The sequence below is a fragment of the Jiangella aurantiaca genome, from assembly GCF_004349105.1.
Taxonomy (GTDB): domain Bacteria; phylum Actinomycetota; class Actinomycetes; order Jiangellales; family Jiangellaceae; genus Jiangella; species Jiangella aurantiaca.
In genome coordinates, this window is record NZ_SMLB01000007.1 from 115,344 (window position 1) to 171,216 (window position 55,873).

The window sequence follows — 55,873 nt, forward strand, 5'->3', positions numbered from 1 at the left end:
CGGTGCGGCTGATCGGCAGCTACCACCCGAGCCAGCAGAACACCTTCACCGGCAAGCTCACCGAGGCCATGCTCGACGACGTGTTCGGCCGGGCGGCAGCGGCCGGCTGACGCCACTCGTATCAGCCCGGCAGCGTTCCGCTCTCGATCTCTCGGACCTCGACGCCGCCGCCCTCGCGGAGGACGGGGTTCCGCTCGGCGATCGCGACAGCGGCGTCGAGGTCGGCCGCTTCGACGACGCCGACGCCCGCGACGACCTCCTTGGTCTCCAGGAACGGGCCGTCGGTGACGCCGTCGGCGCGCACCGACCGCGCTTCGGTGCCAGGCTGCAGCGCATACGCCGCGACCATCGTGCCGGCGGCCGCCAGCTCGTCGGCGTGCCGGTCGTGCTCGGCGCGGTCCGGCGCCGTGCCGGTCGGCTGGGCCGGTGCGTAGATGAGGATCAGGTAGTGCGCCATGAGGGTCCCTTCTCGTCGTTGCCTACACCGATCCGTCACACGGCGGCGGCCGGAATCGACAACCTGCGCCGTAGCATTCTCGTCCAGTCGGCGCGGTGTGGCAGAGCGCACGGTCAAATGGCTTGTGAATCTGTTCACAAGCGCTACGCTGGAGACATGAACGGGAGAGTCGGACGCACCGGAACCCCGCACATCCTCATCGTCGGCGGCGGGTACGTCGGCATGTACACCGCGCTGGGGCTCCAGCGCGCCCTGAAGCGGAGCCAGGCGCGCATCACCGTCATCGACCCGCGTTCGTACATGACCTACCAGCCGTTCCTCCCCGAGGCGGCGGCCGGCTCGCTGGAGCCGCGGCACGTCGTCGTGCCCCTCCGGCGGGTGCTGAAGCGCTGCCACGTCATCACCGGCGAGGTCACCTCGATCAGCCACGCCACCAAGTCGGTCACCGTCAAGCCGGAGATCGGCGAGGAGTACCAGCTCGGCTACGACATCATCGTCATTGCGCTCGGGTCCGTCTCGCGGACGCTGCCCATCCCCGGCCTCGCGGAGGTAGGCATCGGCTTCAAGCAGATCGAAGAGGCCATCGCGCTGCGCAACCACGTCCTCGACCGGCTCGACGTCGCCGCGTCGACCACTGACCCCGAGCTGCGCAAGCGGGCGCTGACGTTCGTCTTCGTCGGCGGCGGATTCGCCGGTGTAGAGGCGCTCGGCGAGCTGGAGGACATGGCCCGCTACGCGCTGCGGTACTACCCGCAGCTCCAGCCCAGCGACATGCGCTGGGTGCTGGTCGAGGCGGCCGGGCGCATCCTGCCCGAGGTCGGTCCCGAGATGGGCGAGTACACCGTCGTCGAGCTGAGCAAGCGCGACATCGAGATCCGCCTCGAGACGCTGCTGAAGTCCTGCGTCGACGGCCACGTCGTGCTGTCCAAGGGCCGGCCGTTCGACGCCGACACCATCGTGTGGACCGCCGGTGTCAAGGCCAACCCGGTCCTGGCCAACACCGATCTGCCGCTGGACGAGCGGGGCCGCATCCGCTGCCTGCCGGAGATGCGCATCGACGGCCTCGAGGACGCATGGGCGGCCGGCGACAACGCCGCCATCCCCGACCTCACCGCCGGCAAGCCGGAGGTCTGGACGGCGCCCAACGCCCAGCACGCGGTCCGTCAGGCGAAGCTGCTGGCCAAGAACATCGTCACCGCGCTCGAGGGCGGCGTGCCGAAGCCGTACAAGCACAAGTACATCGGCTCGGTCGCCAGCCTCGGCCTGTACAAGGGCGTCGCACACACCTACGGCGTCAAGGTGCGCGGCTTCGCGGCCTGGTTCATGCACCGCACGTACCACATGAGCAAGATGCCGACGTTCAACCGCAAGGCCCGCGTGGTGGTCGACTGGACCCTGGCGCTGCTGTTCAAGCGCGAGGTGGTCACGCTCGGCCGCATGCGGATGCCACGCGAGGACTTCCGCCGGGCCGCGCAGCCGGTCGCGCCGCGGGCCGAGCAGCCCGCGCCGTCCGAGCAGCGCCAGGCGGAGAACGCCGCCACGGCGGGCGGCCGGCTTCCGCGCGGCTGAGCCACCGCGCGGCCGCCGGTGCTGCGCCGGGTCGATCCGGCGCCGCCCGCCGTGGGCACCCCCCGGCCGAAAGCCGTGGCAGCGACCCCACCGGTCTCGCTAGCCTGGAGGCCGTCCGCGAGGTCCCAGGCGGCGGCGAGTCCCACAAAAAGACTCGCGTGGCGGGTGGGTGTTCGGACAGGAGGTCGCCATGTCCACTGGGGGAGCGGCGGGACGCATCGCCGGTCTGCTCGAGCGGCTGCTGGGGCGCCCGCTGCCGCTGGGCATCCGCACCTGGGACGGCGCGCACGCCGGTCCGGCGGACGGCCCGGTGCTGGTCATCCGCTCCCGCCGGGCGCTGCGGCGGCTGCTGTGGCAGCCCGACGAGATCGGCCTGGCCCGCGGCTGGGTAGCTGGCGAGATCGACGTCGAGGGCGACCTTGACGAAGCGCTGACCAGGCTCGACGACACCCTGCGCGAGCTCGGTGACCGCGGCCGGTTCACCGCCGCCGACCGCGCCGAGGTGATCCGGCTGGCCGTCGTGCTCGGCGCCGTCGGACCGCCGCTGAAGCCGCCGCCGGAGGAGGTCCAGCTGGCCGGCGACCGGCACTCCAAGCGCCGCGACCAGGCCGCCATCAGCCACCACTACGACGTCGGCAACGACTTCTACGAGCTGGTCCTCGGCCCGTCGATGACGTACTCGTGCGCCTACTGGCCCGGCGACGACGCCACGCTCGAGGAGGCCCAGCGGGCTAAGAACGAGCTGATCTGCCAGAAGCTCGGGCTGCGGCCCGGCATGCGGCTGCTCGACGTCGGCTCCGGCTGGGGCTCGCTGGTGCTGCACGCCGCCGAGCACCACGGCATCGAGGCGGTCGGTGTGACGCTCTCGGTGCCGCAGGCCGAGCACGCCAAGCAGCGGGTCGCCGACGCCGGCCTGTCCGACGCCGTCGAGATCCGCGTGCAGGACTGGCGCGACGTCGCCGACGGCCCGTACGACGCCATCGCCAGCGTCGGCATGGCCGAGCACCTGGGCGCGGCGATGTGGCCGGAGTACGCCGCCCGGCTGTACAGCCTGCTGCGGCCCGGCGGGCGGCTGCTCAACCATCAGATCGTGCGGTCCGGGCGGCCGCGGGCCGGCGGGCTGGCCCGGCCGAGGCGCACGTTCATCGACGCCTACGTGTTCCCCGACGGCGAGCTGATCCCGATCGGCGACGTCGTGAGCCGGCTGGAGGCGGGCGGGTTCGAGGTGCGCGACGTGCACGCGCTGCGCGAGCACTACGCCCGCACGCTGCGCGCCTGGGTCGCGAACCTGGAACGCGGCTGGCACCGCGCCGTCGATCTGGCCGGTGAGGGCCGGGCTCGGGTATGGCGGCTCTACATGGCGGCGTCGGCCGTCTCCTTCGACGCCGCTCGCATCGGCGTCGACCAGGTGCTGGCGGTTCGCCCACATCGCGACGGCCGAAGTGACCTGCCGATGGTGCGTCCGGTTGGATGGAGCCTGTGAGCCTCATCGCCGTCACCGTCATCGGACACGACCGCCCCGGCATCATCGCCGACGCCACCGCCGGCCTCGCCGGGCTCGGACTGAACCTCGAAGACTCCACCATGACCCTGCTGCGCGGGCACTTCGCCATGATGTTGATCTGCTCAGGCGACCGGTCGCCGGCGGAGGTCGAGGACGCGCTGGCCCCGCTGACCGCCGACGGACGGCTCCAGGTGTCCGCCCGCGCGGTGCCCGACGAGGACGCCGTGGACGTGCTGGGGCGGCGGCCGTACGTGCTGACGGTGCACGGCGGAGACCGGCCCGGCATCGTCTCGGCCGTCACCCGCGTCCTGGCCGCGGCCGGTGGCAACATCACCGACCTCACGACCCGGCTCACCGGCGACCTCTATGTCGCCGTCGCCGAGGTCGACCTCCCCGCCGACGCCGACGCGGACGCCGTCGCGATGCGGCTGCGCGACGCCGGCACCGAGCTGGGCGTGGGCGTCACCCTGCGGCCGCAGGAGACCGACGTCCTGTGAGCATCGCCGACTGGACCGAGGCCGACCTCGGGGTGCCCGGCCGCGTCCTGACCGTCGTCCGCGCCCCCGACCCCGTGCTCTCCACGCCGTCGCCGCAGGTCGACCCCGGCGACCCTGAGGTCGTGCAGCTCGCCGCGGACCTCGTCGCCACCATGCGGGTCTCGCCCGGCTGCGTCGGCCTGGCCGGCTGCCAGGTCGGCGTCTCCGCCCACGTCTTCGCCGTCGACGTCAGCCAGCATCCCAAGACGCGCACCACCCACGGCACGTTCGTGCTCTGCAACGCCGAGGTGGTCGAGGCGACCCGCAAGGAGAAGGGCCGCGAGGGCTGCATGTCCGTCCCCGACCTCACCGGCGACGTCAAGCGCGCCACCCGGCTGACGGTGCGCGGACTGCTGCCCGGCAGCGGCGAGGAGTTGACCGTCGAGACCGACGCGTTCGAGGCCAGGGCCCTGCAGCACGAGATCGACCACTGCGCCGGTTTCCTGTTCCTCGACCGCGTCGCCGGCGCCCACGCCGTCTTCCCGCGGCAGACCTACCTGTAGGCGGCGCCGGGCGCCTTCGCCAGTGATGCGTGATCCGATCGTGTCCGTAATGGGAGGTTTCGCCGGGAGACAGGCGGCCCACCGGGCGCGATACTGGGGTCGGCCCCCGTAGCCCAATCGGCAGAGGCATCAGCCTTAAAAGCTGAACAGTGTCGGTTCGAGTCCGACCGGGGGCACCGACAAGGCCGGCGCACGTCACCCCCCCAGCGCCAACCACCGGCAGGGTGGGGCCGCACGACCTCCAGCGCGCTTGTCACGGCAAGCAACTGTCCAACGACTCTGGGTCGATGCGTGCCTCGCCCATTCCTCGCGAGTTCTCAGTCATGAGCACTACTCGTTATCGGTAACGTATTCTGGAGCCTGTGCCGCTCGAGGCGCGGCCACTGATCCCGGCTCTGGAGCTCGCATGACCGATCGACGCGAGGCCGCTGGCACGGACGCGGCCGTGACCATCTACGACGTCGCGAAGGCGGCCGGCGTGAGTGCGATGTCCGTGTCCCGGGTGATCAACGGCAAGGCCGGTGTCAGTTCGGAGACCGCGGCGCGCATCGAGACGGCCATTCAGGCGTTGGGCTTCCGGCCGAATCGGATGGCGACCAGTCTGCGGCGCAGGCGCGGGCTGTCACTGCTGGGCATGGTGGTCCCGGATCCGTACACGCCGCTGTTCACCGAGATCGCGGTGGCCGCAGACGCCGCGCTGCGGGAGCGCGACCTGATCGTGGTGACGGCCAGTTCCGGCCGCGACCCGGCGCGCGAGCGGGCGCTGGTCGGCTCGTTCATCGACCGCGGGCTCGACGGTCTGCTGCTCTTCTCCGAGGACGACGACCACCGCTATCTGCTGCCCGAGGTGCAGCGTGGCCGGCCGGTCGTCTTCCTGGGCGCTCCTGCCGTGGGCGTGGAGGCGGCGGCTGTCCTCGTCGACAACCGCGGCGGCGCACGGCTGGCAGTCGAGCATCTGCTCGAGCGGCGACATCAGCGCATCGGCATCATCACCAGCACCACCGGCTTCCCCGCCTCCGAGCGGCTCGCCGGCTATCGGCAGACGCTCGCGGCGCACGGCGTTTCGGTGGACCCGCGGCTGGTGCAAAGGGTGCCGCATACGCGGGAGGAGGGCGGCCGGGCGGCGCGCCGCCTCCTGGACCAGTCCGACCCGCCGACGGCGATCTTCTGCACGAACTACCTGCTCACGGCCGGGGTGCTGCCCGCACTGCGCGAAGACGGCTGGAACGGAGCGCTCGTCGCCTTCGACGACTTCGAGGCTGCCACCCTCGCCGATCCGCCCGTCACCGTCGTGACGCAGGACCCGCCCGCCATGGGCGAGATCGCGGCGCGGCTGATCGCCGAAGCCATCACCGGCACGGGGAACGGGCCGACCCGGATGGTCGTCCCGGCGCGGCTGATAGCGCGCGGTTCCGGCGAGCTGCCACCCGCGCGCTAGGATGCGTTATCGATAACAGTCCATCTGATGGGAACCTGAAGGAGTCGTCTGTGTCCGAGCGCCCGAATGTCGTCCTCGTCCACGGTCACGACATCGGCCGGTTCCTGTCGTGTCACGGACGGGCGTCCGTGCCCAGTCCGAACCTGGAGGCGTTCGCCGACGGTGCCGTGGTGTTCGACAACGCCTTCTCGACGGCGCCGCTGTGCACGCCGGCTCGCTCGTCGCTCTTCACCGGGATGTCGCCGCACGTGAACGGGCTCATGGGGCTGGCGCACGACGCTTGGCGGTACCGGCACAGTGTGCGGACGATGCCGGAGGTGCTGTCGCGATACGGGTACGACTCCGCGCTGGTCGGGCTTCAGCACGAGCATCCCGATCCGACGGTGCTGGGCTTCGGCGAGGTGCGCGGGATGGGGTTCCTGCCGCGGGCGTGGCCGGTCGCCGAGGAGGCCGCGGCCTGGCTGCAGGACCGACCGGCCGACGGGGCTCCGTTCCTGCTGACCGTGGGGATGTGGGAAGCGCACCGGCCCTGGCGCCCGGAGGACTACGAGTTCGCCGACCCCACGATGGTCGACGTGCCCGCGTTCCTGCCCGACAACGAGCACACGCGGGAGGACCTCGCCGGCTTCCACGGTGCGATCCGGCAGTTCGATGCCGCCGTCGGGCACCTGCTGCGGGCGATCGACGCCCATCCCGTCCGCGCGAACACGCTGGTCATCGTCACGACCGATCACGGCGCCGCGCTCCCGCGCGCCAAGGGCACGCTCTACGACCCCGGCGTCGAGGTCGCCCTGGTCATCAGGCCCCCGGCGGCCTGGGGGACCACGCCCGCGCGGACGACGACCATGGTGAGCCACCTCGACATCCTGCCGACCCTCGTCGAGCTCGCCGGAGGCGGCCCGCGGCCCGAGTGGGAGGGCCGCAGCCTCGTTCCGGACCTGCGCGGAGTCGCGCCGGACGAGGAACGCGAGCTGTTCTTCGAAAAGACCTACCACGACCGCTACGACCCGATCCGGGCCGTGCGTACCGGCCGCCACAAGCTGATCCGCAACTTCGCCGACGGGCCGCTCCTGACGCTCGCCAAGGACTTGGAGGAGAGCCCGACCCGCCGAGGGATGGGCGACGCGCACCTGGCGCCGCGGCCGGCCCTTGAGCTGTACGACCTGTTGGCCGACCCGGCGGAGCGGACGAACCTGGCCGGCGAGCCCGCGTACCAGCCGGTGCTCGCCGACCTGGAAGCCCGGCTCGACTCCTGGATGAAGGCGACCGCGGACCCGCTGCTCGACGGCGCCATCGACCGGCCGGCGCCGGCGTCCCGCCTGCTCGACGCTCAGCCGGACCTGCCGGCGCGCGCCGGCTGATCGGGAGGTTGCCATGCGCGCGATCGTGGTGATGTTCGACAGCCTCAACCGGAAACACCTGCCGCCCTACGACCCCGCGACGGCGACCATCGCCCCGAACTTCGAGCGGTTGGCCGCCCGCTCGGTCACCTTCGACACCTGCTACGCCGGCAGCATGCCGTGCATGCCGGCCCGCAGGGAGCTGCACACCGGCCGGTACAACTTCCTGCACCGCGGCTGGGGGCCGCTGGAACCGTTCGACGACTCCGTGCCGGAGATGCTGGGACAAGCCGGCGTGACGACCCACCTCGCCACCGACCACATGCACTACTGGGAGGACGGCGGCGCGACGTACCACACCCGCTACGGCACGTTCTCGCTGATCCGCGGCCAGCAGGGCGATCCGTGGAAGGGCTGGGTCGCGGACCCGCCAGTGACCGACGACCTGCGCGTGCGGCGCGGCGGGACGTGGCGGCAGGACCAGATCAACCGGCGGTACCTCACCGGGATCGCCGACCACCCACAGACCAGGACCTTCGACGCCGGCCTGGAGTTCATCGCCGACAACCACCGCGAACAGGACTGGTTCGTGCAGATCGAGACGTTCGATCCGCACGAGCCGTTCTTCAGCGACCCGTCCTTCGAAGAGCTCTACGACGATGGCGGCTACCGCGGGCCGGGCTTCGACTGGCCCGATTACATGCAGGTCATCGAGGACGACGCGGTCAGCGAGCGCGTCCGGCGGCACTACGCCGCGCTGGTGAGCATGTGCGACGCCTCACTCGGGCGGGTGCTGGACACGATGGACGAGTTCGGTCTCTGGGCTGACACGATGCTCGTCGTCTGCACCGACCACGGCTTCCTCCTCGGTGAACACGGCTGGTGGGGAAAGAGCGTCCCGCCCTGGTACGACGAGACGATCCACACGCCGCTGTTCGTCTGGGACCCCCGGTCCGGAGTCGCCGGTGAACGGCGCGACGCGCTCGTCCAGACCATCGACCTCGGTCCCACCCTGCTGGATCTCTTCGGCGTCGAGTCGACGCCGCACATGCAGGGGACGTCGCTGGCGCCGGTGATCGCGAGCGGGACGCCGGTTCGCGAGCTCGGCCTCTTCGGCGCGTTCGGCGGGCACGTGTCGATCACCGACGGGCGGTACGTCTACATGCGGGCCTGCGCGGACGAGTCCAACGGCCCGCTGTTCGAGCACACCCTCATGCCGACGCACATGCGAGGTCGGTTCACGACTGAGGAACTGCGCGACGCGCGCCTGCACCCGGGCTTCTCGTTCACCAAGCAGATGCCGGTGCTGGAGTCGCCCGGCCACGTCGCGTCCAACCCCTACCACTTCGGCACGCAGCTGTTCGACCTGCACGCCGATCCCGAGCAGGCCAGTCCGCTGGTCGACACCGCCCTCGAGCTCAGGATGGCGACGGCGCTCCGGGACCTGCTGATCGAGAGCGAGGCGCCTGAGAGCCAGTTCGCCCGGCTCGGGCTCCCCGCCGACGGCGCGGTGACCACGCAGCATCTGCTGTGCGAGGCGCAACGCGAGCGGGTGCTGGCGTCGACGCGGCCGGCGCCGGCGATCGACGAGTTCCCGGATTCCCGGCTGAGCGTGCGGACGCCGGTCGGCGAGTTGATGGCCGACCAGCGAGCCGCGCGCATCCTCGCCGACTACTGCCGGCCGCTCACCGTGGCGCCGTTCGGCCATATCTGTTCGGCGATGTCGCTGTACCGGGCCGCGTCCCTGATGATCGGCGTGTTGCCATGGCCGCTCCTCGCCGAGGCCGCGGAGCGGCTGGCGGCGCTGGACGAGTGACGGCGGTCCCGGGTCAGCCGATGACGGTACGGGCGACGGACAGGAAGTTCTCGAGCAGTGCCGAACGGTTCCAGCGCCGATAGGCGAACCAGAGCGCGGCATGGAGGTCGGCGGGATCCAACGGCACGGACACCGTGCCGGCGCGTGAGATCGACGCCATCGACGCGGCCTGGATGGAGACCCCGATGCCGGCGGCCACCAGGGCGAGCTGGGCTTCGAGGGTGTCGCCCAGAGCCTCGACGCGCGGCTCGAAGCCCTGCGCGCGGCACCCGTCGATCAGCAGGTCGTAGAACGACGAGCCGAGATGGCGGTGCCAGAAAACGTAGTTCTCGTCGAACAACTCGCCCAGTGAAATGAGCGTCCGGTCGGCGAGCCGGTGATCTTGCGGGAGAAAGACGACGAAGGACTCGTCGAGGATCTTCAACGTCTCGACCGATCGATTATTGGAGACTCGCCGAACCACTGCCGTGTCCAATTCTCCGGACAGGATTCCGCGTTCCTGCGTTGAGCTGTCGCGAGAGTGGGTCAGCTCGATAACGCTACGCGGTGAGACCTTTCGGAACTGCCGGAGAATGTCCGGCAATGGGCCGTTGAGGCCGGCGCCGAGCGAACCGATCACGATGTGGCCCGTGCGTCCCGCGCGGTAGTCATCGACCAGCACCTTGGTGCGATCGACCGAGGCGAGCGTCTGTCGAGCGGCGTCGAGGACCTGCTCGCCGATCTCGGTCAGGCTGATCTCCCGGCTGGTGCGGGTGACGAGTTCGACGCCGAGCTCGGCCTCGAGCTTGTTGAGTTGCTGGCTGAGTGCGGGCTGGGTGATTCCCAGCCGGCGAGCGGCTCGGCCGAAATGTAGCTCATCGGCCAGTACGTTGACGATCTCGAGCTGACGAAGCTGCATAAGTGAATCTTATCGAACTATCAGTCATTTGCGGTTGAGCGCCCTCGGATGCCGTGGGTTGAATCGTGGTCGTGAGCCACGCCAGCAGCGACACGCCGCCGAATATCGTCGTCATCCTGGCCGATGACATGGGATTCGGGGATTTCGGGTCGTTCAACGGGGGAATCAACTCCACACCGGAACTCGACGACCTCGCCGCTGCGTCGCTGGTGCTCACCCAGCACTATTCGGCCTCCCCGGTCTGCGCGCCCGCCCGTGCCGCTCTGCTGACCGGACGGTACCCGCAGCGCACCGGCGTGATCGACACGCTGGAGGCGCGGGGAACCGACCGGCTGGGCCTCGGCGAGGTGACACTGGCCGACGTCTTGAACCGCCATGGTTACCGCACCGGCATCGTCGGCAAGTGGCACTCCGGCGCCGTTGGTGCCGCCTACGGCCCGACGCGTCGTGGGTTCGACGAGTTCACCGGGTTCCGCGGTGGATGGCAGGACTACTGGGACTGGAGCCTCGAAGCCGACGACGAGGGCAGGGTCACGGCGGACGGCCGCTACCTGACGGACGTGCTGGCCGACGAGGCGGTCGGCTTCATCCGCCGGAACGCGGCACGGCCGTTCTTCTTGCACGTCGCCTTCAACGCGCCGCACTTCCCGTTCCAGGCGCCCGAAGAGCTCGTGGCGAGACACCGGGCGCCGGGCCGGACCGAGGTGGTCGCCACGATCTACGCGATGCTGGAGATCATGGATCGCGGTGTCGGCCTGATCCGGCAGGCACTCGCCGACGCCGGCCTGAGTGAACGGACCATCCTGCTGTTCTCCAGCGACAACGGGCCCGATCACGGCGGCGTGGGTGAGCGGTCGGCGGCCCGGTTCAACGCCGGCCTCGCCGGTTCGAAACAGCACGTCTACGACGGTGGCATCCGGGTGCCGGCCATCATGCACTGGCCTGGAGTCATCGCCCCGGGCACCAGCGACCGGTTCGTCCACCTGACCGACTGGTTCCCGACGCTGCTGGCGGTCGCCGGCGTGCCGGCCTCCGCGGGCCCGCCGCTCGACGGCCACGACGTCTCGCCCCTGCTACGAGGCGAGGCGCCCGCCGACGTGCCGAGGTTCTGGCAGTGGACGCGGTACCGGCCGATGCGGGAGTCGAACGCCGCGATGCGCGACGGTCGCTGGAAGCTGGTCCGTCCCGCCCTGCCGGGGACCCTGGACCTGCGGCCCGAGGACGAACTCGTCGACATCGACATCAAGCGCCATCCCGGCCGGTACCCCGACGTCGACGACACCGACGCCCCGCTCCACGCCGGCCCGGAGCCGCCATCGGCACGGCTCTTCGACCTGGAGAGCGACCTCGGTGAGAGCCGGGACGTGGCCGCGGATCACCCGGACGTCGTCGCCAGGATGCAGGCGGAACTGGACCGGTGGTTCGAGGACGTGGAGCGGGACCGGCTGCGCGGGGGATCCGCCGGCACGGCGCAGGAGGTGCAGCGCTGATGCCGCAACGACCGGTCAACGTCGTCCTCGTCCTCGCCGACGACCTCGGCTGGGGCGACCTCAGCTGCTACGGCGCCACCCGGATCCAGACCCCGCACCTGGACCGGCTCGCCGCGGAGGGCATCAGCTTCCACGACGCGCATGCGGCGTCCGCCGTGTGCACGCCGAGCCGCTATGCCATCCTGACCGGGCGGTACAGCTGGCGGAGCCCGCTCAAGCACGGGGTCCTGATGGGGCACGGGCCGGCGCTGATCGAACCGGGCCGGCCCACCCTCGGCTCGGTGTTCAAGACGCACGGCTACCGCACCGCGGCCATCGGCAAGTGGCATCTCGGCCTGGGGTGGAAGCATCGGGACGGATCGACCTGGGACGCCTTCCGCGGCGATCCCCTCGAGTACGAGCTTGGCGATCCCCTTGCGCGCCATCGCGACAAGGACTTGGACTTCGGCGCCGGCATCGACTACGCCCAGCCCTTCACCGGCGGGCCGGTGGACCTCGGGTTCGACTACTTCTTCGGCATCGCCGGGTCGCTGAACATGCCGCCCTACGCGTTGCTCGCACAGAACCGGACCGTCGGCCTGCCCCAGCAGGAGAAGCGCCGGTTCCTGCCGGGGCAGCGGCCCGGCTACGAGACCCCGGACTGGGACGAGCGCGAGGTCGACCTCAGATTCACCGGGGAGGCGGTCCGCTTCATCGAGCGCAGCGCCGGACTGCCGTTCCTGCTGTACTTCGCCCCGTCCGCGCCGCATCGTCCCCAGGTGCCGCCGGACTTCCTCCGCGGCGTCTCGGACGCCGGGCCGCGCGGGGACTCAGTCGTCTTCGTCGATTGGATGGTCGGACAGCTCACCGAGGCGCTCGAGCGCGCCGGCGTGCTCGACGACACGTTGATCGTGTTCACCAGCGACAACGGCGCCCCGACGATCTTCGCCGACGAGGTGGACCTCGAGGTGCACCGGCCCAACGGCCCGTGGCGCGGGCAGAAGGGCGACCTCTGGGACGGCGGCCATCGCGAACCACTGATCGCCCGGCTCCCGGGCGTCGTCCCGGCCGGGACGACCAGCCCGGCCCGGTTCGGCCTGATCGACCTGCTGCCCAGTATTGCCGGGCTGCTCGACGTGCCGCTGCCGGCCGGTGCGGCACCCGACGGCGTCGACCGTTCCGGACGACTGACCGGCGCGCCGGGCACACCGGACGACCTGCTCGTCCACCACAGCATGGGCGGGGCCTTCGCCGTCACCCGCGGCCGCTGGAAGGCGCTCTTCTCGCCCGGCTCGGGAGGAGGACTCTCCGATCCGGAGAGCGACCTCCTCGGCCCCGACGACCCTTCGGGCCAGCTGTTCGACGTCGAGGACGATCCCGGCGAGCAGCGCAACGTCTGGACCGAGCATTCCGACGTGGTGCACGACCTGTACCGCGAGCTGATCCGCATCGTCGGCGGAGACGCCGACCTCGATCCCGGTGGGCGCACCGCTCACCCCGACCAGAGGAGAACCGCATGACACGACGCAGACGTCGTGCCGCTGCACTCCTGACCGCGGCGACGGCCGCCGCGCTCGCCGCGAGCTGTTCGTCGACCGGGCCGAACGCGTCGCCCGGCGACCTGACCGAGCTCAATCTCTCCGCCGTCGAGGCCCCTTGGCTCGACGGCTACAAGAAGATCATCGAGCAGTACGAAGCCGAGACCGGTGTGCAGGTCAACCTCACCTCCTTCCCCTTCGACGGCCTGATGACCCAGCAGGCCAACGCTGCGCAGATCGGCTCCAACGCCTTCGACCTCTTCCTGCTCAACGAGCAGTGGGTCGGCCTGTTCTACGACCAGCAATGGGTCCGGCAGCTGACCGATGTCGACCCGGCCTTCTCGTGGGACCCGGACCTCATCGAGTTCGACGGCGTCGGACGCTGGGACGCGGACACCCGGACCACGTCGCTCGACGGCGAGCCATACGCCCTCCCGATCAACGGCAACATCCACGAGTTCATGTACCGCACCGACCTCTACGAACAGCTGGGGCTGCAGGTGCCGACCAGCTGGGACGAGGTCGTCGCGAACGGGGAGCGCGCCGTCGACCAGGGCGTGGCCGACGACGGCTACGTCCTGCGCGGCAAGACGCCGACCTACGACTTCAGCGCTGTGCTGTTCTCCTACGGCGGCTCGTGGTTCGCCGACGAGGCCGCGGGCGACTGGACGCCGGCGGCCGACACCGACGAGTTCCGCGCCGCGCTCGAACAGTTCAAGGCGCTGGCCGGCGTCGGGCCGCCGGCCCCGCAGACCATCGCGCAGGCCGAGGCGATCTCGCTGATGCAGGGCGGGACGGTGCTCCAGGCAGCTCTGGTGACGGCCAATGCCGCCCCGCTGGAGAATCCGGAGGCCTCGCACGTGGCCGGGAACATCGGCTACGCGGTGATGCCCGGCCGGACCCCGGTGAGCGGCACCTGGGTCCTCGGCGTGCCCACCGGGCTGCCGGACGAACGAGCCGAGCTCGCCTACGACTTCCTCACCTGGCTGACCAGCAAGGACACGATGCAGGCGTGGGCTGACGGCGGCGGGGTGACGACGCGCAGCGACGTCACCAGCGACCGGCCCGACCTGCGCGTCATCATCGAGTCGGCCGACGACGTCCGCGGCGGTCTGCGCTATCCCTTCACCCCGGCGATGCTCGACGTCACCGACCCGGCGATCAGCCAGTACCTGGCCGGTGACCTCAGCCTGGACGCCGCCGTGGAGGAGATCCAGGACGGCCTCGTCGGCGTAGTCACGAATGCGGGGTTCCTGGAATGAGCACTCGACTGGAAATCGCGCCCCGTATCGCGCCGTCCGGCACCACCTCGCCGGCGGCCCGCCGGCCGTTCCCCTGGTTCAAGTACCTGGCCGTCGCGCCGCTGGCCGTGGTGTTCGGCGGGCTGGTCGCGTATCCCGTCGGGCTCCTGGTATGGATGGCCTTCGGGCGGGTCCGCCTCGTGGCCGGCGAGTTCCGCTGGGAGTCAGTGGGTCTGGACAACTTCGCGCGGATGCTCGACGACGAGACGTTCCTCATCTCCTTGAAGAACTCCGCCGTCTTCATCACCGCGACGGTCGTGCTGACGCTCGTCCTCGGGATCGTGCTCGCGCTGGCCACCGACGGGCTGGTCCGCGGCAGGCAGATCGCGCAGAACGTCGTCATCTGGCCGGCCATCGTGGCGCCCGTGGTGATCAGCGTGGTCTGGTTGCTGATCCTCAGCCCGCAGATCGGCCTGCTCAACCGCGTCCTCGTGTCGCTCGGTGCCGATCCACAGGCGTGGCTCGGCGACAATCTCGGCGCGATGGCCAGCATCATCGTCGTCGACGTGTGGCACTGGACGCCGATCGTGTTCCTCTTCGTCTACACGGCCCTGCGCGGCATCGACCCGTCGGTCCTGGAGGCCGCCAGCGTCGACGGCGCCGGCTACCTGCGCAAGGTCCGCCATGTCGTGCTGCCGTTGCTCGCTCCGGCGATCGCCGGTGCCGCGGCGATCCGGCTGATCATGGGCGTGAAGGCGTTCGACGAGATGTACCTGCTCACGTTCGGCGGGCCCGGCACCGCGACGACGGTCATCACGATCTACCTGCGATCGGTGTTCTTCGACGCATTCGAGTACGGCTATGGCGCTGCCCTGAGCATCACGGTCGTCGGGCTCGTCCTCGGCGTGCTGATCCTCTCCTTCGTCGTCCGCTCGCTGATCCGGAGGACTACTCGTGGCTACTGAGCAACCGACACACGGACGCACCACGGGCCGATGGATCGCCGGGGTGATCCTCGGCGGCGCCGCGGTCGCCACGATCGTCCCGCTGGTCTGGATGATCATGATCGCCTTCCAGAGCCCTCGTGCCATCATCGCGCCGGACTGGGAGTTCGACTTCTCGCTGGACAACTTCGCCGAGATCTTCGACACCGACGCCGTCTTCGGCACGCAAGTGGTCAACAGCCTCGTGCTCGTGCTCGCGGCGACCGCTCTGACGCTGGTGATCAGCGCCTTCGCGAGTTACAGCCTGAGCCAGCTGCACTGGTCGCGGCGGACGGTGCTCGTCGTGCTCACCCTCGCGGGCCTGCTGCAGGTGATCCCGCCCATGACGCTGGTCCCCGGGCTCTATGTGACCCTGCTCAACTACGACCTCGTCGGTACCCTCGGCGGGCTGATCCTCCTGAACACCGTGTTCAACCTGCCCTTCGCCGTGATCATGACGAAGTTCTACTTCGACACGATCCCTGGCGAGCTGCGCGAGTCCGCGTCGATCGACGGCGCCGGTGAACTGCGGGTGTTCCGGGCCGTGATGCTGCCATTGGCGGCGCCCGGCATCGCCGCCGTCGCGATCTTCACAGCGATCCAGGTGTGGAACGAGTTCCTCTTCGGGCTGGTCTTCACCGCCGGAGGCAGGGAGGCTCCGATCACCGTCGGCATCGCGGCGCTGATCCAGCCGCAGGAGATCAAGTTCGGCGCCATGGCCGCCGTCGGCGTGGTCACGGCGGTTCCGATCGTCCTGCTCGCCGTGGTCGCCAACCGGCAGATCGTGGCGGGGCTGACGAGAGGCGCGGTCAAGGGGTGATGGCGTCCGCCCTGAGGCAGGACCGGCGGCCCGAGGGCCGGTCCGTTGTGGGCATCGCACAAGCTACCCGCCGAGACCTTGTACTCCAGGTCGCACGCACGGGCGTGCATTCGCCTGACAGGGTCGAATGGTGCCAGACATCTCCCGTATCGCGATCGTCAACCGGGGAGAAGCCGCCATGCGGCTCATCCACGCCGTGCGAGATCTCAACGCCAGATCCGGACCCGCGGACGAGACCGCCACGATCCGCACGATCGCGCTCTACACCGACGTCGATGCGTCGGCCGCGTTCGTCCGGGAGGCCGACGAGGTCCACCTGCTGGGCGCGGCCGCCCAGCGGCCGTACCTCGACCTGGCCAAGCTGGAGCAGGCCCTGACGAAGACCCGCGCCGACGCGGTCTGGGTCGGCTGGGGATTCGTCGCCGAGGATCCGAGCTTCGCCGATCTCTGCGACAAGCTCGGCATCACGTTCATCGGCCCGAGTGCGGAGGCGATGCGCCGGCTGGGCGACAAGATCGGTTCCAAGCTGATCGCGGAAGAGGTGGGCGTCCCGGTCGCGCCGTGGAGCCGCGGCGGCGTCGACACGCTCGAGGACGCGCTGGCCGCGGCCGAGCGCATCGGCTACCCGTTGATGCTGAAGGCCAGCGCGGGTGGTGGTGGCCGCGGCATCCGCCGGATCACGTCGCCGGCCGAACTCACCGACGCCTACCAGCGCACCAGGGACGAGGCCGAGCGCGCCTTCGGCAGCGGCGTCGTATTCCTGGAACGGCTGGTCACCGGCGCTCGGCACGTCGAAGTGCAGATCATCGCCGACGGGCAGGGCACCGCCTGGGCCGTCGGCGTCCGGGACTGTTCCATCCAGCGCCGCAACCAGAAGGTGATCGAGGAGTCCGCCTCACCGCTGCTGCCGCCGGACGCCGTCGCCGAGGTGAAGGCCGCGGCCGAGCGGCTGGCGATCGCCGTCGGGTACGCCGGGGCCGGCACGGTCGAGTTCCTGTACCACCCGGCGGAGAAGTCGTTCGCGTTCCTGGAGGTGAACACCCGGTTGCAGGTCGAGCACCCGATCACCGAGGTGGTGACCGGGCTGGACCTCGTCTTGCTGCAGCTCCAGATCGCCGCCGGAGCGCCGCTCACGGGGGAGCGCCCGGTCGAGCGCGGCCACGCCGTCGAGGCCCGGCTGAACGCCGAGGATCCCGACCGCGACTTCGCTCCGGCGCCTGGGCGGATCAGCCGGCTGGAGGTCCCCACTGGACCCGGGATCCGGGTCGACACGGGCGTCGCCGAGGGTGACACCATCCCGGCCGACTTCGACTCGATGATCGCCAAGATCATCGCGTACGGCGCGGACCGTACTGAGGCGCTGGCCAGGCTGCGCCGGGCGCTGACCGAGACCACCGTGGTGATCGAGGGCGGCGCGACGAACAAGAGCTTCGCGCTGGAGCTTCTGGATCAACCCGAGGTGGCCGGGCCCTTCGACGCGGAGGGCCGCGTGCTGGACGGGGGCGACGCCCTGGTCTGTGCGGACACCGGGTGGATCGACCGGGTCCGGGCCGAGGGCCGTCTGGTGTCCCGGCGGCACGCGGGGGTGGCGCTGGTCGCGGCCGCGATCGCGGCCTACGAGGAGTCCGAGCGGGTCGAGGTCACCCGTTTCCTGGAGACCGCTCGCGGCGGCCGGCCGCAGACCCAGCACGAGCCCGGCCAGGTGATCCAGCTCGAGCTGCGCGGTGTGACGTCGACGATGACGGTACGGCGGAGCGCGGCCGGCACCTATCAGGTCGGGCTGGTCGACGCGGCCGGCACCGAGCAGGTGGTCGAGGCACGGCTGGACCGGCTGGACGAGGTGCATGGCCGGCTGCGCATCGGCGATCACACCTTCCGCCTGGTCACGGCGGCCCATCCGCCGGTGCACCTGGTCGAGGTCGACGGCGTCACGCACCGGGTCAGCCTCGCCGAGGGCGGCATGCTGCGCGCTCCGGCGCCCGCGCTGGTGGTCGCCACCCCGGTCGCCGTCGGTGAGGAGGTCGCGGCCGGCGCGCCGGTTCTGGTGCTGGAGTCGATGAAGATGGAGACGGTGGTGCCTGCCCCGTTCGCCGGACGGGTCAAGGAGCTGGTCGTTCGCGCCGGGAGCCAGGTCGAGACCGGCGCCCCGCTGGCGCGGCTGGAACCGATCGACGACGCGGCCCCGGCACCGTCGGACGCACAGCGCGCCGGCGACGACCCGGCGGCCGAGGTCACGGCATTGCGGCCGATCCGGACCGAGCGGGAACAGGCGATCGCGGCCCTCGACCGGCTGCGTGGACTGTTGATGGGCTACGACGTCGATCCGGACGAGCGTCGCGCGGCCATCGCGGACTACCTGCGGCTGCGCGATCACCTGGACGACGACCGGCCCCGCGTGCTGCGTGCCGAGATGCGGCTGCTCTGGCTGTTCACCGACTTCGCCGAGCTGAGCCGCAACCGGCCGGCGGGAGACGAGGCGCACACGGAACTGCGCGTGCACAGCACCCGCGAGCACTTCCACACGTTCCTCCAGTCGCTCGACCCCGAGCGCGGCGGGCTGCCGGAACAGTTCCGTGAGCGGCTGCTGCGCGTGCTGCGGCACTACGGCGTCACCGATCTGGAGCGCACGCCGGAACTGGCGCAGGCGCTGTTCCGGATCTTCCTGGCCCAGCAGCACGCCGAGACCGACGTGGAGATCGCCACGGCCATCCTGCAGCGGTGGCTCGCCGAGCCGAGGCCGGCGACCGGCTTGGCCCGGGCCGCCCGGGCCGAGCTGGAGCGGATGGTCCGGGCGACCCAGCTGCGCTTCCCCGTGGTGGGCGATCTGGCCCGGTCGATCCGGTTCCGCTGGTTCGACCAGCCCCTGGTGGACGCCGAGCGGCGTCAGGTGCTGGACGGCGTCGCCGCCGAGGTGCGCGCGTTGACCTCTGCCGACGCGCCCGATCGGGAGCAACGAATCGAGGCGCTGACGCAGATCCCCGAGCAACTGGTCGGATTCCTCCGCGACCGGTTGTTCGAGGACTTCCCGATGACGGAGCCGCTGCTGGAGGTGCTGATCCGCCGGCACTACCGCGAGTACGCGCTGCGCGACGTGACCGTGACCGAGGTGGCCGGCCGCCCCGTGGTGTCGGCCGAGTTTCAGTCCGACGAGCACGGCCCGACCAGGGTGATCTCGACCATCGCCGACATCGCCGAGCTGTCCGCCGCTCCCTCCGCCGAGGATGGTCTGGCCACGGCGCTCGGCGGCCGGCTGGCCGCCGACCACGACAACGTGGTCGAGATCTACCTGCGCTGGGGCGGCATGCCGGCCGATCCGCAGGGCGCGTCGACGCGGCTCAACGCGTTGATCAGTGCCCAGCCGTACGCGGCCCGCGTCCGGAGGATCTCGGTGGCGGCCTGCCCGGAGCCTGGCCGCGACGTCGACTACTTCACCTTCCGGCGGGCGCCGGACGCGGCCGAGCCGGCCCTGGTGGAAGACGACCTCGTTCGCGGGATGCATCCGATGGTCGGCCGCCGCCTCAACCTGTGGCGCTTGATCCACTTCGACGTCACCCGGCTGGACGCACCGGGCGACGTGATCCTGTACGAGGCCGTTGCCAAGACCAACCCGGCCGACCGGCGGCTGATCGCCTGCGCGCAGGTCCGGCAGCTGGCGGTCGTCCGCGACGACGCCGGGCGGGTGATCGGCCTGCCGCATGCCGAGCGGGCGGTCGAGCACTGCCTGGAGGCGATCCGCCGGGTCCGCACCGCCCGCGGCCGTGCGGGTGCCCGGCTCGACGTGAACCACGTCTGGGTGACCGTCTGGCCGGTGGTCGAGGCCGACGTCGACCAGCTCACTGCGCTGCAGTCCAAGATCACGCCGCTCAGCGAGGGCGCCGGGCTCGAGGAGGTGCTGGCCCAGGGGCGGGTCGCCGACCAGGACGGCGCTCTGCACCCGATCGCCATCCGGTTCCATGCACGGCCCGGTGCCGGCACGGCCGCCGACGTGATCGCGCCGCCGACGCAGCCGCTGGCGCCGCTGGACGACTACGCCGCCAAGGTGCTCAGGGCGCGCCGTCGCGGACTGGTCTATCCCTACGAGCTGGAGTCGGTGCTGGCCGGTGGCGGCACGCTGACCGAGCTCGACCTCGACGACCACGGCGCACTGGTGGAGGTCACCCGGCCCCGCGGCCGCAACAGTGCCGGGATCATCGTCGCCAAGGTGACGACGCCGACGAAGCTCTATCCCGAGGGCGTGACCCGGATCGTGCTCTGCGGCGACCCGACGAAGTCGCTCGGTGCGCTGGCCGAGGCCGAATGCGCCCGGGTGATCGCCGCGCTCGACCTCGCCGAGGACCTGGCGGTGCCGGTCGAGTGGTTCGCGCTGTCCGCCGGCGCCCGGGTGGCGATGGATTCCGGCACCGAGAACATGGACTGGGTGGCGGCGGCGCTGCGGCGTATCGTCGAGTTCACCCAGCGCGGCGGCGAGATCAACGTCGTGGTGGCCGGCATCAACGTCGGTGCCCAGCCGTACTGGAACGCCGAGGCGACCATGCTGATGCACACCCGCGGCGTGTTGATCATGACCCCGGACTCGGCGATGGTGCTCACCGGCAAGCAGACGCTGGACTTCTCCGGCAGCGTGTCGGCCGAGGACAACTTCGGCATCGGCGGGTACGACCGGGTGATGGGCCCGAACGGACAGGCCCAGTACTGGGTGCCGGACCTGGCCCGTGCGCTGGGCGTCCTGATGGCGCACTACGAGCAGACGTACGTGCTGCCAGGAGAGCCCGGGCCGCGGGTCGCGGTCAGCGCCGACGCCGACGATCGGGACATCTCGTCCTACCCGCACGGCGGCGAGTTCGCCACCGTCGGTGACGTGTTCTCCGCCGCCGCGAACCCGGACCGGAAGAAGCCCTTCGACATCCGGACGGTGCTGCGGGCCGTCGCCGACGCCGACGCGCCGCTGCGCGAACGGTGGGCCGGGATGGCCGACGCGGAGACCGCGGTCGTCACCGACACCCGGCTGGGCGGGCATTCGGTGAGCCTGATCGGGATCGAGTCCAAGCCGGTGCCGCGACGCGGGTTCCCACCCACCGACGGGCCGGACACCTATACCGCCGGGACGCTGTTCCCGCGGTCGTCGAAGAAGATCGCCCGGGCCATCAACGCGGCGTCCGGCAACCGGCCGCTGGTGGTGCTGGCCAACCTGTCCGGCTTCGACGGGTCGCCGGAGTCGATGCGCAACCTGCAACTGGAGTACGGCGCGGAGATCGGCCGGGCAGTGGTCAACTTCCGTGGCCCGATCGTGTTCTGCGTGATCTCCCGCTATCACGGCGGTGCCTTCGTCGTCTTCTCCAAGCGGCTCAACCCGCAGATGACGGTGTTGGCCCTGGAGGGCTCCTACGCCTCGGTGCTCGGCGGAGCGCCGGCCGCGGCCGTGGTGTTCTCCGCCGAGGTCGACAAACGGGCGGCCGCCGACCCGGCGGTCGTCGCCCTGGAGCGGAGGATCGAGGCCGCCTCGGCGACCGAGCGGGGGCCACTGCTGGTCGAGCTGGCCGAGCTCCGAGCGGCGTTGCGGGCGGACAAGATCTCCGAGGTGGCGGCCGAGTTCGACCGCATCCACAGCATCCGGCGAGCCGTCGAGGTCGGATCGGTGGACAAGGTCGTCTCGGTCGCCGAACTGCGGCCCGCGATCATCGCCGCGATCCGTTGGAGGCGTGCCTGACCGGCAACAAACATCTGCGACGACGTCAGACCTCGCGGTCGGCTGCCACCGCGTCTCAGAGTTCTCTGATATGCCTCTTTTATCATCGGGATCATGGCGAGACGTCCCCGGCTCGTTCTGGTGGCGGGCATCGCCGCGGCCGCGGTGATCGCCGGCGCGCCGCTGCCGGAAGCGCAGGTCGAGCAGGTGCCGGCGACCGGCCGGTCCGAGCGTCCGTCCGCCGCTCCCTCGCCGGGTGTCACCCCGCCGGCACCGTCGACGGAAGACGCCCGGGAGACGCTGCGACTGGCGTTCGCCGGCGACGTCCACTTCGAGGGCGCGTACCGGGACGTGCCGTCGACTGCCGGTTCCACGCTCGGCCCGATGTCGGACGTGCTGAGTGCTGCCGACCTCGCGATGGTCAACCTCGAGTCCGCGCTGACGCTGCGGGGTGAGCCGGCCGCCAAGGAGCTCGAGGACCCGTCGAACCGCTTCTGGTTCCGCACGGGTCCGGCCGCACTCGACGTGCTCGCTCGTTCCGGTGTGGATGTCGTGTCCGTCGCCAACAACCATGGGGCGGATTTCGGCCCGACGGGCCTGAGCGACACCATCGCGGCCGCCGAGACGGGCGCCGTGCCCGTCGTCGGCGTCGGGCGCAACGACCGGCAGGCGTTCGCGCCCCACCGGGTCGACGTCAAGGGCACCGACATCGCCATCCACGCCGCCGACGCGTCGCCCGCCGAGAGCGCGGACGCCAGCTGGGCCGCCGCACCCGGAACGGGGGCAGGCCTCGCGTCCGCACGCGGTCCGGGAGCCGACGCACTCGCGGCCGCCGTCCGCGAGTCGGCGCGGACCGACGACCTCGTGATCGTCTACCTGCACTGGGGCGAGGAGTACAACGCCTGCCCGACCGAGACGCAGCAGAGCCTCGCCGCGACACTCGGCGCGGCCGGCGCGGACATCGTCGTCGGGACGCACGCGCACACGCCCGCCGGGGCCGGTCTGCAGGGCGATACGTACGTCGCCTACGGGCTCGGGAACTTCCACTGGTACCACGGCCGGGCCCCGGAGAGCGGCGTGCTCCTGCTCTCCGTCCGCGGCGGCGAGGTCGTCGGCGACGAGTGGCTGCCGGGACGGATCGGCCCCGATGGTGGCGGCCCGGTCCCGCTCACCGGCAGCGCACGGACCGCCGCCGTCAGCGCGTGGCAGGAGTTGCGGGGCTGCACCGACCTCGCCCCCGGGCCCGGCCCCGACGCGGCGGCCGGCGACGCCGGCCAGCCGCCCGTTTCAGGCGGCGCCGAGCACGGCCTGCCCGACTTCGCGTCGTCGATCGCGCCGATCGGCCCCTCAGTGAGCCTGACGATGCGCAGCCACGACCCCGCGACGTGCCCGGTGCCGCTCACCGACCTGCGCCACGTGGTCGTCACCCATGTCGGGTTCGACGGCCGCGCCCGCCGCGGCGAGCTTGTGGTGCACGCGGACGTCGCGGCCGACGTCGTCGGCGTGTTCGCCGCACTTTACGCCGCCCGGTTCCCCATCGAGCGGATGCTGCTGATCGACGAGTACGGCGGCGACGACAACGCCTCCATGGCGGCCAACAACACGTCCGGCTACAACTGCCGCCGCGTCGCCGGCCAGTCGAACTGGTCGAACCATGCCTTCGGGCGAGCCATCGACATCAACCCGGTCCAGAACCCGTACGTCGTGGACGGCGAGGTGCGGCCGCCCACCGCGCTCCCGTTCCTGAACGTGGACCGGACCGAGGGCGCCCCGTCCGTCCCCGGCGTCATCCGCGACGGCGACATCGTGCGCCGCGAGTTCGAGCGGATTGGCTGGGAGTGGGGCGGCCTGTTCTCCGACCCCGACTACCAGCACTTCAGCGCGCCCGGCCCGGCCGGCTAGGACCGCCACCGAATCCTTGTCGATCACGGAGAACCGCCCCTTTCGCCGCGCTGGAAAGGGGCGGTTCTCCATGATCAACGTCATGTGTGGGTTCACCTAGGGGACGAGGACGAGCACGATCGCGAGCAGGACGTGTGGCATCGCGACGAAGAAGAGGAAGGCGCCGACGATCAGCGGCAGCGCGCTCGCGTCGGACGACGCCGGCGCCGGGTGCGGCGCATCCGCCGGCCGCGCCGCACCCGCCGGGCGCGCTGGACCCGCCGGGCGGGGAGCGCGCGGTCCCGGAGAGGGCGAGGCCGGCGGAACGTCGCCGGGCGCGGCCCGCTGATCGAGGAGCGCGTCACGCGCGGCGACCAGCCGCCGGAAGGCGCGCGCGTCGCCGCCGGTGTCCGGGTGCCCGCCCCGGAGGACCTCGCGGCGGAACGCCTGGGTCACCTGTCGTGGGGTCGCGTCCCGCCGCACTCCGAGCACCTCGTGCGGGTCCGCGCCGACGTATGCGGTCATACTCATACGACGCCCGGCGGCGGCGATCTGTGACATCGAGTGTTCACCCGCCATGTGCCCGGAGACCGGCGCACTGGGAATCCGTGCCGTCTACCCTCCTGCCCATGAGGCGTGCGGTGCCCACGGTCGTGTGGCTGATCGCCGCGGTGCACCTGGCCATCGCGCTCGCGCAGACCGCGGTGTTCCCGAACGCGCGATCTCCCGACGAGCGCCAGCAGGTGGACCTCGTGCTACAGGTGGCCCAGGGCGAGGCGTGGCCGTGGCCGGACCCCGGCACCGCGTTCGTCACCGAGGGCGTCGAGGCAGGCTACTTCGTCCCGACGGACCGGCTCCCCGGCCGGCAGTACCTCGCCGACCGTGACGACGTCGCGCCGCGTGGCGAGCGTCCGTCCTACGCCGACGCCGGTGGCGGCGCGCCGATGGACGAGATGTACAACCAGCTCATCCAGCATCCGCCGCTGTACTACCTGCTCGGCGGCGGCGTCGTCAGCCTGATCCCCGGCTGGGCGGACCAGCCCCTCGACGCCGTGTGGATGGTGCTGCGCTGGGGCAACGCGCTGCTGACCGCCATACTGCCGATCCTGCTCTTCCTGACGGCGCGGCGCCTCGGGCTGCCGGCGCCACTGCCGGTGGTGGCGGCCGCGACCCCTCTCGTCGTGCCGGAGCTGACGCACATCGAGTCGTCGGTCAACAACGACACCCTGCTGATCGTCGTGTTCGCCGCGGCGACGTATCTGGTGGCCCGTGTGCTCACCGGTGACCTCCGGTGGCGGGTCGGTGCCGCGCTGGGGGCCGTCACCAGCCTGGCACTGCTCACCAAGGGCTTCGCGCTGCTGATGCCCGCGTGGATCGTACTCGCCTATGTCATCGCGGGCGTGCGGACACGACGGGGCGCCGACGCCGTCCGTGGGCTGCTGGTGGCCGGCGCGGCCAGCGTGCCGGGGGCGCTCTGGTGGCTGCGGAACAAAGTCGTCTACGGCACGATCCAGCCGCACGGCACGCACACCGAACCACCGGACCTCACCGCCGTCTATGGCTGGTCCGACGGCGGGTGGGACTGGCTCTCGCGGTTCGCGGAGCGGATGGTGACGCTCTTCTTCGTCAACGACCACGACTCCTCCCGCTCGATGGACGCCTCCTGGTGGATGGCGCGGGTCGCGCTCGTGGTGGTGCTCGTGGGCATCGGCGCCGCGCTCGTCCGCCGCGGCATCCCCCGTCCGGTCGCGCTGGTCCTGCTGTTCCCGATCCCCGCGCTCGCCGGGATCGTCGCGCGCGGCTCCTGGGAGCAGTTCGCGGCGTTCGGTAGCACCGGGGCGGCGCAGCAGGGCCGCTACCTGTTCCCCGGCGTCGTCGGGCTGATGGTGGTCGCCGTTGCGGGGGCGGCGGCGCTCGCGCCAGCGTGGCGGCGGTGGGTGCTCCCGGGCCTGCTGGCGCTCGCCGTCGTGATGCACGCGGCGTTCTGGCACGACGCATGGACGCTCTACTGGCTACCCGCCGACGGGCTCGCCGGCCTCGGACGGGCCATAGCGGCGGTCGCGTTCTGGTACCCGTTGCCAGCGGTGCTCCTCGGCGTCGTCCTGGTGGCCGGGATGGCCGCCGCGGCGCTCCTGGTGCGGTGGACGGTGCGCGCGGCGGCCGCGCCGGTCGAACCGCTCGAGCCGGTCGAGCCGGAACGGACGAAGGAGGCCGTGGCGTGACGCCGTCGTCCCGCGCGACGCTCCCGCTCGCCGTGCTCACCGCGATGCTGCTCTCGGCCGTGGCGGCGCTGGTCCAGGCGCCGTACGTGACCGGCGACGAGGCGCCGCACGTCGACTACGCCTACCAGGTGTGGCAGGGCGAGCTGCCGGTCTTCGAAGACGGTCTCGAGCACCGGCCGGAGGGCGCCTGGGTCGCGCCGGTCCAGTGGACGGCGCAGCATCCGCCGCTGTACTACCTGCTGGTCGCGCCGGTCGTCGGGCCGCTCGCCGAGGCCGGCCACCCGGTGGCAGCCGTGTACGCAGCCCGTGCCGCCAACGTGCTGCTCTCCGGGGTCCTCGTGCTGGTCGCGCATGGCGCCGCGCGGCGGTTCTGCCGCCCCGGCAGCACCGTCCCGCTGGTGGTCGCGTTCATCGTCGCGGCGATGGCGGCGAAGTCTCTCGTCGGCGGCTCCGGCTACAACGACCTGCTCGCGGCCGTCTTCGTGACGGCGATGTTCGGCGTCGCGGCGACGGCGATCAGGCGCGGCCTCGACGCCGGGCTCGTCCTGGCGCTCTCGCTGCTCGCCGGCGGCGCGGCGCTGACGCGGCTCTCGGCGGGCGTCGTGGCCGTCGTCGTCGCGGGCGTGGCCGGGCTGGCCGGGATCGTCCGGGCGCGGCAGGGACGTGGACGGTGGTCGCCGGTGGCCGGTCTCCTGCTCGGCGGCCCCGCGCTCGTCCTGGCCACGGCCGGCTGGTTCTATGCCCGCAACGTCGAGCTGACCGGCACCGTGACGGGCTCCCACTTCGACTGGTCCATCGAGCACCAGGGCCGCTCGCCGAAGCCGCTCTGGCAGGTGCTGGTCGAGTACGTCACCTGGCTGCGGCTGCCGAACCTGTTCTGGTGGGCCGGTCAGCAGCCGCCGCGGACGACGTACGTCCTGTACACGATGATCGTCACCGGCCTCGTGCTGGTCTGGATCCCGATCGGGATCGCCATGGCCCGGGCCGTCCGCCACCGCACCGACGGCGACCGGCAGCTGCTCGTCCTGCTGGTCCTGCCGGTCGTCGTGCTGGTGACGATGCAGGTGGTGTTCGCCTCGAACAGCGGCGGCGTGTACCCGCGCTACCTGCTGCCGGTGGCGCTGCCGCTGTGCCTGGCGATCGCCGCCGGACTCGGCGTCCGGCCCCGGCTGCTGATCCCGGTGTGGACGGCGGTCACGCTCGCCGACCTCGGCGGCTGGGTGGCGCGCGAGCTGACCACGCCGCCGGCCGAGTCCTGGTACTACACGGAGGCTCCGGTTCCGTCCGTCCTGGTCGCGGTGCTGGCCGGTGCCGCCGTCATCGGGACGGCCCGGCTGGTGCTCGCGACGACGGCGAACCGCACGCAGGTGCCGACGGCGACCGCGCCCGCCACGCAGGTCAGCGCGCCGACGGCCGCCAGCTGACCCGGTGACAGCGGGCTCCACCCGGCCAGCCGGGCTGCCGCATCTGCCGCGCTCTCCGCGTGGCCCCAGTACATGCCGCGGAAGGCGAACACCAGGGACACCGCCGCGACCACGCCGCCCCCGGCGACGATCCACGGCACCGCCACTGCGCGCGGACGGATCCCCAGCGCCGCCACGGCGGCCAGCGCCGCGAGCCCGGCGAACAGGTACCGGCCCTGGACCGCGGTGATCCAGCCGGTCTCGACGTAGTGCCGCCACGCGTTGGCCACGATGCTGACCCAGAGCGCGACCGGCAGGAGCAGCAACACCGCGGCCTCCGTGCGGGAATCGCGCCGGACCAGCGCCGCCGCGCACAGCGCTGCCACCACCGTCGCGCCGCCCCAGAAGACCACCGGCGACACCCGCAGCTCGAGCCAGCCGAAGTCGCCGAAGAACGACCGCGTGACGGCGGTGACGACCGTGGTGACGAAGTGGCCGAGCCCGGCGTTGGGCACCGGCTCCCACCGCTCGGGGATCCCGACAGGCTGGACGGCGCCGAACACCAGCAGGTTGCGCAGCCACCACCACCCGCCGGCGGCGAACGCGACCAGCCCCACGACGAGCATGCGTACCGCCCGCGGCCACCACGTCCGGCGCAGGTCCGCGAGCACGGGCCGGCCGATGGTGCCGGCCAGCAGGTATGCCAGGACGACCATGGGCACGGCGAACGCCGCCATGACCTTGGTGAGCAGCCCGACGCCGAGCGCGACCCCGAGTGCGACCGCCGTCCGCCACCCCAGGTCACCCCGCAGGACGCGCGCCACGAGCCAGGTGATGACGGCGCCCGAGAGCGTCACCAGCGCGTCGTTGGTGACCGACGAGAGGATGTGCGCGGACATGGGGACGAACAGGACGCCGCCGGCGGCGACGAGCGCCGCCGGCCGCGCCTCCGGGCGGTCGCCGAGCAGGGTGCGCGCCGTCGCCGCGGCCAGCAGTGGCAGTGGCACGAGCAGCAGCACGTCGAACAGCCGCAGCGACAGCAGCAGGTGGTCCCAGCGGGCGTCCGCCGTTCCGGTCGCGTGCAGCCAGGCCGCCGCGGCCGCGTAGTACAGCGGTGGGTGCTGGGTCATCTGGTCGACGGTGTCGAGGCTCCAGCCGCCGCTCGCTGGCGCCGGGAGCGCGTTGTCCGCCGCTACCACGAGGCGCTCCTCATCCGGGACCGGCTCGACGTCGGTGTACTGGACGACGTCGTGGCGGTTCCAGTGCGGCCAGGGGAGGTCGGACTCCAGCGCAGCCTGCCGGCGGGCGCCGTTCATCGCGGGGCTCATCCGCGCCTCGCCGGGCGCCGGCCAGCCACCGTCGTAGGCGAGCCGGAGGACGCTGTTGACGTGCTGCGGCTCGTCCGGTGCGCGGAACGCAGGCGTGAGCACCGCCCAGGCGGCGGCGACAGCCACCACCAGCAACGTGATCGCGGTGAGGGCGGCGCGGTAGCCGGTGGCGTCGCGCACGACTATCGCCCTCTCCGGGCCGCGGCGAGGCCGAGCGCGAGGTCCGCGACGGTCATCAGCACCCGCGAGGCGAGCACGGCCAGGACCGCGGCGCCGCCCGAGACCTGGTCGGCGAGGACGAGCCCGAGCACGGCCTCGCGCACGCCCACTCCGGCCGGGACGACCACGACGAGGAACCCCACCGTCCAGGCGAGTGCGTACGCCCCGGTCGCGAGCGCCGCCGTCGCGAATGTCGCCTCGGCCCCGAGCGCGGTGACGAGGAGCAACAGGTGCAGCCCGGCCAGCAGCCAGGCCAGCAGCGCCCAGGCCGACGCCCGCGCGACGCCGGCGGCACTCAACGGGTGCTCGAGCGGCGGCCGGCGCAGCCGCCGCAGCAGGAACCCGAGCAGCCGGTTCAGCACGGGCGGCAGCAGGAGCACGACGAGCAGCGGGAGCGCGAGCAGCGCGGCCCCGTACGTCGAACGGACGTCGGACGGCCCGGAGAGCACCGCGACGGCGGCGACCAGCAGCCCGGTCACGATCGAGACCAGCAGCGCCACCGCCATGACCGTCACCGACCGGCGTCGCGGGATTCGCAGGTCGGCCCCGATCTCGGCCGCGGCGACGAGGTTCCATACCCCGCCGGGCAGGTACTTGCCGAGCTGGGAGAGGAGGAACATCCGCGCCGCCGGCCCGAGCGGCACCGCCGAGCCGAGATCGGTGAGGACCGCCCGCCAGGCGGCCATGGTGGCGAGGACGTACGCGAGCGCCGTCATGAATGCTGTGAACGCCGTCAATAGAGGCAGCGCCGACCACGCGTCCTGGACCTCGTCCCACCGCCCGGCGATCGCCCAGACCGCGGCGGCGAGCGCCAGGACGAGGAAGGCCCGCCGCAGCCACGGGTGGCGCGTGATTGCGAGCAGCCGCCTCATCGGCTCGACGTCGCCGGCGCCGTGTCCAGGGCGTCGACGAGCGGCGCGACGACGGCGCGGGCGGTGAACCGCTGGGCCGCCGCGCGGCCGGCCGCCCTCGCCCGCGTGAGCGCGAGGCGATCGGTGAACGTCTCGATCGCCGTGGCCAGCGCCCCGGCGTCGCCGGGCGGCACGAAGACCGCGGCATCGCCGAACGCGCGCCGCTGCGGCCCGGTGTCGCTCGTGACGACGGCGCACCCGGCGGCAGCGCCCTGGTACACCTTGTTCGGGACGACGGCGCGGGCCTTGCTGGTGTCGCCGAAGATGCCGAGGCACACGTCGTGCCCGGCCACCAGGTCCGGCAGCTCCGCGGGGCCGACCCAGTCGTGCCAGGTCACTTCAACAGTGCTGCCGGCGCCGTCCGACGAATCCATCCCGGCCAAGACCGCGCGGACCACCGCGGCGTCCTGGCCCGACCCCACCAGCGTCACCCGGACCCGTACACCTCGGCGATCGAGCAGGCGGAGCGCCTCGGCGATCACCGGCGCTCCCTGCAGCGGCGTGAACAGGCCGAAGAAGCCCACCGTGAGCACGCCGCCGCCGGACACGTCCGTCGCCGAGGCGCGCGCTCCGGCGTCGAACCAGGCCTGCGTCGCGCCGACCGGGACGACGACGGCGTCCCGACGCCGTCGCGCCGGGACCTGCGCGGCGTGCTCCGCGGTGTCGGTGACGACGACGTCCGCCGCCGCGATCGCCAGCCGGTCGAGGCCGGACAGCAGCACGGTCCGGACGCCGGTGCCGACGCCGCGGTCGCGGGCGGTGCCGGCGGCGAAGATCAGGTGGTCCAGCACGATGGTGGCGGACGGGAAGAGGACCCGGGCCAGCAGCACGTCGAAGTGACCGAGATATCCGACGAGCACGTGGCTCGGCCACTCGTCGCGGGTCAGCCGGCGAGCGCGCCCGGCGAGCGTCAGCCACCGGCGGAGCAGGCGAGCGACGAGGACGGGCAGCAGCCACGGCTTGCGCAGCAGCTCCACCCGTCGCGCGGTGTCGAGGCCCAGCGGCGCGACGATCTCCCGGACGTCGACGCCGCGCTCGCGCAGTCCGTCGATGAGGACCTGGACCCTGGGGTGCGCGGTGGCGTCGTACGTCCCGAACGCCACGACCTTCACGAGGCGAGCGCCCGCTCGCCCGCGGCCAGCTCGTCGGCCAGCTCCTCCGCCGGATCGGTGTCGCGCCGCACGTCGTCGTACTGCAGCGCCTTGATCCGCTCGAGCGTCTCCTCCAGCAGGATGCGGTTCGTGCGCTGCAGGTCGACGATCACCAGAAGCGCGAACGTCAGCAGCGCGCCCACGAGCATCGCGGTGCCGAAGATGAGCGACTGGATGTGGCCGGCGCCGTCGCCCATGAACCAGTAGACGAGGAACCGCACGAACGGCACCAGGCCCGCCACCAGCATCGGCACGCCGATCCAGCCGAGGATCACGTTCGGCCGGTACATGAGATACGACCGGGAGATCGCCCGGCCGGACAGGTACATGTGCTGCCAGTGGTTCTTGAACAGGCGCGACTCGCGGGTCTTCGGGTTGGTCACGATCTGCAGCGAGGTGATCGCCAGGCGCTTGTTGCCGGCCTGGATGATCGTCTCCATGCAGTAGCTGAACTGCGTGACCACGTTGAGCCGGAGCAGCGCGGCGCGGGAGTAGGCGCGGAAGCCGCTCGCGGCGTCCGGCAGGTCCGTGCCCGCCGCGAAGCTCACCACCCGCGAGCCGAACCGCTGCATCGCCTTCTTGAACGGGGAGAAGTGCGCGATGGTGCTGGTCTGCCGGTCCCCGATCACCACGTCCGCCTGGCCGGCGATCACCGGCCAGACCAGGTCGGGGATGCGCTCCTGTGGGTACTGGTTGTCGCCGTCGGTGTTCACGACCATGTCCGCCCCATGGGCCAGGGCGTAGTCGACGCCGTCACGGAACGACCGGGCCAGCCCCATGGTGCGCGGATGCCGGAGCACCTCGGCACCGTAGGAGCGGGCCACCTCGGCGGTCCGGTCGGTCGAACCGTCGTCGACCACCAGCACGCGGATCTCGTCCACGCCGGGGATCGCATCTGGGATCGACTCCAGCACCAGCGGGAGCGTCTGCTCCTCGTTGAGGCACGGGATCTGGACATACAGCTTCATGACATCCTCGCGCGGGACTGCAGGGGAGAGCCGCGAGCAGGCTAACCACGGTGCGGGACGTCCGACCGGCCGTCATGGCCACTGTTCGTCGAGGGTTCACGGGAGGTATACGTTCCCGCCCGCAGGCGCTGGCCGTCGACGCCGTCCTGCTGTCCGCCGACCGGCTGCGTGCGCCTGGCGTACCACCACGATCACCCGAGCCTCAACACGATCGCAGGCGTGTTGAGGCTCGAGAAAACCTCATGATGGCCCCGAGCCCGCCCGGCAGTGGATCCGCAGCGCTCAGAAGCCGAACAGCGGGTCCCAGGGGTCGTCGTCGGCGCTGCGGATCCACTGCCGGGCGGGCTCGGGCTGGTGGTCCCAGGCGTGGTGCCGGCCGTGCGCCATCGCCTCGCCGAGGAAGGCGCGCACCTGCTGGCTGGTGACGATGGTCCGGCGGGCCTCCTCGGCGTCCCAGGTCTTCGACAGGTCAGTGCGCATCCTCTCGGACACGTCGGCGTACGCGGCGTCGTCGACGACGTTGCGCTCTTCGGCCGGGTCGGCGCCCAGGTCGTAGAGCTGGTCGGGCAGGCCGGGTGCGCGCACCAGCTTGGTCCGGCCGCGGATCACCGCCCGCACCGGCGCGATGGTGCCCTCGGCGTAGTTCTCCAGGATCACGTCCGGGTGCTCGGCGTCGCGGCCGGCCAGCTGCGGCGCGAGGCTGGCGCCGTCGAACCGGGTGGCGACGCAGTCCGGCAGGGCGGTGCCGGCCAGGTCGGCGAGCGTCGGGTGCAGGTCGGCCAGCGAGACCGGGGTGGTGACGCGGTGACGGGCGGCGACGCCGGGGCCGGCGGCCAGCAGCGGGATCCGCACCGACCACTCCCGCAGCGTGCGCTTGAAGAACATGTCGTGCTCGCCGAGCTGGTCGCCGTGGTCGCTGGTGAACAGGACGACGGTGTCGTCGGCCAGGCGGAGGCGGTCCACCTCGGCCACCAGCCGGCCCACGACGTCGTCGACGTAGCTGATCATCGCGTAGTAGCCGCGGCGGGCCAGGTACACCTGCTCCTCGGTGACATCGTGGCGGTCGACGCCGTGGAAGGCGTTCACCCAGGCGTCCAGCGGATGCCGTTCGGGCGCGGCGGCGGACCGGTCGGGCAGCCGGATGGGCCGGCCCTCGTAGCGGTCCCAGTACTCCGCCGGAGCCGCGTACGGGTCGTGCGGCTGGGTCATCGACGTGACCAGCAGCCAAGGCTCGGTCCGGCGCGGCCCGGTGTCCAGCGCCAGCTCGCGCAGCCGCTGGAGGGTCCGGAACCGCACCTCCTCGTCGTAGTGCATCTGGTACGTCCACGGCTGGGGGCCGGATCGGTTGAGGATGTCGACGTACTCGCGGCCGCCGCTGCGCTGCCGGCCCGACAGCCGCGGCGGGTCGCCGAGGCTCTCCCACGGCCGGGTCCAGGTGAGGTCGGCCGGGAAGATGTCGGTGGTCAGCCGCTCCTCGAACCCGTGCAGCTGGTCGGGCCCGACGAAATGCATCTTCCCCGCGAGGATGGTGCGGTAGCCGGCCCGCCGCAGGGTGTGCGCGAACGTCGGCACCGAGGCGGGGAACTCCTCGGCGTTGTCGTTGCACGGGACGGCGCTGGGCAGCCGGCCGGTCATCATCGACGCGCGCGACGGTACGCACAGCGGTGAGTTGGCGTAGGCGTTCTCGAACACCACCCCGCGCTCGGCCAGCGCGTCCAGGTGCGGGGTGAGGACCTCGTCGTTGCCGTACGCGCCGAGGCCGAACGCCGTCAGCTGGTCGACCATGACGATGAGGACGTTCGGCGGCTGCGGCTGCCCTGTCACGGGGGCGGGTCTCCTTGCGGTCAGGACGCGACGGCGTCGGTGTAGATGGAGGTGTCGAAGAACTGGTCGGGCTCGACGAACTGGGGCAGCGCGCCGATGTCGACGAACACCTGCTCCATGCGGCCGACCCAGTCCAGCGCGGTGCCGTCCTCGTAGAGAGCGGCCCACTCGTCGTTGGTGTAGGTCTGCGTCTTGCCGTAGATCTCGGCGCAGTCCGCGGCGGTCATGAACTCCTCCAGCCGCGGGCACGCGTCGGCGAGGGCGGCGTCGCGGTCGGCGGTGAGGTCCTCGTTCGAGCGCAGCCACACCTCGGCCAGCCTCGCGAGGGTGTCCTTGTGGTCGGCGTAGAAGTCGTTGTTCGCGACCCAGCCGCCGGCGATCGCGGCGTCCTCGTAGTCGGCGGACGTGGCGATGAGCGTGGCATCGGGCAGCTGCTCCTCGACCTGCGCGTCGAACGGCGCCCAGAGCGCGGCCGCCGGCACCCCGCCGGTGACGAACGTGTTGGCGACGGCCGGCATGTCGAGGTTGACGATCTCGACGTCGTCGGCCGGGACGCCCTCGGCCGCCAGCGCGACGTGCAGCAGCAGGTGCGCCGCCGACCCTGTCGTGGTGGCCACCTCGGTGCCGGCGAGGTCGGCCACCGACTCGATGCCAGAGTCGGGCGCCGCCCAGATCTGCTGGATGTCGGCCTCGAGGTTGTTCAGCAGGAACAGCTTGCCCTGGCCGCGGGCGGGGAAGTTGGCGACGACGGCGCCCATGACGCCGACGTCGATGCTGCCGCCGGTGAGCGCGTTGGACAGCGAGATGCCGGTCTGGAACGGAGTGAGCTCGACCTCGATGTCCTGCTCGGCGAAGTAGCCGCGCTCGTCGGCCAGCAGCAGGTTCATCGCCGGCGCCGGCCCGGGTATGTAGCCGATCCTGACGGTGGCCGGCCCGCCCTCGGCGCTGGCGTCGTCGCCGTCGTCGCCGCCACAGGCGGTGAGCAGCAAGGCGAGCGCGGCCGCACCGGCCACGGCGGCAGACGTCGTCGTCCGCATGATCATCTCCTCGAACGCAGTAGGGTCTCGATGTGCCGGCGGAGCCGGACGAACTCCGGCTCGGTCTTGATCTCGTGGGTGCGCCGGTCGCCCCACGGGACGTCGACGACCTCCTGGACGGTCGCGGGTCGTGCGCTCATGACGACGACCCGGTCGGCCAGGAAGATCGCCTCCTCCACCTGGTGGGTGACGAACAGGACGGTGCGCCGCTCGCGCTGGTTGATGTCGACCAGCGCCTCCTGCATCTGCTCGCGGGTCTGCGCGTCGAGCGCCGCGAACGGCTCGTCCATGAGCAGGATCTCGGGGTCGACGGCGTACGCGCGGGCGATGGCGACCCGCTGGCGCATGCCGCCGGACAGCGTCTTGGGCAGAGCGTCGGCGAACTCGGTGAGCCCCATCATGTCGAGGTACCGATCGGTGACGCGGGCCCGCTCCGGCCGCGTGCCCTTCCAAGCGCGCAGCCGGGTGCCGAAGTCGATGTTCCGCCGGACCGTCAGCCAGGGGAAGATCGCGTACTCCTGGAACACCACGCACCGCGACGGGCCCGGCCCGCGCACCGGCTCGCCGTTGACCAGCAGCTCGCCCCGGTCCGGGGTGACGAAGCCGGCGATCGCGTTGAGCAGCGTGCTCTTGCCGGAGCCGCTGGGGCCGACGACGGCGACGAACTCGCCGTCGTCGATGTCGAGGTCGACGTCCTGCAGGACGGAGACCGCCTTGGGCCCGGTGCCGAAGCTCTTGCTGACCGAGCGGACGGACAGCCCGCTGGTGGCGGTGGTGTGCTGCGTCATCGGCTTCCCCTGTCCTGCCAGCGAACGACGTAGGCCGAGAGCATCCGGATCCCGGTGTCCATGACCAGCGCCGAGAGGCCGATCAGGATGATCCCGGCGTAGACCGTCGGGATGTCGAGGAAGTTGCTCGCGTTCTGGATGACCGCGCCGAGACCCTGCTGGGCGGCGACCAGCTCGGCCGCGACCAGCGATGCCCAGCCGATGCCCAGCGAGACCCGGGCGGCGGTCATGATGTGCGGCACCGAGAGCGGGAAGACGACCTTGGTGAGGATCTCGAGCCGGGTCGCGCCCAGCGTCTGGGCGGCGCGCACGTACTTCTCCTCCAGCGCGGCCACGCCCTCGTAGACGATGACGATGGTCGCGAAGAAGGCGGCCCAGACCAGGACGATGCCGCGCGACAGCTCGCCGATGCCGAAGTAGACGATGACCAGCGGGACCAGCGCGATGGGCGGCAACGCCCGGAGGAAGTTCACCAACGGGTTGAACATCGCCCGGGCGATGCCGAACCAGCCCAGCACGAACCCGATCGGCGCGGCGATGGCCAGGCCCAGCCCGACCCCGACGAGCACCCGCCGGAAGCTGATCAGCAGGTCGTCGAGCAGCCCGTTGCCGAGTCCGTCGACGATGACCCGGCCGACCTCGAGCGGCGTCGGCAGCAGGCCGGCGCCGAACACCTCGCCGACGGCCATCAGGTGCCAGGCCACGACGACGACGGCGAACCCGGCGGCGCCGAGTCCGAGCCGGCCGAGCCGTGCGCCGGCCTCGAACCGGCGGACGCGGACGGTGCGGTCGTACCGGCCGACGCCGGCACCTACTCCCGTCACGATGCGCTCCTTTGGTTGAACCAATAATGCGATTAAGACCGAGGAAAGTTGCGGACCTTTTTACGCCGCCTTGATTCGACCGTCAAGCCATGGCAACGGGTTGTGCGCGACTGGATCGCGGTTATATGGTCGAACCATTGATGAGAGGATCATGGTTCGATGACTCTTCCGAGCACGTCCGACGCGGTGCGGCGGCCACGCGTCGACACGGTCACGTCGAGGCTGCGCGCCCTGATCGCCGAGGAGCGTGCCCGCGGTGGTGACCGGCTGCCGCCGGAGAAGGAGCTGAGCGAGCAGCTCGGTACGTCGCGCGGCACCCTGCGTGAGGCGCTGGCCACGCTGGAGGCCGCGGGCGAGATCGAGCGGCGCCGGCGGGTGGGGACGCTGATCACGGCGCCGCAGCGGTTCAGCCTCGATCGCGCCATCGCCTACCCGATCGACTACATCTGCTCGGTGTCGAGCATCCTGGGTGGCGCGAGCGTCGCGCACACCGTGCGCAAGGTCAGCGTGCACCGGGAGGCCGCCGACGACGAGAGCGGCCCGCTACTGGGGCTGGCCGCCGGGGCGCCGGTGTTCCGGGTCAGCCGGTCCTACGACGTCGACGGTGGCCCGGCGGCGCTGGTCGAGCACACCCTCCCGACCACGCTGAACGGCCACGAGGTGCGCATCAACTCGCTGACCGACGGCGTCACCACGTTCTTCCGCGACGTCGAGCACATCCCGCTGGTCCGCAGCGACCACGCCGTCACGGCGGTCGCCGCCACCGGCGAGCTGGCCGCCGAGCTCGAGGTGGCGCCCGGCGCGCCGCTGCTGGTCGTGCACTGCCGGCTGTTCAGCGACGACGAGCGCATCATCGCCCTCGGCCGCCTGGTCTTCCGGCCCGACGCCCTCTACCTGACCTCGAGCGCCTACCCGCGCGCCATGCCCTGAGCGGCGACGTCGTCGTCGAGCGTCGCGCGGACGCAGACGGCCGTCAGACGGGGCAGGTCCGCCAGCGGCACCAGGCCCGCCAGCCCTTTCGGCGACGACGGCAGCCCGAGCTTCCGGGCGCCGTCGGCCGCACGGTCGTCGACGTACGGCGCGACGTCGGTCCAGACGCCCTGGACCTCGCGGCAGAAGATCGCCGCACCCGTCGGACCGATCCCCGGCACGTCCTGGAGTCGCTGTTCCAGCGCGCGGGTCGACTCCGCTGCGTCGTGCAGCAGGCGCAAATCACCCCGATATCGGTCGAGCAGCAGCTCGGCACCATCACCCAGCATCGTGGCGGTGCGCTCGTCATAGCGGCGGTAGTGGCCCCGCCCAAGCGCGTCGACCCGCTGCTGCCAGGTAGCGTCGGCCATCCGCCGCGGCGTCCGGAACCCGGCCTTGGACAGCTCCTTCGCCGCGACGACCGCGATGTCCGCGTCGATGCGGGCGGACAGCAGGACCGCCAACACGAGCAGCCGGTACAGCGGCGACGGCTTGTCGGCCAGCTTGATGCCGGCCTGCTGGGCGTAGGTCTGGCCGTACCGCCGGAGCAGCTCGGCGACCTGGTCGCTGCGTCCCATGCCGCCCGCGTACCCGGGCCCACGTCGGGCATGCGCGGGGGCTGGGCCGGGTACCTGGTCAGCCAGCGGTGGACAGAGGGGACGACGGTGGTTCAGGACGGCGCGATCGGGCTGTGGCGGCAGGGCTATGGGTGGGCGAGCGGCCTGCGCGCGGGCCGGGCGGCCGCGCCGGTGCGGTTCCTCGGCCGCCGTTCGGTGGTCGTCGGCGGCCCGACCGGCGTGCGGCGGTTCTACGATCCGCGGCTGCGGCGCGCCGGAGCGATCCCGGCGCCGGTCGCCGGCGTGCTGTTCGGGCGCGACTCGGTCCACGGCCTCGACGACGAGCAGCACCACAGGCAGAAGGCGAGATACCTGGAGCTGCTCACCCCGGCCGCGGCCGACGACCTGCGTTCGCGCACGCACCACGAGTGGGAGCTGGCTGCCCGCACCTGGGAACCGGGCCGCCCGTTCGTGCTGTTCGACGAGGCCGTCCGGGTGCTCACCGCGACGATGCTCCCGTGGGCCGGTGTCCCAGCCGGCCCGGACGAGGTGTCGCGACGAGCCAGCCAGTTGGAGGCGGTGCTCGACGGCTTCGCCAGCCCGGGGCCGTCATACGTGCGCGCCGCCGCCGCCCGGCGCCGGCTGGATCGCTGGACCAGCGGCCTGATCCGCGCCGCGCGGGCCGGCCGGCTGCAGGCCCAGCCGGGCACGCCGCTCGACGTCATGGCGCTGACCCGGGAGGCGGACGGCCGGCTCCTGTCACCGCGGGCGGCCGGTGTCGCCCTGCTCAACGTCGTGCGGCCGGCGGTCGCCGTGGCGTGGTTCGTGGCCTTCGCCGCCGTCGCGCTGGCGCACCAGCCATACTGGCGGGAGCGGATCGCTGCCGGGGACGACTCGGCGCTCGGAGCGTTCGCGCAGGAGGTCCGGCGCCGCTACCCGTTCGTGCCGGTGCTCGCCGCCCGCGCCCGCAGCGACCAGGATGTGCTCGGCGTCGACGTCCCGGCGGGCGGGTACGTCGTCCTCGACGTCCACGGCACCGATCATGACCCGGCGCACTGGCCCGACCCGGACAGGTTCGACCCCGCCCGCTTCCTCGGCCCGCCGCCGGAGCCCGGCACGCTCGTCCCGCAGGGTGGCGGCGCGCTGCGCACCGGGCACCGCTGCCCGGGCGAGGACATCGCCCTCGTCCTGCTCGAGGAGGCGGTGCGCCGCCTGGCGCTGACCGGTGCCGAGCTCCCGGAGCAGGACCTGGCCGTCGATCTCGCCCGCGTCCCCACCCGCCCGCGCAGCGGCGTGCTGGTCTCAGTGGTCCCATGACACGACCGACTGATGTGATCGACGGCTTGCCGGTCCTCGCCACGCTGGACGACGTCCTGCGCGCCGTCAGCGACCATCCCGGCCTGTTGGTCCGGTACTCGAACGGGCCCGACGCCGACCGGCGCGACGGGCCGAGCCGGGACTACGAGGCCGGGATCGACCTGCCGGGCTGGTCGGTCACGACGCTGGAGCCCGAGCCGTGGTGGTCCCGATCGGCGGCCGACTGGGTCGCGCGCCGGCTGTGCAAGTACGACGAGCTCGGCCAGGACGGCCGGTTCCCCTGGTTGCTCACCGGCCGCGTCGTCGGCCGGGGCCCGGACCACGAGCCGCTCGTCACGGAAGTGGTTCCGGTGGCCCGGGTCGGCCGGCACGCGCTGGCCGAGGCACGGCGCCGGTACGAGGAGCGGTTCGACGTCGGCCGCGGCTCGGCGGGCTGACGGTCCGAAAGGTCCGGATCAACCCGTTTGTGGCTGGGCGCAGGTGGTATTCGACCAGAGTCGAGTTCACGGACCGACGCTGGAGGGGTTCAGTTCATGCCGAAACAACAGGAAGTCGTCCGGAAGATCGTCCTCGAGACGCTGATGCGCAAGATCGAGGCGGACCACTACCCGTCGTCGACGATGCTCGACTACATCGAGTCGCTGCTCACCGAGGAGGACATCGCCGACTACGTCGCGCTGCTGGCAGAGCACGTCGACCAGGACCACTACCCGAGCATCCCGATGCTCCAGCGGCTGCTGCGGCTGGCCGCCTGAGCGGCGTCGGCGCGGCCGCGCGCCCACGTCGTTTGCGGTAGTCCCGGCCGGGTACGCCGCACCCATACCCAAATCGGTACGAACCCCCACAAATGGAGTGTGCGATGAACACGGCCACCAGGGTCGCCGCAGCGGCGGCCACCGGCTACGTCCTCGGCCGCAGAAGGAGACTCAAGATGGCGATCGCCGTCGGCAGCATGCTGGCCGGCAAGCGGCTGGCCACCGATCCGCGCGGCATGCTGCGGCAGGCCGGCGAGTTCGTCGAGAGCCGCCCGGAGTTGGCGAAGCTCTCCGACCAGGTCCGCACGACGCTGTACACCGCCGCACGCGGCGCGGCCGTCGGCGCGGTGAGCCAGCGCATCGACCGGCTCAGCGACTCCATCCGCGATCGCTCGGAGCGGCTGACCGGCGGGGTCACCGAGCACGTCCCGGTCGGCCGCGGAAGCGACGAGGAGCGCGGCGAGGCCGAGCCCGAGGAGCGCCCGCGCTCGCGGCGCGAGGAGCGCGGCGAGGCCGAGCCCGAGGAGCGCCCGCGCTCGCGGCGCGAGGAGAGCCAGGAGGAGGAGCGGGGCGAGCGCCGCGGCCCGCGCCGCTCCCGGCGTGAGGACGACTCCGGCCCGGACGACCGGAGCGAGCGGCCGCGGAAGCGGACCGCGAAGAAGGCGCCGGCCAAGCGCGCGGCGTCCGAGCGCGGCGAGGCGCCTGCCCGTAAGCGGACGGCGAAGAAGTCCGCGTCCGGCCGGTCCAGCTCTGATTCGAAGGAGTGATCCCGCATGGCACGTACGGGTACGGAGGCCCGCCCGGACCAGGGCAGGCGCGGCCTGGCCGACGAGCTGCCGCTGGAACGGCTCAAGGACGAGGCGAAGAACGGGCTCACGTCGCTCGGCGAGTGGGCGGTCAAGTCCGCCGGCAACCGCATCGGCAAGGCGACCGACAAGCTCGACGACATCGCCGCGGGCGGGCCCATCGGTGGCGGCGCCCTGGCGGGTGCCGCGAAGGAGGGCCTGCCGGGCGCGGTCAAGGGCGCCCTCGGCAGCGTCAAGGACAAGGTCGTCGGCGCGGTGACCGGCGGCAAGGGCGGCAAGGGCGACAGGGCGGTCCGCTCGACCAACATCGTCGAGCAGATCGACATCGGCGCGCCCATCGATGTCGTCTACAACCAGTGGACGCAGTTCCAGGACTTCTCCGGCTTCATGAAGAAGGTCGAAAGCGTCGAGCAGAAGTCCGACGAGAAGCTCGACTTCAAGGCCCAGGTGTTCTGGTCGCACCGGACGTGGTCGGCGACGATCCTCGAGCAGGTCCCGGACGAGCTCATCATCTGGCGCTCGACGGGCCAGAAGGGCCACGTCGACGGCGCGGTGACGTTCCACGAGCTGGCGCCGCGGCTGACCAGGGTCGTCGTCGTGCTCGAGTACTACCCGAAGGGGCTGTTCGAGCACACCGGCAACATCTGGCGGGCGCAGGGCCGCCGGGCCCGGCTGGAGCTCAAGCACTTCCGCCGGCACGTCATGGTGCACCTCCTCCAGAACCCGGACGAGGTCGAGGGCTGGCGCGGCGAGATCCACGACAGCCAGGTCGAGGTGACCGACGAGGAGGCGCGCGACCGCGAGGCGGCCGAGCCCGAAGAGGGCGAGGAGTCGTACGAGGACGAGTACGCCGACGAGGAGGAGCCGGTCGACGAGGAGGAGCCGGTCGACGAGGAGGAGGACGAGGCGGTCGAGGAGGACGAGTACGCCGACGAGGAGGAGCCGGTCGACGAGGAGGACGAGGCGATCGATGAGGACGAGTACGCCGACGAGGAAGAGCCGGTCGAGGAGGAGGAGCCCGTCGAGGAGGAGGAGCCCGTCGAGGAGGCGCCGGCACCCCGCCGGCGCCGGAGAGAGGTGAGCGCATGACTGTGGTCAACCAGCGACAGTCCGGAGGCGGTGGCCAGCTGCAACGGCCCTCGCCCAGCGGACTCGCCGACGTCGTCGACATCATCCTGGACAAGGGCCTCGTGATCGACGCGTACGTGCGCGTCTCGCTGGTCGGCATCGAGTTGCTGACCATCGACGCCCGCGTCGTCGTCGCCAGTGTCGACACCTATCTGCGCTTCGCGGAGGCGACCAACCGGCTCGACCTGTACGAGCACGGCGGCAAGGACCTCACCGAGCTGATGGGCAACGGCGTGCACGAGACGGCCAGGGGCAAGACCTCCGGTGCCATCGAGGGCATCAAGGAGGCCTTCACCGGCGGCGACGAGGAGGAGAGCAAGGATCGGCGCCGACCGGCCAAGAAGGCTCCTGCCCGACGGCGGAGGAGCGAGAACGAATGACACTGACGGAAGCAGGAGCGACGATGGACGAGGGCTCGGCCGGTCCGGCCCCGCTGACGGCACAGTATGTGTATGCCATCGTGCCGGCCGGCACGTCCGCACCGGACGAGCTGACCGGTATCGACGACGGCGACATCGAGCTGATCGCGCACGGCCCGGTGGCCGCCGTGGTCGGCAAGGTCGTCACCGACCGCGCGTTCGGCCGGCGTGACGACCTGCTCGCGCACAGCCGGGTGACCGACACGCTGGCGCAGCGCTGCCCCGTGATCCCCGTGCGGTTCGGCTCCGTGGTGACCGACACCGGCGCGGTGGTGGGGGAGCTGCTCGAGCCGAACACGGAGTTCTTCGCCTCCGTCCTCGACGAGCTGTCCGGTCACCGGCAGTACGTCGTCCGGGCGCGCTACGACGAGGAGGCCGTGCTGGCGGAGATCGTCCGGGAGAACCCGGAGATCGCCGCGCTGCGTGAGGACACCCGGGACCACCCCGTCGAGGCGACCTGGAACGAGCGGATCCGGCTGGGCGAGCTGGTCGCGCGGGCACTGGAGGTCAAGCGCGACGTCGACAGCGCGGCGCTGCTCGACCTGCTCGTCCCGGCCGCCGAGGCGTGGAACATCCGCGCCGCCGGTGAGGTGGACCACCTGATCGACGTCGCCTTCCTCGTCGCCGACGAGCAGCTGGACGCGTTCGACCAGGCCGCGGAGCAGGCGGCGCGGAACCTCGCCGGGCGCGCCCGGGTCCGGCTGATCGGGCCGACGGCGCCGTACGACTTCGTGCCGGACGACGACTCATGGGCCTCCTGACCGGGCTGGTCACCTGGCCGCTCGCGCCGGTCCGCGGCGTGGTCGCGCTCGCCCGGTTGATCGGCCCCGAGGCCGAGCGGCAGTACCGCGACCCCGTCGCCGTCCGCCGGGCGCTGGACCAGGTGGAGCAGGACCGCACCGCCGGGCGGATCTCCGAGGAGGAGGCCGCGGCCATGGAGGACGAGCTGATCGGACGGCTGCTGTGAAGGCGACGGAGGCGGCCGAGCGCGCCGTCGAGCAGCTGGCCACGCTCAGCGGCCGCACGGCGCAGGCCGTCACCGGCATCGAACGGACCGACGACGGCTGGCGGGTACGGGTCGAGGTGCTGGAGCTCGAACGGATCCCGCACTCGACCGACGTGCTGGCCGAGTACGCCGTCGACCTCGACGGGGACGGCGACCTGACCAGCTACCGGCGCGTGCGGCGCTACACCCGCGGCGCGTCGAGAGAGGACTGAACGCATGACGGAGGCCAGAGAGCGCGCCCCGCTCACCCGGCCGTACGGCTCGGCGCTGGCGGCGCCGCCGCAGCCGGCGAACCTCGCCGACATCCTGGAACGAGTGCTGGACAAGGGGATCGTCATCGCCGGCGACATCCGGGTCAACCTGCTCGACATCGAGCTGCTGACGATCCGGATCCGGCTGCTGGTGGCGTCGGTCGACAAGGCCCAGGAGATGGGCATCGACTGGTGGCGCCGCGATCCGATGCTCTCGGACACCGGCAACGGCAGCGGCAACCGCGACGGCGACGGCGGCGGATCGCGCGATGGGTGAGACCGGCAGCTACCTGTACGCCATCGCGGCGCCGGTCGGCGACGAGGTCCTCGGCAGTCTGCGCGGGGTGGCCGGCGAGCCCGTGCGCGCCGTCCGCCACCGCGACCTCGTCGCCGTCGTCGGCACCGTCGACGTCGGCACGGACGGCGCGTTCGGCGAGGAGACGCTGGCCCGCAACCTCAATGACCTCGGCTGGCTGGAGGCGGCGGCGCGGGCCCATCACGCCGTCATCGACGGGGTGGCCCGCGCGGTCCCGGCCGCGCCGCTGCGGCTGGCCACCGTCGTCGCGGACGACGACGGCGTCCGTGACCGGCTGGAGCGCTGGCACGACGGCCTCCAACGGGCGCTCGACGAGATCGCCGGCCGGGCCGAGTGGAGCGTCAAGGTGTATGCGCCGGAGGCCTTCGGCCCGGACGTCGACGCGGAGCCGGTGCCGGCGGCCGGGGCGCCGGGCTCGGGCGCGGCCTACCTGCTGCGTCGTAAGGCCGCCGCGACCGCCCGCGACGACGCACTGGCCCGGGCGACGGCGGTCGCCGGGCAGGTGCACGAGGAACTGGCCAAGCACGCCGTCGACGCCCGCAGGCTCGCGGTGCAGGACCAGCGGCTGACCGGCAGCGACACCCCGATGAGCCTCAACGGCGCCTACCTGGTCCCGGCCGACGGGGCGGACGCGTTCGCGGCCACTGTCGCGGGTCTGCGGGACCGGTACGCGGACTGCCGGTTCGAGCTGGCCGGGCCGTGGCCGGCGTACTCGTTCGTCACGATGGACGAGCCGTGACGGTCGCTCCGGTCCGGCCCGAGGGGGCGCAGATCGCGCTGGTCGACCTGCTCGACCGGCTGCTAGGGACCGGCGTCGTGCTGTCCGGCGACATCACCATCTCGCTGGCCGGCGTCGACCTGGTGGAGGTCCAGTTGCACGCGCTGATCCGATCCATCCGGGCGGAGGAGCGACGGTGACCCATCCAGTGCGCGTCCTGCCGAACCGGGTCGACGCCGACGCGGACTCCGTCGAGCGCGACCTGTTCAAGCTCGTCCTCACCGTCATCGAGCTGATCCGCCAGTTGATGGAGCGGCAGGCCCTGCGGCGGGTCGACGAGGGTGATCTCAGCGACGAGCAGGTCGAGGCGCTCGGCCAGGCGTTGCTGCGGCTCGACACCGCGATGGCGGAGCTGCGCGGGCGGTACGGGCTGACCATCCGCGACCTCGACCTCGACCTCGGCCCGCTCGGCACCCTCCTGGGCGATTGAGCCGCGCCTGTCAGTATGACCGGTGGTTCAGGACGCAGAACTCGTTGCCCTCCGGGTCGGCCAGGACGGTGAACCCCTCGCGGCCGGTCTGTCCGACGTCGGCGCGGGTGGCTCCGAGCCCGAGCAGCCGCTCGACCTCCATGTCCGCCCTCCCCTCCGCGGCGACGAGGTCCGGGTGGTTGCGGTTCTTCTCGTGCTTCGGGCCCGCGCTGGGCTGCAGCCAGACTGAGAGCGTCCCCGCCGGTGCGCTCTCGGGCGGCCGCAGGTGGGCGCCGCCGCCGTCGCTGTCGGGCTCGATCCGGTAGCCGAGCGCCGCGGCCCAGAACCGCGCCATCAGGTCCACGTCCCGGACGTCGAGTGTCCACTGTGCGAACGTGCTCGTCATCGATCCTCCCGGTCGTCGTGTCTACGGCGGCCGTACCCAGCGGCGCACGTCCCAGGCATGCGGCCGCCGGTCGCGGGTACGTCCCGGCCAGTCCGAACGGCGTGACCGAAAGGTGGCAGCGATGGCCGACAGCCGTGACGTGGTCGACCTGATCGAGAAGGACCACCGGGAGATCGAGCGGCTCTTCGAGCTGCTGCGGACCGACCCGGGACAGCGGGACCTGGCGGTCACCGAGGTGATGGCCCTGCTGGTCGCGCACAGCCGGGCCGAGGAGGCCGAGGTCTACCCCGTCGCGCGTGATGAGGCCGGCGAGACCGAGGAGGTCGCGCACAGCCAGGAGGAGCACGCGGAGGCCGAGGCGTTCCTCACGGCGCGGGCGGAGCACCTCGGCGAGCGGCCGGGCGAGGCCACCCGCGCGGACCTCGCCCAGCAGGCGCGCAACCTCGGTGTGGACGGCACCGGCTCGATGTCCAAGGAGGAGCTGCGTGAAGAGGTCCGGCCCGACTGAGGCCGGGCCGTTCGAAGGAGGCCATGATGCGGAACCTGCGGCGCTGGGGCGCGGTGTACGTCCTGATCCTGTTGTTCCTCGGTTCGTGGCTGGGGCAGTTCTTCACCCAGCTGTCGGAGTTCCGCAGCGAGCAGCGGACCCACGGTGAGCCGTTCACCTGGTCGGACTATCTGACGTCGTTCTTCGCCTCGACGTTCGAGAACTGGCAGAGCGAGTGGCTGCAGCTGGTCTTCCAGGCCGTGCTGCTGCTGGCCGCGAAGCACCTGCTGTTCCAGGCCGACGCCGAGGACCTGGAGCGGATCGAGCGCAAGATCGACAACATCCACGAGCGGGTGGGCGCCGGCGAGGTCGGCCCGGAGTCCGGAGACGAGGCGGCGATCAACCCCGAGCCCAGTACCTGACCGCTGACCCGGTTGCCACCCCGGCCGCTGGGTACGGGGCGCCGGCGAGACAACGGCGAGACACCGGCGAGGTACCGGCGAGTGAGGAGGGACCATGGCCGAGACGGTGGCGGCCCGGTTGCTGGGACGGTTGCGCGAGTGGGGGGTCGAGCAGGTCTTCGGGTATCCGGGCGACGGCATCAACGCGATCGTCGCGGCGTTCGAGGAGGCCGACGACGAGCCGAGGTTCATCCAGGCGCGGCACGAGGAGATGGCGGCGCTCCAGGCCGTCGGGTACGCCAAGTTCAGCGGCCGGCCCGGCGTCTGCGTCGCCACCTCGGGACCCGGGGCGATCCACCTGCTCAACGGCCTCTACGACGCCAAGCTCGACCACGTGCCGGTGGTGGCGATCGCCGGGCAGACCGACCGCGCGGCGATGGGCGGGCACTACCAGCAGGAGGTCGACCTGCAGGCGCTGTTCAAGGACGTCGCCAGCGAGTACCTGACTGAGGTGAACGTCCCGGAGCAGCTGCCGAACGCCGTCGACCGGGCGTTCCGGACGGCGCTGGCCCGGCGCGCGCCGACGGCGGTCATCGTCCCGGCCGACGTCCAGGAGCTGGACTACCACGCGCCGGGCCACGTGTTCCGGCAGGTGCCCTCCGGCCCGCCGGACGCGCCGTCGTCCGTCGTCGTGCCCTCCGAGGAGCAGCTGGCCGCGGCCGCCGAGGTGATCAACGCGGGGGAGAAGGTCGCGATCCTGGTAGGGCAGGGCGCCCGCGGCGCGGCCGGCGAGATCATGAAGCTGGCCGAGACCACCGGAGCCGGCGTGGCGAAGGCACTGCTGGGCAAGGACGTGCTCTCCGACGACCTGCCGTACGTCACCGGGGCGATCGGGCTGCTCGGCACCCGGGCCAGCTACGAGCTGATGCGTGACTGCGACACGCTGCTGATCGTCGGCTCCAGCTTCCCGTACACCCAGTACCTACCCGGCTTCGGCCAGGCCCGCGCGGTCCAGATCGACCTCGACGGGCGGATGGCCGGCATGCGCTACCCGACGGAGGTCAACCTCGTCGGCGACGCGGGCGCGACGCTGCGGGCGTTGCTACCGCTGCTGCGGCCCGTGCGCGACCGCTCGTGGCGCGAGTGGGTCGAGCGCACCGTCACCGACTGGTGGGAGACGGTGGAGCGGCAGGCGATGGTCGACGCGAAGCCGATCAACCCGATGCGGATCGTGCACGAGCTGTCGCTGCGGATCCCCGACGACGCGATCGTCACCGCCGACTCCGGCTCGTCGACGAACTGGTACGCGCGGCTGCTGCGGGTGCACGGGACGATGCGCGGCTCGCTGTCCGGCACACTGGCGACGATGGGCGCAGCGGTGCCGTACGCGATCGGCGCGAAGTTCGCCCACCCGGACCGGCCGGTCGTCGCGCTCGTCGGCGACGGTGCGATGCAGATGAACGGGCTGGCCGAGCTGCTGACGATCAGCCGCTACCAGGACCGCTGGGCCGACCGGCGGCTCGTCGTCTGCGTGTTCCACAACAACGACCTCAACCAGGTGACGTGGGAGCTGCGGGCGCTCGGCGGGGCGCCGAAGTTCGAGGAGTCGCAGAGTCTGCCCGACGTCGACTACGCCGGGGTGGCGCGCGCCTTCGGCCTCGATGCGATCGCGGTCGACGAGCCGGGCGAGGTAGGCGACGCCTGGGACCGGGCGCTGTCGGCGGACGGGCCGATGCTGCTGGACGTCCGGTGCGATCCTGAAGTGCCGCCGATCCCGCCGCACGCGACGTTCGAGCAGCTGAAGGACACCACGGAGGCGCTGCTCAAGGGCGACCCGAACGCGTGGCGAGTGCTGGTCCAAGGCGTGAAGAGCAAGGCGCAGGAGTTCGTGCCAGGCCGCCGCTAGCCGACCTCGTCGAGGAGGTCGAGGACGGCACGCTCGACCCGTTCGCGGTCCTCCTCGCCGACCAGCACGTCGTCGGTGCCGAGCCGCTCCAGCGTGCGGCGGACGGTGACGCCCTGCTGGAACGCCTGGATGACCGCGGGATCGACGTAGGCGGAACGGCAGACCGCCGGGGTGTTGCCGAGGTACTCGGCGACCTCCTTGATCGCGCGCGCCTCGGCCCGGCGGCGGGCGGTCCGGCTCAGCGCCGCCGGGTCGTCCAACGCCGTCGCGAGCGCCACCGCGGCGAGCACCGTGCCGTGCCAGGTGCGGAAGTCCTTGGCACTGTTGTCGTCGCCGCAGATCTCGTGCAGATAGTCGTTGATGTCGGCGGAGCGGACCTCGTGCCAGGCGCGTCCCTCGAAGTAGGCGAGCAGCGTCTGGTGCGGCTCGCGGCGGCGCATCAGCGCCCGCACCACCGCGACGACGTCCTCGTCGGCGACCGCCTGGACCCGCTCCTGGCCGGACTTCGCCGGGTACTCGAACACGAGGGTCGGACGCCGACCGCGAGGTCTGACGTCAGTCCTCGATGATGACGCGCCGCCGCGGGCGACGCTCACGTGCGAGCGGAGCACGGTGGCGAGGCCGTGCGAGCCGTTCTCCTGCGCGTAGGCCTCGCTGCCGATACGGAAGAACCCGATGTCGAGCAGCCGGGCGGCAGTGGCGAGGACGCGGCGGCGGTTCAGCCCGCGGGTGGCAAGGTCCTCGGCGATGCGGACGCGGGCCTTCGGCAGCGTCCGGCCGAACTCGCGGACCCGGGCGAACTTCTCCCGGTCGCGCTGCACGCGCCACGCCTCGTGGTACAGGTACTGCCGCCGGCCGGCGTCGTCGGTGCCGACGGCCTGCAGGTGGCCGTGCGGCCATGGGCAGATTCGCACGTCCTTCCAGGCCGGCGGGATCACCAGGCCGGTGATGCGGGCCAGCGCCTCGTCGTCGCACAGCGGTTCGCCGCCGACGTCGACGTAGCCGAACCCGCGACCCCGGCGGCGCCGCAGGATCGCCGGCCCGGCCGGATCCCATCGTCGCAGTCGCACCGCCACCCCCTCCGTGCGCAGGGTTCATACCCCGCGGGCCCGGCCGCACACGGCCGAATGGCGGCGCGCACCAGGGGTACAGGCGCAGCAAGGACGAACCGACGACCCGAGAGGAGCACCGATGACCACCGCGACGAAGTCGGTCGACGTGCACGTACCAATCACGACCGCGTACAACCAGTGGACGCAGTTCGAGGAGTTCCCGAAGTTCATGGACGACGTCGAGTCGGTCCGCCAACTCGACGACCGGCACCTGCACTGGACGGTGAAGATCGCCGGAGTGAAGCGCGAGTTCGACGCCGAGATCACCGAGCAGCATCCCGACGAGCGCATCGCCTGGCGCTCCACCGGCGGCACCGACCAGGCCGGCGTCGTGACGTTCCACAAGCTCGACAACGACAACACGCGGGTGACGCTGCAACTGGACATGGAGCCCGAAGGCATGGTTGAGACCGTCGCGGACAAGAGCGGCATCGTCTCCAGAGCCGCCGAGCGCGACATGGAGAACTTCAAGCAGTTCATCGAGGAACGCGGCCTCGCCTCCGGCGCCTGGCGCGGCGACGTCCCGCGTGAGGGATAGCCGGCGAGGCGCGGGTCAGCGGCGGGGGTCGACGATGAGCTTCACGACGTCGGCCGTTGCGGCGATCGCTGTCGGCCAGGTGTCGACGTAGCGCTCACCGGCCGGCGCCGTCAGGCAGAAGCACGCCAGAGCGGCCGCGGGAGCACCGTCCGGACGACCGACGGCTGCGGTGGCGGCTCGGCGCCGTCGAGCAGCGTGCTGACGATGTCGGCGGCCTCCGCCGCGAGCGCGCGCCGGTCGATCGACAACGTCGACAGCGGGGGCGACATGACGGCACCGAGCGAGAGGCCGTCGACGCCGACGACGCGCAGGTCGCCGGGGACGGCGACACCGTCGAGCTGGGCCTGCTGCATCGCGCCCATGGCCATGAGGTCGTTGAACACCACCACGGTGTCGACGTCGGGGTGCTTTGCCCGGAGCCGGACGAGGCCGTCGGCGCCGCCCCTGATCGACTCCTCGGCGACGACGACGGCATCGGCGGAGTCCGGCCCGGCGAACCGCTCGTAGGACCGTCGCCGGCGGGTCGGCCGGTACCGGCGGCCGTCCTCCGGCGGCATGCTGGACTCGATCAGGCCGAACCGTCGTGCGCCACGGCTCCTGAGCTCGTCCAGCAGCGCCTCGATCGCGGCGTCGAAGTCGACGATCACGGCGTGCATGCCGGACACGGTGGCCGGCCGTTCCACCTGGACCAGCGGCACGCCGCGCGCGGCGGCCACCAGGTCCGTCTCGTCGCCTATGAAGTAGCCGACGATCGCGTCAGCCTGGCCGCTGAGCGCGGCGACGAGCGCGACGTCGTCGCCCTGCTCGTGCGAGGCCATCAGCACCTGCCATCCGCGCGGCGTGACGACGTCGAGCAGCTCGGCGGCGAGTTCGGTGTAGTAGGGGTTGCGCAGCGAGCCGAGGACGAGCCCGATGGAACGGACCTTCCGCCGGGCGGCCAGGTTGCTGGCGAACCGGCTGGGCCGGTACCCGAGCTCAGCGGCGGTCCGCAGGACCAGCTCGCGGGTGCGCTGGCTGATCTCGGGCATGCCGTTCATCGCCCGGGTGACGGTCTGCCGGGAGACGCCGGCCGCCGCCGCGACGTCCTCGATCGTGATGTGGCCGCCGCTCATCGTCGCCCCTTCTTGACCCCGATTCCACGCCCAGCGTAGCGTCACCGTGAACGTTCACGGAGTGAGGAAGGACCGCGATGACTCTCTGGTTCGGCGGCGACTACAACCCGGAGCAGTGGCCCAAGGAGGTCTGGGACGAGGACGTGCGGCTCATGCGCCGCGCGGGCGTCACGGTCGCCACCGTCGGGGTCTTCTCGTGGGCGCAGCTCGAGCCGGAGGACGGGCGGTTCGAATTCGAGTGGCTCGACGACGTCCTCGGCCGGCTGCACGCGGCCGGCATCGGCGTGGACCTCGCGACGGCGACGGGGTCGCCCCCGCCGTGGGTGCTGCGGGCCTACTCGGACGTGGCGCCGGTGACGGCGAACGGCGTGCGGCTCGGCGGCGGCAGCCGGCAGCACTACAGCCCGCACTCGCCCAGCTACCGGCGGCTGGCCGGGCGGCTGGTCCGGGCGCTGGCCGAGCGGTACGGGTCGCATCCGGCGCTGGTCGCCTGGCACGTGAACAACGAGTTCGGCTGCCACGTGAGCCGCTGCTACAGCGACCACTCGGCGGTGGCGTTCCGGGGCTGGCTGGGTGAGCGGTACGGGACCGTCGAGGCGCTGAACGACGCCTGGGGGACGGCCTTCTGGTCGCAGCGCTACGCGACGTTCGACGAGGTCGAGCCGCCGCGCGCCGCCCCCTCGTTCCTGAACCCGACCCAGCTGCTCGACTTCGACCGGTTCAGCTCCGACGCGCTGCTCGAGCTGTACCGGGCAGAGGCGGCGATCCTGCGGGAGCTGAGCCCGGGCGTCCCGATCACCACCAACTTCATGGGACCGTTCCGGCCGCTGGACTACTGGCGTTGGGCGGAGGAGGTCGACTTCGTCTCCGACGACAGCTACCCGGACCCCGCAGACCCGGACTCGCCGGTGACCGCCGCGCTGGGCCGCGACCTCATGCGGTCGCTGGCGGGGGAGCGGCCGTGGGTGCTGATGGAGCAGGCGCCGAGCGCGGTGAACTGGCGCCCCCGCAACGCGCCGAAGCCGCCAGGTGGCAACCGAGTGCTGTCCATGCAGGCGCTGGCGCGGGGCGCGGACGGGATCATGTACTTCCAGTGGCGGCAGTCGGCCAGCGGCTCGGAGACCTTCCACTCGGCGATGGTTCCGCACGCCGGACCGGACACCAGGATCTTCCGCGAGATCGAGGCGCTCGGTGCCGAGCTGGGCGGAATGGACTGGGTCGAGCGGCAGCCGGTACCCGCCCGGGTCGCGATGGTGTTCGACTGGGACGCCCGCTGGGCGTTGGAGCAGCCGTCCCGGCCGACGGCGCTGAACTACCTGGGCATCGTCAGCGACTGGTATCGCGCCTTCTGGGACCGGTCCGTCACGGTCGACTTCGTCCGTCCCGGCGCCGACCTCTCCGGCTATCGGCTCGTCGTGGCGCCGGTCCTCTTCGCCGTGGACGGCGCCGCACTGGACGGGCTGCACGAGTTCGCGGCGTCCGGCGGAACCCTGGCGGTGACGTTCCAGTCCGGGATCCTCGACAAGTCGCTGCACGTCAACCCGGCGGGCTACCTCGGCCGGCTGGCCGCCACGCTGGGGGTGCGCATCGAGGAGTTCGCTCCGCTGGCCGGCCCGGGCGATGCCGCGCCGCCGGTCATCGCGGTCGAGGGTGAGCTCGGCCCGCTCACCGGCCGGCTGTGGAGCGAGTTCGCCCACGCCGACGGCGCCGACGTCGTGGCCGCCTTCGCCGACGGCGACGTCGCGGGCGGGCCCGCCATCACCCGGAACGCCGTCGGCACCGGTGCCGCGTGGTACGTCGGTACCCACTTCGACGCCGCCGGCCTCGCGCGGGTGGCCGACGCCCTGCTCGCCGACGCCGGCGTCGACGGCATCCTCGACCGGTCCGCCGACGGCGTCGAGGCCATCGTCCGCGGCGACGCGACCTTCGTCCTCAACCACCGCGGCGAGGAGCGACAGGTCGTGCTGGGCGGCGAGAAGCTGACCCTCGCCCCGCGCGAAGTGCGCATTCTCCGCGACGCCTAGGCCGGGGTGGGCCATCACGAGGACTTCCGCCCTCCTTTCCCGGCTGGGCTGTCTCATTCGCGTCCGCTGGTTCGTCATAGGGGTGAGGGAAAGTCCGCCGTCCGGAGGTTCACGTGCAGTATGCCCTGATGATCTACGCCCAGCCCGGCCACGACGACGCGGTTCCCGAAGCCGAACGGTCGACCGTGCAGGCCGACTACGAGGCGCTGGGCGACGACCCCCGGTTCCTCGGCGGCACCCAGCTGGAGCCGGCCGAGACCGCCACCAGCGTGCGCGTGGCCGGCGGCCGGACGCTGCTGACCGACGGCCCGTTCGCGGACACCAAGGAGGTGCTCGGCGGTATCGTCCTGATCGAGGCGGCCGACCTGGACGAGGCGATCGAGGTGGCGGCGGGCATCCCGGCGGCGCGGTACGGCGGCGTCGTGGAGGTCAGGCCGGTGGTGGCGCGGCGCTGAGCGTGCTCGAGGAGGTCTTCCGGGACGAGTGGGGCCGGGTGCTGGCCTCGCTGGTCGGGTTCCTCGGCGACATCGACCGGGCCGAGGAGGCCGCGCAGGAGGCGTTCGCGATCGCCGCCGCGCGGTGGCCGGAGACGGGCGCGCCGGCCAACCCTGCCGCGTGGCTGGTGACGACGGCCCACGGCGGCGGCCGCGCCGGCGCAGCCTCACTCGCCAGGCCGACCGGCCAGACCGCCGCTCACGATCCGGGCATGTTGACATGAGCGCCAACCGTTGGCGCTCATGTCAACACGCCGCGAACGACGACCAGGCCGCCGAGGCGCGAGCCGCCGCACTGGGCTGACGCGCGTACCGCACCACGGGCAGGCGTCCTGACCTTGTACGATGGCCAGCCGAGGTGATGCACGTGGCTGCCGACACCGAGGCCGGTCCCTATCGGGTCCCGCTGAGCCGGGACCGGGTGCTGCGGGCCGCGGTCCGCATCGCGGACGAGGCCGGCATCGGGGCGCTGACCATGCGCCGGCTGGCCGAGGAGCTCGGCGCCGAGGCGATGTCGTTGTACTACCACGTGGCCAACAAGGACGAGGTCCTCGACGGCATCGCCGACGTCGTCGCGCGGGAGATCAACGAGGTGGTCGACGCCCTCGACGTGCCGTCGGCGGGTGCACAATGGAAGACCGCCGTGCGCCGCCGGATCCTGGCCGCCCGCGAGGTGCTGCTGCGCCACCCCTGGGCGCCGGCCGTCTTCGAGACCCGGGCGGCGATGAGCCCGGAGATCCTGCTCTACCACGACCGCCTGCTCGGGCTGATGCGCGACGGCGGCTTCTCCTACGACCTCGGCCACCACGCGCTGCACGCGCTTGGCAGCCGGGCGCTCGGGTTCAGCCAGGAACTGTTCGACCCCGGTGATGGGTCCGGCGCCGACGAAGCGCTGGCCGGGTTCGCCGAGCGGCTGCCGCACCTGGTCGGCATGCTGGCCGAGATCGCGCACGACGACCCCGACTCCACGCTGGGCTGGTGTGACGACCAGGCCGAGTTCGAGTTCGGCCTCGACCTCATCCTCGAGGGGCTCGACCGCCTCCGCGAACGCTCCTCCTGACGTCACGGGAACAGCCCGCCAGGTCTTTACAGCCTTACGCCGTACGGCTACCTTACAACATACGGTCGACCTTACAGCGTAAGAATCGCTGCTCAGGAGGCACCATGAAGGCGTTCGTCATCCCCTCGTACGGTTCCCCCGACGTCCTCGAACTGGCCGACGTCCCGACCCCGGTGCCCGGCGACGACGAGGTGCTGGTCCGCGTCCGCGCCACGTCGGTGCAGCCGTACGACTGGCACCACCTGCGCGGTGAGCCGCGGATCGCCCGGCTCATGCCGGGGACGCTCGGGCTGCGCCGGCCGAAGATCGACATTCTCGGCGCCGACGTCGCGGGCGAGGTGGCCGCCGTCGGCCGCGACGTCACCGGCTTCGCGCCGGGTGATTCCGTGTTCGCCCTGGTCGTCGGTGGCGGCTTCGCCGAGTACGTGCGCGTGCCGGCCGCCGACCTCGCGCCGATGCCGCGCACGCTCTCGTTCGAACAGGCGGCTGCCGTGCCACTGGCCGCCGTCACGGCACTGCTGGCGGTCCGCGACGACGGAAGGGTCCAGGCCGGTCAGCGGGTGCTGGTCAACGGCGCCTCGGGCGGGGTCGGCACGTTCGCCGTCCAGCTGGCGGCGGCGATGGGCGCCGAGGTCACCGGCGTATGCAGCGGCCGCAACGCCGACCTCGTCCGTGAGATCGGCGCCGCCGACGTCGTCGACCGCACGACCACCGACGTCACCCGCGGCGGTGGCCGCTTCGACCTCGTCGTCGACATCGCCGGTGGGCACTCGGCCTGGGCGTTCCGGCGGATCCTGACGCACGACGGCGCGCTGGTCGTCGTCGGCGGTCCGGCCGGTCGCTGGCTGCAGCCGGCCGCGCATGCGTTCGCCGCGCTCCTGGTCGGTCCGCTGGTGTCGCAGCGGATGACGATGACTCAGGTGGCCGACGCCGGGAACCGGCGGGCGGACCTGCTGACGCTGACGGAGTACCTCGACGCTGGGCGGGTCGTCCCGGTCGTCGACCGGAGCTACCCGTTCGCCGAGCTCCCGGCCGCGCTGCGGTACTCCGAGGAGGGCCACGCCCGCGGCAAGGTCGTCGTCACCATTTGAGGCGCAGTCACCGCCGTCATGCCCGGAGGTGCTCGCGGGCCAGGGTGACCAGGCCCCTCGGGTCGTCCGCGTAGAAGCGCAGCTCGGTGAAGGTGACCGGGCCGTTCAGCAGCTCGACGGTCACCGGCTCGAACAGCACGAGGTGCACGTTGAGCTGGCTGGACACCGCCACCTGCA

At 72.0% G+C, this 55,873-nt stretch carries 55 protein-coding genes and 1 tRNA gene (2 of these 56 only partly in view); 40 read left to right on the forward strand and 16 right to left on the reverse strand.

Going from position 1 to position 55,873, the window contains the following annotated elements:
• Positions 1-110, forward strand: the final stretch of a protein-coding gene (locus tag E1262_RS07705) for a uracil-DNA glycosylase (protein WP_132102556.1). 739 nt of this gene lie to the left of the window's left edge; only the last 110 of its 849 coding nucleotides appear in the window; its start codon lies off the left edge, out of view; the stop codon is at positions 108-110.
• Between the two features lie 11 nt (positions 111-121).
• On the opposite strand, the gene E1262_RS07710 is transcribed toward E1262_RS07705, so the two are convergent.
• On the reverse strand, positions 122-457 hold the full coding sequence (locus tag E1262_RS07710; RefSeq protein WP_132102557.1) for a YciI family protein: 336 nt from the start codon (positions 455-457) through the stop codon (positions 122-124).
• A gap of 156 nt (positions 458-613) precedes the next feature.
• Between E1262_RS07710 and E1262_RS07715 the strand changes: the two genes are divergently transcribed.
• From E1262_RS07715 to E1262_RS07750, 8 genes are all read left to right on the forward strand, one after another.
• Positions 614-2,026, forward strand: coding sequence for an NAD(P)/FAD-dependent oxidoreductase (locus E1262_RS07715; protein WP_132102558.1), 1,413 nt, complete (start codon positions 614-616; stop codon positions 2,024-2,026).
• A gap of 190 nt (positions 2,027-2,216) precedes the next feature.
• Entirely contained in the window at positions 2,217-3,509 is a 1,293-nt protein-coding gene (locus E1262_RS07720) for an SAM-dependent methyltransferase (protein ID WP_132102559.1), read from the forward strand.
• Positions 3,506-4,027 carry a glycine cleavage system transcriptional repressor gene (locus tag E1262_RS07725; RefSeq protein WP_132102560.1) on the forward strand — a complete coding sequence of 174 codons (522 nt, stop codon included), beginning with the start codon at positions 3,506-3,508 and terminating at the stop codon, positions 4,025-4,027. The genes E1262_RS07720 and E1262_RS07725 overlap by 4 nt, the downstream gene beginning before the upstream one ends.
• Positions 4,024-4,569, forward strand: a complete 546-nt coding sequence (locus E1262_RS07730; protein WP_132102561.1) for a peptide deformylase — start codon at positions 4,024-4,026, stop codon at positions 4,567-4,569. The genes E1262_RS07725 and E1262_RS07730 overlap by 4 nt, the downstream gene beginning before the upstream one ends.
• A 102-nt stretch (positions 4,570-4,671) precedes the next feature.
• Positions 4,672-4,745, forward strand: a tRNA-Leu gene (locus E1262_RS07735).
• 230 nt (positions 4,746-4,975) lie between these two features.
• Positions 4,976-6,007 (forward strand): LacI family DNA-binding transcriptional regulator, encoded by a 1,032-nt coding sequence (locus tag E1262_RS07740; RefSeq protein ID WP_132102562.1) that lies wholly within the window; start codon positions 4,976-4,978, stop codon positions 6,005-6,007.
• A 50-nt stretch (positions 6,008-6,057) separates the two neighbouring features.
• Positions 6,058-7,368, forward strand: a complete 1,311-nt coding sequence (locus E1262_RS07745; RefSeq protein WP_132102563.1) for a sulfatase family protein — start codon at positions 6,058-6,060, stop codon at positions 7,366-7,368.
• 13 nt (positions 7,369-7,381) lie between these two features.
• The gene (locus tag E1262_RS07750) at positions 7,382-9,163 is read left to right on the forward strand and encodes a sulfatase (RefSeq protein WP_132102564.1); all 1,782 of its coding nucleotides are present in this window, start codon (positions 7,382-7,384) and stop codon (positions 9,161-9,163) included.
• Positions 9,164-9,176: 13 nt separating this feature from the next.
• On the opposite strand, the gene E1262_RS07755 is transcribed toward E1262_RS07750, so the two are convergent.
• Entirely contained in the window at positions 9,177-10,061 is an 885-nt protein-coding gene (locus tag E1262_RS07755) for a LysR family transcriptional regulator (protein WP_132102565.1), read from the reverse strand.
• A 71-nt stretch (positions 10,062-10,132) separates the two neighbouring features.
• Between E1262_RS07755 and E1262_RS07760 the strand changes: the two genes are divergently transcribed.
• From E1262_RS07760 to E1262_RS07790, 7 genes are all read left to right on the forward strand, one after another.
• Positions 10,133-11,551 (forward strand): sulfatase-like hydrolase/transferase, encoded by a 1,419-nt coding sequence (locus E1262_RS07760; RefSeq protein WP_132102566.1) that lies wholly within the window; start codon positions 10,133-10,135, stop codon positions 11,549-11,551.
• Positions 11,551-13,050, forward strand: a complete 1,500-nt coding sequence (locus tag E1262_RS07765) for a sulfatase family protein (RefSeq protein WP_132102567.1) — start codon at positions 11,551-11,553, stop codon at positions 13,048-13,050. Before E1262_RS07760 ends, E1262_RS07765 begins: the two co-directional genes overlap by 1 nt.
• A complete protein-coding gene (locus tag E1262_RS07770; protein WP_132102568.1) occupies positions 13,047-14,330 on the forward strand; it encodes an ABC transporter substrate-binding protein in 1,284 nt (427 codons plus the stop codon). The genes E1262_RS07765 and E1262_RS07770 overlap by 4 nt, the downstream gene beginning before the upstream one ends.
• The gene (locus tag E1262_RS07775; RefSeq protein WP_132102569.1) at positions 14,327-15,274 is read left to right on the forward strand and encodes a carbohydrate ABC transporter permease; all 948 of its coding nucleotides are present in this window, start codon (positions 14,327-14,329) and stop codon (positions 15,272-15,274) included. The genes E1262_RS07770 and E1262_RS07775 overlap by 4 nt, the downstream gene beginning before the upstream one ends.
• On the forward strand, positions 15,264-16,112 hold the full coding sequence (locus tag E1262_RS07780) for a carbohydrate ABC transporter permease (protein ID WP_203453660.1): 849 nt from the start codon (positions 15,264-15,266) through the stop codon (positions 16,110-16,112). The genes E1262_RS07775 and E1262_RS07780 overlap by 11 nt, the downstream gene beginning before the upstream one ends.
• A gap of 178 nt (positions 16,113-16,290) precedes the next feature.
• Positions 16,291-21,819 carry an ATP-binding protein gene (locus E1262_RS07785; RefSeq protein ID WP_203453661.1) on the forward strand — a complete coding sequence of 1,843 codons (5,529 nt, stop codon included), beginning with the start codon at positions 16,291-16,293 and terminating at the stop codon, positions 21,817-21,819.
• A gap of 93 nt (positions 21,820-21,912) precedes the next feature.
• The gene (locus E1262_RS07790; protein ID WP_132102571.1) at positions 21,913-23,700 is read left to right on the forward strand and encodes a CapA family protein; all 1,788 of its coding nucleotides are present in this window, start codon (positions 21,913-21,915) and stop codon (positions 23,698-23,700) included.
• A gap of 96 nt (positions 23,701-23,796) precedes the next feature.
• Here E1262_RS07790 and E1262_RS30820 read toward each other — a convergent pair whose 3' ends face one another.
• A complete protein-coding gene (locus E1262_RS30820; protein ID WP_203453662.1) occupies positions 23,797-24,204 on the reverse strand; it encodes a J domain-containing protein in 408 nt (135 codons plus the stop codon).
• Between the two features lie 104 nt (positions 24,205-24,308).
• On the opposite strand from E1262_RS30820, the gene E1262_RS07800 reads away from it, so the two are divergent.
• Positions 24,309-25,901 carry an ArnT family glycosyltransferase gene (locus E1262_RS07800; protein ID WP_132102572.1) on the forward strand — a complete coding sequence of 531 codons (1,593 nt, stop codon included), beginning with the start codon at positions 24,309-24,311 and terminating at the stop codon, positions 25,899-25,901.
• 1,261 nt (positions 25,902-27,162) lie between these two features.
• Here the strand turns inward: E1262_RS07800 and E1262_RS07810 are convergent.
• From E1262_RS07810 to E1262_RS07845, 8 genes are all read right to left on the reverse strand, one after another.
• On the reverse strand, positions 27,163-28,812 hold the full coding sequence (locus tag E1262_RS07810) for a DUF2142 domain-containing protein (protein WP_162605813.1): 1,650 nt from the start codon (positions 28,810-28,812) through the stop codon (positions 27,163-27,165).
• A 2-nt stretch (positions 28,813-28,814) separates the two neighbouring features.
• Positions 28,815-29,723, reverse strand: a complete 909-nt coding sequence (locus tag E1262_RS07815; protein WP_132102575.1) for a lysylphosphatidylglycerol synthase domain-containing protein — start codon at positions 29,721-29,723, stop codon at positions 28,815-28,817.
• Complete coding sequence (locus E1262_RS07820; RefSeq protein WP_132102576.1) at positions 29,720-30,874, reverse strand: glycosyltransferase family 4 protein; 1,155 nt, start codon at positions 30,872-30,874, stop codon at positions 29,720-29,722. The genes E1262_RS07815 and E1262_RS07820 overlap by 4 nt, the downstream gene beginning before the upstream one ends.
• Positions 30,871-31,881, reverse strand: coding sequence for a glycosyltransferase family 2 protein (locus E1262_RS07825; RefSeq protein WP_132102577.1), 1,011 nt, complete (start codon positions 31,879-31,881; stop codon positions 30,871-30,873). The genes E1262_RS07820 and E1262_RS07825 overlap by 4 nt, the downstream gene beginning before the upstream one ends.
• Before the next feature lie 282 nt (positions 31,882-32,163).
• A complete protein-coding gene (gene betC / locus E1262_RS07830; RefSeq protein ID WP_132102578.1) occupies positions 32,164-33,705 on the reverse strand; it encodes a choline-sulfatase in 1,542 nt (513 codons plus the stop codon).
• A 20-nt stretch (positions 33,706-33,725) separates the two neighbouring features.
• Complete coding sequence (locus tag E1262_RS07835; RefSeq protein WP_162605814.1) at positions 33,726-34,742, reverse strand: ABC transporter substrate-binding protein; 1,017 nt, start codon at positions 34,740-34,742, stop codon at positions 33,726-33,728.
• Between the two features lie 2 nt (positions 34,743-34,744).
• Positions 34,745-35,530, reverse strand: coding sequence for an ABC transporter ATP-binding protein (locus tag E1262_RS07840; protein WP_132102580.1), 786 nt, complete (start codon positions 35,528-35,530; stop codon positions 34,745-34,747).
• On the reverse strand, positions 35,527-36,354 hold the full coding sequence (locus tag E1262_RS07845; protein ID WP_203453663.1) for an ABC transporter permease: 828 nt from the start codon (positions 36,352-36,354) through the stop codon (positions 35,527-35,529). Before E1262_RS07845 ends, E1262_RS07840 begins: the two co-directional genes overlap by 4 nt.
• A 159-nt stretch (positions 36,355-36,513) precedes the next feature.
• Here E1262_RS07845 and E1262_RS07850 point away from each other — a divergent pair, with 159 nt between their 5' ends.
• Positions 36,514-37,284: a GntR family transcriptional regulator gene (locus tag E1262_RS07850; RefSeq protein ID WP_132102581.1), complete on the forward strand. Its 771-nt coding sequence runs from the start codon at positions 36,514-36,516 to the stop codon at positions 37,282-37,284.
• Here E1262_RS07850 and E1262_RS07855 read toward each other — a convergent pair.
• Positions 37,263-37,901, reverse strand: coding sequence for an endonuclease (locus tag E1262_RS07855; RefSeq protein ID WP_132102582.1), 639 nt, complete (start codon positions 37,899-37,901; stop codon positions 37,263-37,265). The two genes, E1262_RS07850 and E1262_RS07855, sit on opposite strands and share 22 nt — an antisense overlap.
• Before the next feature lie 30 nt (positions 37,902-37,931).
• Here E1262_RS07855 and E1262_RS07860 point away from each other — a divergent pair, with 30 nt between their 5' ends.
• The 13 genes from E1262_RS07860 (at position 37,932) to E1262_RS07920 (ending at position 45,086) form a co-directional block, all read left to right on the forward strand.
• A complete protein-coding gene (locus tag E1262_RS07860) occupies positions 37,932-39,197 on the forward strand; it encodes a cytochrome P450 (RefSeq protein WP_132102583.1) in 1,266 nt (421 codons plus the stop codon).
• Entirely contained in the window at positions 39,194-39,634 is a 441-nt protein-coding gene (locus E1262_RS07865) for a DUF6098 family protein (protein ID WP_132102584.1), read from the forward strand. Before E1262_RS07860 ends, E1262_RS07865 begins: the two co-directional genes overlap by 4 nt.
• A 96-nt stretch (positions 39,635-39,730) precedes the next feature.
• A complete protein-coding gene (locus E1262_RS07870) occupies positions 39,731-39,952 on the forward strand; it encodes a hypothetical protein (protein ID WP_132102585.1) in 222 nt (73 codons plus the stop codon).
• Between the two features lie 104 nt (positions 39,953-40,056).
• Complete coding sequence (locus E1262_RS07875) at positions 40,057-40,719, forward strand: hypothetical protein (protein WP_132102586.1); 663 nt, start codon at positions 40,057-40,059, stop codon at positions 40,717-40,719.
• 6 nt (positions 40,720-40,725) lie between these two features.
• On the forward strand, positions 40,726-41,847 hold the full coding sequence (locus E1262_RS07880) for an SRPBCC family protein (protein WP_132102587.1): 1,122 nt from the start codon (positions 40,726-40,728) through the stop codon (positions 41,845-41,847).
• Positions 41,844-42,266, forward strand: a complete 423-nt coding sequence (gvpJ, locus tag E1262_RS07885; protein ID WP_132102588.1) for a gas vesicle protein GvpJ — start codon at positions 41,844-41,846, stop codon at positions 42,264-42,266. The genes E1262_RS07880 and gvpJ (E1262_RS07885) overlap by 4 nt, the downstream gene beginning before the upstream one ends.
• On the forward strand, positions 42,263-43,066 hold the full coding sequence (locus E1262_RS07890; RefSeq protein WP_132102589.1) for a GvpL/GvpF family gas vesicle protein: 804 nt from the start codon (positions 42,263-42,265) through the stop codon (positions 43,064-43,066). Before gvpJ (E1262_RS07885) ends, E1262_RS07890 begins: the two co-directional genes overlap by 4 nt.
• Complete coding sequence (locus tag E1262_RS07895; RefSeq protein WP_132102590.1) at positions 43,054-43,272, forward strand: gas vesicle protein GvpG; 219 nt, start codon at positions 43,054-43,056, stop codon at positions 43,270-43,272. The genes E1262_RS07890 and E1262_RS07895 overlap by 13 nt, the downstream gene beginning before the upstream one ends.
• Entirely contained in the window at positions 43,269-43,523 is a 255-nt protein-coding gene (locus tag E1262_RS07900; RefSeq protein ID WP_132102591.1) for a gas vesicle protein GvpO, read from the forward strand. The genes E1262_RS07895 and E1262_RS07900 overlap by 4 nt, the downstream gene beginning before the upstream one ends.
• 4 nt (positions 43,524-43,527) lie before the next feature.
• Complete coding sequence (gvpJ, locus tag E1262_RS31905; protein ID WP_203453664.1) at positions 43,528-43,839, forward strand: gas vesicle protein GvpJ; 312 nt, start codon at positions 43,528-43,530, stop codon at positions 43,837-43,839.
• Complete coding sequence (locus E1262_RS07910) at positions 43,832-44,617, forward strand: GvpL/GvpF family gas vesicle protein (protein ID WP_132102592.1); 786 nt, start codon at positions 43,832-43,834, stop codon at positions 44,615-44,617. The genes gvpJ (E1262_RS31905) and E1262_RS07910 overlap by 8 nt, the downstream gene beginning before the upstream one ends.
• Positions 44,614-44,796 carry a gas vesicle protein gene (locus E1262_RS07915; protein ID WP_203453665.1) on the forward strand — a complete coding sequence of 61 codons (183 nt, stop codon included), beginning with the start codon at positions 44,614-44,616 and terminating at the stop codon, positions 44,794-44,796. The genes E1262_RS07910 and E1262_RS07915 overlap by 4 nt, the downstream gene beginning before the upstream one ends.
• Before the next feature lie 8 nt (positions 44,797-44,804).
• The gene (locus E1262_RS07920; RefSeq protein ID WP_132102640.1) at positions 44,805-45,086 is read left to right on the forward strand and encodes a gas vesicle protein K; all 282 of its coding nucleotides are present in this window, start codon (positions 44,805-44,807) and stop codon (positions 45,084-45,086) included.
• A 10-nt stretch (positions 45,087-45,096) separates the two neighbouring features.
• Here E1262_RS07920 and E1262_RS07925 read toward each other — a convergent pair whose 3' ends face one another.
• Entirely contained in the window at positions 45,097-45,471 is a 375-nt protein-coding gene (locus E1262_RS07925; protein WP_132102594.1) for a VOC family protein, read from the reverse strand.
• Positions 45,472-45,592: 121 nt separating this feature from the next.
• Between E1262_RS07925 and E1262_RS07930 the strand changes: the two genes are divergently transcribed.
• The 3 genes from E1262_RS07930 (at position 45,593) to E1262_RS07940 (ending at position 48,265) form a co-directional block, all read left to right on the forward strand.
• Positions 45,593-45,979, forward strand: coding sequence for a hemerythrin domain-containing protein (locus E1262_RS07930; RefSeq protein WP_132102595.1), 387 nt, complete (start codon positions 45,593-45,595; stop codon positions 45,977-45,979).
• A 23-nt stretch (positions 45,980-46,002) separates the two neighbouring features.
• The gene (locus E1262_RS07935; RefSeq protein WP_203453666.1) at positions 46,003-46,380 is read left to right on the forward strand and encodes a DUF6766 family protein; all 378 of its coding nucleotides are present in this window, start codon (positions 46,003-46,005) and stop codon (positions 46,378-46,380) included.
• Positions 46,381-46,474: 94 nt separating this feature from the next.
• Positions 46,475-48,265, forward strand: a complete 1,791-nt coding sequence (locus E1262_RS07940) for a thiamine pyrophosphate-requiring protein (RefSeq protein WP_132102596.1) — start codon at positions 46,475-46,477, stop codon at positions 48,263-48,265.
• Here the strand turns inward: E1262_RS07940 and E1262_RS07945 are convergent.
• A complete protein-coding gene (locus E1262_RS07945) occupies positions 48,262-49,335 on the reverse strand; it encodes a DNA topoisomerase IB (protein WP_132102597.1) in 1,074 nt (357 codons plus the stop codon). The genes E1262_RS07940 and E1262_RS07945 overlap by 4 nt on opposite strands.
• 121 nt (positions 49,336-49,456) lie before the next feature.
• On the opposite strand from E1262_RS07945, the gene E1262_RS07950 reads away from it, so the two are divergent.
• Positions 49,457-49,915 (forward strand): SRPBCC family protein, encoded by a 459-nt coding sequence (locus E1262_RS07950; RefSeq protein ID WP_132102598.1) that lies wholly within the window; start codon positions 49,457-49,459, stop codon positions 49,913-49,915.
• Between the two features lie 110 nt (positions 49,916-50,025).
• Here E1262_RS07950 and E1262_RS07955 read toward each other — a convergent pair whose 3' ends face one another.
• Positions 50,026-51,027, reverse strand: coding sequence for a LacI family DNA-binding transcriptional regulator (locus tag E1262_RS07955; protein ID WP_132102599.1), 1,002 nt, complete (start codon positions 51,025-51,027; stop codon positions 50,026-50,028).
• A 77-nt stretch (positions 51,028-51,104) separates the two neighbouring features.
• Here E1262_RS07955 and E1262_RS07960 point away from each other — a divergent pair, with 77 nt between their 5' ends.
• The 5 genes from E1262_RS07960 (at position 51,105) to E1262_RS07980 (ending at position 55,696) form a co-directional block, all read left to right on the forward strand.
• Positions 51,105-53,051: a beta-galactosidase gene (locus E1262_RS07960; protein ID WP_132102600.1), complete on the forward strand. Its 1,947-nt coding sequence runs from the start codon at positions 51,105-51,107 to the stop codon at positions 53,049-53,051.
• Positions 53,052-53,164: 113 nt separating this feature from the next.
• Entirely contained in the window at positions 53,165-53,506 is a 342-nt protein-coding gene (locus E1262_RS07965; RefSeq protein WP_203453667.1) for a YciI family protein, read from the forward strand.
• Between the two features lie 2 nt (positions 53,507-53,508).
• Entirely contained in the window at positions 53,509-53,769 is a 261-nt protein-coding gene (locus E1262_RS07970; RefSeq protein WP_203453668.1) for a hypothetical protein, read from the forward strand.
• Between the two features lie 137 nt (positions 53,770-53,906).
• Positions 53,907-54,605 (forward strand): TetR/AcrR family transcriptional regulator C-terminal domain-containing protein, encoded by a 699-nt coding sequence (locus E1262_RS07975; protein ID WP_132102601.1) that lies wholly within the window; start codon positions 53,907-53,909, stop codon positions 54,603-54,605.
• Positions 54,606-54,709: 104 nt separating this feature from the next.
• Positions 54,710-55,696, forward strand: coding sequence for an NAD(P)-dependent alcohol dehydrogenase (locus E1262_RS07980; protein WP_132102602.1), 987 nt, complete (start codon positions 54,710-54,712; stop codon positions 55,694-55,696).
• 16 nt (positions 55,697-55,712) lie between these two features.
• Here the strand turns inward: E1262_RS07980 and E1262_RS07985 are convergent, their stop codons facing one another.
• On the reverse strand, positions 55,713-55,873 hold the 3' portion of the coding sequence (locus E1262_RS07985; RefSeq protein ID WP_132102603.1) for a hypothetical protein. It continues 466 nt past the right edge of the window; 161 of the gene's 627 nt are visible here — the last part of the coding sequence; its start codon lies beyond the right edge, outside the window — the gene reads right to left on this strand; it ends in the stop codon at positions 55,713-55,715.

What these genes read in the sequence shown, in the direction of transcription:
- gvpJ (WP_203453664.1), top strand. Translation starts at nt 43,528, where the DNA reads ATGACGGAGGCCAGAGAGCGCGCCCCGCTCACCCGGCCGTACGGCTCG.
- E1262_RS07740 (WP_132102562.1), top strand. Translation starts at nt 4,976, where the DNA reads ATGACCGATCGACGCGAGGCCGCTGGCACGGACGCGGCCGTGACCATC.
- E1262_RS07770 (WP_132102568.1), top strand. Translation starts at nt 13,047, where the DNA reads ATGACACGACGCAGACGTCGTGCCGCTGCACTCCTGACCGCGGCGACG.
- E1262_RS07950 (WP_132102598.1), top strand. Translation starts at nt 49,457, where the DNA reads ATGACCACCGCGACGAAGTCGGTCGACGTGCACGTACCAATCACGACC.
- E1262_RS07930 (WP_132102595.1), top strand. Translation starts at nt 45,593, where the DNA reads ATGGCCGACAGCCGTGACGTGGTCGACCTGATCGAGAAGGACCACCGG.
- E1262_RS07710 (WP_132102557.1), bottom strand. Translation starts at nt 457, where the DNA reads ATGGCGCACTACCTGATCCTCATCTACGCACCGGCCCAGCCGACCGGC.
- E1262_RS07850 (WP_132102581.1), top strand. Translation starts at nt 36,514, where the DNA reads ATGACTCTTCCGAGCACGTCCGACGCGGTGCGGCGGCCACGCGTCGAC.
- E1262_RS07880 (WP_132102587.1), top strand. Translation starts at nt 40,726, where the DNA reads ATGGCACGTACGGGTACGGAGGCCCGCCCGGACCAGGGCAGGCGCGGC.
- E1262_RS07910 (WP_132102592.1), top strand. Translation starts at nt 43,832, where the DNA reads ATGGGTGAGACCGGCAGCTACCTGTACGCCATCGCGGCGCCGGTCGGC.
- E1262_RS07860 (WP_132102583.1), top strand. Translation starts at nt 37,932, where the DNA reads ATGCGCGGGGGCTGGGCCGGGTACCTGGTCAGCCAGCGGTGGACAGAG.
- E1262_RS07955 (WP_132102599.1), bottom strand. Translation starts at nt 51,027, where the DNA reads ATGAGCGGCGGCCACATCACGATCGAGGACGTCGCGGCGGCGGCCGGC.
- E1262_RS07960 (WP_132102600.1), top strand. Translation starts at nt 51,105, where the DNA reads ATGACTCTCTGGTTCGGCGGCGACTACAACCCGGAGCAGTGGCCCAAG.
- E1262_RS07835 (WP_162605814.1), bottom strand. Translation starts at nt 34,742, where the DNA reads ATGCGGACGACGACGTCTGCCGCCGTGGCCGGTGCGGCCGCGCTCGCC.
- E1262_RS07755 (WP_132102565.1), bottom strand. Translation starts at nt 10,061, where the DNA reads ATGCAGCTTCGTCAGCTCGAGATCGTCAACGTACTGGCCGATGAGCTA.
- E1262_RS07715 (WP_132102558.1), top strand. Translation starts at nt 614, where the DNA reads ATGAACGGGAGAGTCGGACGCACCGGAACCCCGCACATCCTCATCGTC.
- E1262_RS07975 (WP_132102601.1), top strand. Translation starts at nt 53,907, where the DNA reads ATGCACGTGGCTGCCGACACCGAGGCCGGTCCCTATCGGGTCCCGCTG.
- E1262_RS07855 (WP_132102582.1), bottom strand. Translation starts at nt 37,901, where the DNA reads ATGGGACGCAGCGACCAGGTCGCCGAGCTGCTCCGGCGGTACGGCCAG.
- E1262_RS07935 (WP_203453666.1), top strand. Translation starts at nt 46,003, where the DNA reads ATGATGCGGAACCTGCGGCGCTGGGGCGCGGTGTACGTCCTGATCCTG.
- E1262_RS07800 (WP_132102572.1), top strand. Translation starts at nt 24,309, where the DNA reads ATGAGGCGTGCGGTGCCCACGGTCGTGTGGCTGATCGCCGCGGTGCAC.
- E1262_RS07890 (WP_132102589.1), top strand. Translation starts at nt 42,263, where the DNA reads ATGACACTGACGGAAGCAGGAGCGACGATGGACGAGGGCTCGGCCGGT.
- E1262_RS07870 (WP_132102585.1), top strand. Translation starts at nt 39,731, where the DNA reads ATGCCGAAACAACAGGAAGTCGTCCGGAAGATCGTCCTCGAGACGCTG.
- E1262_RS07865 (WP_132102584.1), top strand. Translation starts at nt 39,194, where the DNA reads ATGACACGACCGACTGATGTGATCGACGGCTTGCCGGTCCTCGCCACG.
- E1262_RS07720 (WP_132102559.1), top strand. Translation starts at nt 2,217, where the DNA reads ATGTCCACTGGGGGAGCGGCGGGACGCATCGCCGGTCTGCTCGAGCGG.
- E1262_RS07980 (WP_132102602.1), top strand. Translation starts at nt 54,710, where the DNA reads ATGAAGGCGTTCGTCATCCCCTCGTACGGTTCCCCCGACGTCCTCGAA.
- E1262_RS07895 (WP_132102590.1), top strand. Translation starts at nt 43,054, where the DNA reads ATGGGCCTCCTGACCGGGCTGGTCACCTGGCCGCTCGCGCCGGTCCGC.
- gvpJ (WP_132102588.1), top strand. Translation starts at nt 41,844, where the DNA reads ATGACTGTGGTCAACCAGCGACAGTCCGGAGGCGGTGGCCAGCTGCAA.
- E1262_RS30820 (WP_203453662.1), bottom strand. Translation starts at nt 24,204, where the DNA reads ATGACCGCATACGTCGGCGCGGACCCGCACGAGGTGCTCGGAGTGCGG.
- E1262_RS07775 (WP_132102569.1), top strand. Translation starts at nt 14,327, where the DNA reads ATGAGCACTCGACTGGAAATCGCGCCCCGTATCGCGCCGTCCGGCACC.
- E1262_RS07840 (WP_132102580.1), bottom strand. Translation starts at nt 35,530, where the DNA reads ATGACGCAGCACACCACCGCCACCAGCGGGCTGTCCGTCCGCTCGGTC.
- E1262_RS07825 (WP_132102577.1), bottom strand. Translation starts at nt 31,881, where the DNA reads ATGAAGCTGTATGTCCAGATCCCGTGCCTCAACGAGGAGCAGACGCTC.
- E1262_RS07765 (WP_132102567.1), top strand. Translation starts at nt 11,551, where the DNA reads ATGCCGCAACGACCGGTCAACGTCGTCCTCGTCCTCGCCGACGACCTC.
- E1262_RS07940 (WP_132102596.1), top strand. Translation starts at nt 46,475, where the DNA reads ATGGCCGAGACGGTGGCGGCCCGGTTGCTGGGACGGTTGCGCGAGTGG.
- E1262_RS07815 (WP_132102575.1), bottom strand. Translation starts at nt 29,723, where the DNA reads ATGAGGCGGCTGCTCGCAATCACGCGCCACCCGTGGCTGCGGCGGGCC.
- E1262_RS07785 (WP_203453661.1), top strand. Translation starts at nt 16,291, where the DNA reads ATGCGGCTCATCCACGCCGTGCGAGATCTCAACGCCAGATCCGGACCC.
- E1262_RS07750 (WP_132102564.1), top strand. Translation starts at nt 7,382, where the DNA reads ATGCGCGCGATCGTGGTGATGTTCGACAGCCTCAACCGGAAACACCTG.
- E1262_RS07925 (WP_132102594.1), bottom strand. Translation starts at nt 45,471, where the DNA reads ATGACGAGCACGTTCGCACAGTGGACACTCGACGTCCGGGACGTGGAC.
- E1262_RS07875 (WP_132102586.1), top strand. Translation starts at nt 40,057, where the DNA reads ATGAACACGGCCACCAGGGTCGCCGCAGCGGCGGCCACCGGCTACGTC.
- E1262_RS07790 (WP_132102571.1), top strand. Translation starts at nt 21,913, where the DNA reads ATGGCGAGACGTCCCCGGCTCGTTCTGGTGGCGGGCATCGCCGCGGCC.